At 55.6% G+C, this 55639-nt stretch carries 55 protein-coding genes and 6 tRNA genes (2 of these 61 only partly in view); 34 read left to right on the forward strand and 27 right to left on the reverse strand.

The window, feature by feature from the left end:
* A protein-coding gene (hypA, locus tag HVX72_RS04610) for a hydrogenase maturation nickel metallochaperone HypA (protein ID WP_042288638.1) crosses the window boundary here: on the reverse strand, positions 1-73 show its 5' end (the start). The gene continues 284 nt to the left of window position 1, outside the view; 73 of the gene's 357 nt are visible here — the first part of the coding sequence; it begins with the start codon at positions 71-73; its stop codon lies off the left edge, out of view.
* A 210-nt stretch (positions 74-283) separates the two neighbouring features.
* Here hypA and hycA point away from each other — a divergent pair, with 210 nt between their 5' ends.
* From hycA to hycI, 9 genes are all read left to right on the forward strand, one after another.
* Positions 284-745, forward strand: coding sequence for a formate hydrogenlyase regulator HycA (hycA, locus tag HVX72_RS04615; protein ID WP_042288635.1), 462 nt, complete (start codon positions 284-286; stop codon positions 743-745).
* A 146-nt stretch (positions 746-891) separates the two neighbouring features.
* Positions 892-1503 carry a formate hydrogenlyase subunit HycB gene (gene hycB / locus HVX72_RS04620; RefSeq protein ID WP_181822634.1) on the forward strand — a complete coding sequence of 204 codons (612 nt, stop codon included), beginning with the start codon at positions 892-894 and terminating at the stop codon, positions 1501-1503.
* A complete protein-coding gene (gene hycC, locus HVX72_RS04625) occupies positions 1500-3326 on the forward strand; it encodes a formate hydrogenlyase subunit 3 (protein WP_181822635.1) in 1827 nt (608 codons plus the stop codon). Before hycB ends, hycC begins: the two co-directional genes overlap by 4 nt.
* 2 nt (positions 3327-3328) lie before the next feature.
* Positions 3329-4252 (forward strand): respiratory chain complex I subunit 1 family protein, encoded by a 924-nt coding sequence (locus tag HVX72_RS04630; RefSeq protein ID WP_042288625.1) that lies wholly within the window; start codon positions 3329-3331, stop codon positions 4250-4252.
* A 17-nt stretch (positions 4253-4269) separates the two neighbouring features.
* Positions 4270-5979, forward strand: coding sequence for a formate hydrogenlyase subunit HycE (gene hycE, locus HVX72_RS04635; protein ID WP_042288622.1), 1710 nt, complete (start codon positions 4270-4272; stop codon positions 5977-5979).
* 9 nt (positions 5980-5988) lie between these two features.
* Positions 5989-6531 (forward strand): formate hydrogenlyase subunit HycF, encoded by a 543-nt coding sequence (hycF, locus tag HVX72_RS04640; RefSeq protein ID WP_060569412.1) that lies wholly within the window; start codon positions 5989-5991, stop codon positions 6529-6531.
* Complete coding sequence (gene hycG, locus HVX72_RS04645; RefSeq protein WP_042288616.1) at positions 6531-7298, forward strand: formate hydrogenlyase subunit HycG; 768 nt, start codon at positions 6531-6533, stop codon at positions 7296-7298. Before hycF ends, hycG begins: the two co-directional genes overlap by 1 nt.
* On the forward strand, positions 7295-7705 hold the full coding sequence (locus HVX72_RS04650; RefSeq protein WP_042288612.1) for a formate hydrogenlyase maturation HycH family protein: 411 nt from the start codon (positions 7295-7297) through the stop codon (positions 7703-7705). Before hycG ends, HVX72_RS04650 begins: the two co-directional genes overlap by 4 nt.
* A complete protein-coding gene (gene hycI / locus HVX72_RS04655; protein WP_060569414.1) occupies positions 7698-8168 on the forward strand; it encodes a hydrogenase maturation peptidase HycI in 471 nt (156 codons plus the stop codon). Before HVX72_RS04650 ends, hycI begins: the two co-directional genes overlap by 8 nt.
* 150 nt (positions 8169-8318) lie before the next feature.
* On the opposite strand, the gene HVX72_RS04660 is transcribed toward hycI, so the two are convergent.
* The 3 genes from HVX72_RS04660 to ascF all read right to left on the reverse strand — a co-directional run bounded on the left by HVX72_RS04660 (position 8319) and on the right by ascF (position 11621).
* Positions 8319-8558, reverse strand: a complete 240-nt coding sequence (locus HVX72_RS04660) for a SymE family type I addiction module toxin (protein WP_042288608.1) — start codon at positions 8556-8558, stop codon at positions 8319-8321.
* 161 nt (positions 8559-8719) lie between these two features.
* Complete coding sequence (locus tag HVX72_RS04665) at positions 8720-10144, reverse strand: 6-phospho-beta-glucosidase (RefSeq protein ID WP_181822636.1); 1425 nt, start codon at positions 10142-10144, stop codon at positions 8720-8722.
* A 22-nt stretch (positions 10145-10166) separates the two neighbouring features.
* On the reverse strand, positions 10167-11621 hold the full coding sequence (ascF, locus tag HVX72_RS04670; protein ID WP_042288601.1) for a PTS cellobiose/arbutin/salicin transporter subunit IIBC: 1455 nt from the start codon (positions 11619-11621) through the stop codon (positions 10167-10169).
* A gap of 265 nt (positions 11622-11886) precedes the next feature.
* On the opposite strand from ascF, the gene HVX72_RS04675 reads away from it, so the two are divergent.
* The 3 genes from HVX72_RS04675 to hypF all read left to right on the forward strand — a co-directional run bounded on the left by HVX72_RS04675 (position 11887) and on the right by hypF (position 15975).
* On the forward strand, positions 11887-12900 hold the full coding sequence (locus tag HVX72_RS04675; RefSeq protein WP_181822637.1) for a LacI family DNA-binding transcriptional regulator: 1014 nt from the start codon (positions 11887-11889) through the stop codon (positions 12898-12900).
* Between the two features lie 145 nt (positions 12901-13045).
* Positions 13046-13591 carry an electron transport protein HydN gene (hydN, locus tag HVX72_RS04680; protein WP_042288595.1) on the forward strand — a complete coding sequence of 182 codons (546 nt, stop codon included), beginning with the start codon at positions 13046-13048 and terminating at the stop codon, positions 13589-13591.
* Between the two features lie 140 nt (positions 13592-13731).
* The gene (hypF, locus tag HVX72_RS04685; protein WP_181822638.1) at positions 13732-15975 is read left to right on the forward strand and encodes a carbamoyltransferase HypF; all 2244 of its coding nucleotides are present in this window, start codon (positions 13732-13734) and stop codon (positions 15973-15975) included.
* Between the two features lie 103 nt (positions 15976-16078).
* Here the strand turns inward: hypF and norW are convergent, their stop codons facing one another.
* Complete coding sequence (norW, locus tag HVX72_RS04690) at positions 16079-17212, reverse strand: NADH:flavorubredoxin reductase NorW (RefSeq protein WP_060569418.1); 1134 nt, start codon at positions 17210-17212, stop codon at positions 16079-16081.
* Complete coding sequence (norV, locus tag HVX72_RS04695; RefSeq protein ID WP_060569419.1) at positions 17209-18654, reverse strand: anaerobic nitric oxide reductase flavorubredoxin; 1446 nt, start codon at positions 18652-18654, stop codon at positions 17209-17211. Before norV ends, norW begins: the two co-directional genes overlap by 4 nt.
* A 187-nt stretch (positions 18655-18841) precedes the next feature.
* Between norV and norR the strand changes: the two genes are divergently transcribed.
* From norR to HVX72_RS04710, 3 genes are all read left to right on the forward strand, one after another.
* Positions 18842-20359, forward strand: a complete 1518-nt coding sequence (norR, locus tag HVX72_RS04700; protein WP_181822639.1) for a nitric oxide reductase transcriptional regulator NorR — start codon at positions 18842-18844, stop codon at positions 20357-20359.
* 119 nt (positions 20360-20478) lie between these two features.
* A complete protein-coding gene (locus tag HVX72_RS04705) occupies positions 20479-20931 on the forward strand; it encodes an STM2901 family protein (protein ID WP_181822640.1) in 453 nt (150 codons plus the stop codon).
* Positions 20931-21248: a DUF1493 family protein gene (locus tag HVX72_RS04710; protein ID WP_060569422.1), complete on the forward strand. Its 318-nt coding sequence runs from the start codon at positions 20931-20933 to the stop codon at positions 21246-21248. The genes HVX72_RS04705 and HVX72_RS04710 overlap by 1 nt, the downstream gene beginning before the upstream one ends.
* A gap of 21 nt (positions 21249-21269) precedes the next feature.
* Here the strand turns inward: HVX72_RS04710 and HVX72_RS04715 are convergent, their stop codons facing one another.
* From HVX72_RS04715 to srlA, 8 genes are all read right to left on the reverse strand, one after another.
* Positions 21270-21752, reverse strand: coding sequence for an Hcp family type VI secretion system effector (locus HVX72_RS04715; RefSeq protein WP_181822641.1), 483 nt, complete (start codon positions 21750-21752; stop codon positions 21270-21272).
* 424 nt (positions 21753-22176) lie between these two features.
* Entirely contained in the window at positions 22177-23142 is a 966-nt protein-coding gene (gutQ, locus tag HVX72_RS04720) for an arabinose-5-phosphate isomerase GutQ (RefSeq protein WP_042288584.1), read from the reverse strand.
* Positions 23135-23908 (reverse strand): glucitol operon DNA-binding transcriptional repressor SrlR, encoded by a 774-nt coding sequence (gene srlR, locus HVX72_RS04725; protein WP_042288582.1) that lies wholly within the window; start codon positions 23906-23908, stop codon positions 23135-23137. Before srlR ends, gutQ begins: the two co-directional genes overlap by 8 nt.
* Positions 23909-23976: 68 nt before the next feature.
* Complete coding sequence (gene gutM, locus HVX72_RS04730; RefSeq protein WP_042288578.1) at positions 23977-24336, reverse strand: transcriptional regulator GutM; 360 nt, start codon at positions 24334-24336, stop codon at positions 23977-23979.
* Positions 24337-24441: 105 nt separating this feature from the next.
* A complete protein-coding gene (gene srlD / locus HVX72_RS04735; protein WP_042288575.1) occupies positions 24442-25221 on the reverse strand; it encodes a sorbitol-6-phosphate dehydrogenase in 780 nt (259 codons plus the stop codon).
* Positions 25222-25231: 10 nt separating this feature from the next.
* A complete protein-coding gene (gene srlB / locus HVX72_RS04740) occupies positions 25232-25594 on the reverse strand; it encodes a PTS glucitol/sorbitol transporter subunit IIA (protein WP_042288572.1) in 363 nt (120 codons plus the stop codon).
* 11 nt (positions 25595-25605) lie between these two features.
* Positions 25606-26580, reverse strand: a complete 975-nt coding sequence (locus HVX72_RS04745; RefSeq protein WP_181822642.1) for a PTS glucitol/sorbitol transporter subunit IIB — start codon at positions 26578-26580, stop codon at positions 25606-25608.
* A complete protein-coding gene (srlA, locus tag HVX72_RS04750; RefSeq protein ID WP_042288566.1) occupies positions 26577-27140 on the reverse strand; it encodes a PTS glucitol/sorbitol transporter subunit IIC in 564 nt (187 codons plus the stop codon). Before srlA ends, HVX72_RS04745 begins: the two co-directional genes overlap by 4 nt.
* Positions 27141-27405: 265 nt before the next feature.
* On the opposite strand from srlA, the gene mltB reads away from it, so the two are divergent.
* The 16 genes from mltB (at position 27406) to luxS (ending at position 39201) form a co-directional block, all read left to right on the forward strand.
* Positions 27406-28485: a lytic murein transglycosylase B gene (mltB, locus tag HVX72_RS04755; protein WP_181822643.1), complete on the forward strand. Its 1080-nt coding sequence runs from the start codon at positions 27406-27408 to the stop codon at positions 28483-28485.
* Between the two features lie 201 nt (positions 28486-28686).
* The gene (gene pncC, locus HVX72_RS04760) at positions 28687-29184 is read left to right on the forward strand and encodes a nicotinamide-nucleotide amidase (protein ID WP_060569425.1); all 498 of its coding nucleotides are present in this window, start codon (positions 28687-28689) and stop codon (positions 29182-29184) included.
* A gap of 92 nt (positions 29185-29276) precedes the next feature.
* On the forward strand, positions 29277-30338 hold the full coding sequence (recA, locus tag HVX72_RS04765) for a recombinase RecA (RefSeq protein ID WP_042288561.1): 1062 nt from the start codon (positions 29277-29279) through the stop codon (positions 30336-30338).
* A gap of 114 nt (positions 30339-30452) precedes the next feature.
* Complete coding sequence (gene recX / locus HVX72_RS04770; RefSeq protein WP_042288556.1) at positions 30453-30953, forward strand: recombination regulator RecX; 501 nt, start codon at positions 30453-30455, stop codon at positions 30951-30953.
* Between the two features lie 215 nt (positions 30954-31168).
* Positions 31169-33796: an alanine--tRNA ligase gene (alaS, locus tag HVX72_RS04775; RefSeq protein WP_060569427.1), complete on the forward strand. Its 2628-nt coding sequence runs from the start codon at positions 31169-31171 to the stop codon at positions 33794-33796.
* Between the two features lie 363 nt (positions 33797-34159).
* A complete protein-coding gene (gene csrA, locus HVX72_RS04780; RefSeq protein ID WP_000906486.1) occupies positions 34160-34345 on the forward strand; it encodes a carbon storage regulator CsrA in 186 nt (61 codons plus the stop codon).
* Positions 34346-34649: 304 nt separating this feature from the next.
* Positions 34650-34742: transfer RNA gene (locus HVX72_RS04785), tRNA-Ser, on the forward strand.
* 3 nt (positions 34743-34745) lie between these two features.
* Positions 34746-34822: transfer RNA gene (locus HVX72_RS04790), tRNA-Arg, on the forward strand.
* A 194-nt stretch (positions 34823-35016) separates the two neighbouring features.
* Positions 35017-35093 (forward strand) — tRNA-Arg (locus HVX72_RS04795).
* Positions 35094-35287: 194 nt separating this feature from the next.
* Positions 35288-35364 (forward strand) — tRNA-Arg (locus HVX72_RS04800).
* 62 nt (positions 35365-35426) lie between these two features.
* Positions 35427-35503: transfer RNA gene (locus tag HVX72_RS04805), tRNA-Arg, on the forward strand.
* Positions 35504-35565: 62 nt separating this feature from the next.
* Positions 35566-35642, forward strand: a tRNA-Arg gene (locus tag HVX72_RS04810).
* Between the two features lie 269 nt (positions 35643-35911).
* On the forward strand, positions 35912-36478 hold the full coding sequence (yqaB, locus tag HVX72_RS04815; protein WP_181822644.1) for a fructose-1-phosphate/6-phosphogluconate phosphatase: 567 nt from the start codon (positions 35912-35914) through the stop codon (positions 36476-36478).
* On the forward strand, positions 36475-36903 hold the full coding sequence (locus HVX72_RS04820; protein ID WP_042288542.1) for a YqaA family protein: 429 nt from the start codon (positions 36475-36477) through the stop codon (positions 36901-36903). Before yqaB ends, HVX72_RS04820 begins: the two co-directional genes overlap by 4 nt.
* A gap of 76 nt (positions 36904-36979) precedes the next feature.
* Positions 36980-38536 (forward strand): glutamate--cysteine ligase, encoded by a 1557-nt coding sequence (gene gshA, locus HVX72_RS04825; protein WP_060569133.1) that lies wholly within the window; start codon positions 36980-36982, stop codon positions 38534-38536.
* A 149-nt stretch (positions 38537-38685) separates the two neighbouring features.
* A complete protein-coding gene (gene luxS / locus HVX72_RS04830) occupies positions 38686-39201 on the forward strand; it encodes an S-ribosylhomocysteine lyase (RefSeq protein ID WP_060569134.1) in 516 nt (171 codons plus the stop codon).
* Between the two features lie 101 nt (positions 39202-39302).
* Here the strand turns inward: luxS and emrB are convergent, their stop codons facing one another.
* The 4 genes from emrB to HVX72_RS04850 form a co-directional block, all read right to left on the reverse strand.
* Complete coding sequence (emrB, locus tag HVX72_RS04835) at positions 39303-40841, reverse strand: multidrug efflux MFS transporter permease subunit EmrB (RefSeq protein WP_042288532.1); 1539 nt, start codon at positions 40839-40841, stop codon at positions 39303-39305.
* Between the two features lie 16 nt (positions 40842-40857).
* The gene (gene emrA / locus HVX72_RS04840; protein ID WP_042289046.1) at positions 40858-42030 is read right to left on the reverse strand and encodes a multidrug efflux MFS transporter periplasmic adaptor subunit EmrA; all 1173 of its coding nucleotides are present in this window, start codon (positions 42028-42030) and stop codon (positions 40858-40860) included.
* A gap of 123 nt (positions 42031-42153) precedes the next feature.
* The gene (gene mprA, locus HVX72_RS04845) at positions 42154-42684 is read right to left on the reverse strand and encodes a transcriptional repressor MprA (protein WP_042288528.1); all 531 of its coding nucleotides are present in this window, start codon (positions 42682-42684) and stop codon (positions 42154-42156) included.
* 381 nt (positions 42685-43065) lie between these two features.
* A complete protein-coding gene (locus HVX72_RS04850) occupies positions 43066-44250 on the reverse strand; it encodes an MFS transporter (RefSeq protein ID WP_181822645.1) in 1185 nt (394 codons plus the stop codon).
* A 211-nt stretch (positions 44251-44461) separates the two neighbouring features.
* On the opposite strand from HVX72_RS04850, the gene HVX72_RS04855 reads away from it, so the two are divergent.
* Positions 44462-45862, forward strand: coding sequence for a DUF1996 domain-containing protein (locus HVX72_RS04855; RefSeq protein WP_181822646.1), 1401 nt, complete (start codon positions 44462-44464; stop codon positions 45860-45862).
* Positions 45863-45914: 52 nt separating this feature from the next.
* Here the strand turns inward: HVX72_RS04855 and proX are convergent, their stop codons facing one another.
* From proX to HVX72_RS04895, 8 genes are all read right to left on the reverse strand, one after another.
* A complete protein-coding gene (proX, locus tag HVX72_RS04860) occupies positions 45915-46910 on the reverse strand; it encodes a glycine betaine/L-proline ABC transporter substrate-binding protein ProX (protein WP_042288521.1) in 996 nt (331 codons plus the stop codon).
* Positions 46911-46919: 9 nt separating this feature from the next.
* Positions 46920-47984 carry a glycine betaine/L-proline ABC transporter permease ProW gene (proW, locus tag HVX72_RS04865; protein ID WP_042288519.1) on the reverse strand — a complete coding sequence of 355 codons (1065 nt, stop codon included), beginning with the start codon at positions 47982-47984 and terminating at the stop codon, positions 46920-46922.
* Positions 47977-49179 (reverse strand): glycine betaine/L-proline ABC transporter ATP-binding protein ProV, encoded by a 1203-nt coding sequence (gene proV, locus HVX72_RS04870; RefSeq protein WP_060569138.1) that lies wholly within the window; start codon positions 49177-49179, stop codon positions 47977-47979. The genes proW and proV overlap by 8 nt, the downstream gene beginning before the upstream one ends.
* 354 nt (positions 49180-49533) lie before the next feature.
* Positions 49534-50493 carry a class 1b ribonucleoside-diphosphate reductase subunit beta gene (gene nrdF, locus HVX72_RS04875; protein ID WP_042288515.1) on the reverse strand — a complete coding sequence of 320 codons (960 nt, stop codon included), beginning with the start codon at positions 50491-50493 and terminating at the stop codon, positions 49534-49536.
* Between the two features lie 10 nt (positions 50494-50503).
* The gene (nrdE, locus tag HVX72_RS04880) at positions 50504-52648 is read right to left on the reverse strand and encodes a class 1b ribonucleoside-diphosphate reductase subunit alpha (RefSeq protein WP_060569139.1); all 2145 of its coding nucleotides are present in this window, start codon (positions 52646-52648) and stop codon (positions 50504-50506) included.
* Complete coding sequence (gene nrdI / locus HVX72_RS04885) at positions 52621-53031, reverse strand: class Ib ribonucleoside-diphosphate reductase assembly flavoprotein NrdI (RefSeq protein WP_042288511.1); 411 nt, start codon at positions 53029-53031, stop codon at positions 52621-52623. Before nrdI ends, nrdE begins: the two co-directional genes overlap by 28 nt.
* Positions 53028-53273: a glutaredoxin-like protein NrdH gene (gene nrdH, locus HVX72_RS04890; RefSeq protein WP_042288508.1), complete on the reverse strand. Its 246-nt coding sequence runs from the start codon at positions 53271-53273 to the stop codon at positions 53028-53030. Before nrdH ends, nrdI begins: the two co-directional genes overlap by 4 nt.
* 338 nt (positions 53274-53611) lie before the next feature.
* Entirely contained in the window at positions 53612-53938 is a 327-nt protein-coding gene (locus tag HVX72_RS04895; RefSeq protein WP_042288505.1) for a DUF883 domain-containing protein, read from the reverse strand.
* Between the two features lie 162 nt (positions 53939-54100).
* Here HVX72_RS04895 and HVX72_RS04900 point away from each other — a divergent pair, with 162 nt between their 5' ends.
* Positions 54101-54445: a DUF2002 family protein gene (locus HVX72_RS04900; protein WP_042288502.1), complete on the forward strand. Its 345-nt coding sequence runs from the start codon at positions 54101-54103 to the stop codon at positions 54443-54445.
* A gap of 32 nt (positions 54446-54477) precedes the next feature.
* Here the strand turns inward: HVX72_RS04900 and alaE are convergent, their stop codons facing one another.
* Positions 54478-54927: an L-alanine exporter AlaE gene (gene alaE / locus HVX72_RS04905; protein WP_042288498.1), complete on the reverse strand. Its 450-nt coding sequence runs from the start codon at positions 54925-54927 to the stop codon at positions 54478-54480.
* 498 nt (positions 54928-55425) lie between these two features.
* Here alaE and stpA point away from each other — a divergent pair, with 498 nt between their 5' ends.
* Positions 55426-55639 carry the 5' portion of a DNA-binding protein StpA gene (gene stpA / locus HVX72_RS04910; protein WP_042288495.1) on the forward strand. The gene runs 188 nt beyond the window's last position, so 214 of the gene's 402 nt are visible here — the first part of the coding sequence; its start codon is at positions 55426-55428; its stop codon lies off the right edge, out of view.

Here is a 55639-nt window from a genome sequence, read left to right on the forward strand (position 1 = left end):
GTTTTGCGCCATGCGCAGCGGCCTGCTGTTCGATCAATTCCAGCGCCCGCTGGCAAAGGGTGATTTCGTGCATGTTGCCTCCCGATGTGATGGCCAGGGTTAAGCAATAAGCGTGCCAGCATGATTATTGTTAAGGCTCGCTGATGACGACGATGACGAAATGACATGTCATTCGCGCGACGAAAGCGATGGATGAATTTTAAAAGTTATTAAAAACAAATAGTTAAAAAGTGGCATGGAATATGCTTATGGCTGGCTATCTCAGTTAAACGGGTAACCTGTCATGACTATTTGGGAAATAAGCGAAAAAGCCGACTACATCGCGCAGCGGCATCGTCGCCTACAGGACCAGTGGCATATTTACTGCAATTCGCTGGTCCAGGGGATCACCCTGTCAAAAGCGCGGCTGCATCATGCGATGAGCTGCGCGCCGGATAAAGACCTGTGCTTCGTCCTGTTCGAACACTTTCGCATCTACGTGACGATGGCGGAGGGCTTTAACAGCCACACCATTGAATACTACGTCGAAACGAAAGACGGTGAAGATAAACAGTTGATTGCGCAAGCCCAGCTCAGCATTGAAGGCAGTGTGGACGGTCGGATCAGCAACCGCGACCGCGAGCAGGTGCTGGAACACTATCTCGACAAAATCGCCAGCGTTTATGACCGTCTGTATGCCGCCGTCGAGAGCGGTTCGCCGATCAATCTGAGCCAACTGGCGGCGGGTGAAAGCCCGGCAGCGTAAGACCGGGACACGACCCGTTTGACATCGTGACGTCGCCGTACGTGTCGTCACGGGAATTTTTAGGGACAGGTGTGTCGATAAGTGTCGAAAGTGACATTTCATCGCCATCTTTTCGTCAAAAATGACTATCACCTGAGGAATGCCTGGTGAATCGTTTTGTAATTGCTGACTCCACGCTCTGTATCGGCTGCCACACCTGTGAAGCCGCCTGTTCAGAGACGCATCGCCAGCACGGCCTGCAGTCTATGCCGCGCCTGAAAGTGATGCTTAACGAAAAAGAATCTGCGCCGCAGCTGTGCCACCATTGTGAAGACGCGCCCTGCGCCACCGTGTGTCCGGTTAACGCCATTAACCGGGTGGATGGCGCCGTACAGCTTAATGAAAGCCTGTGCGTCAGCTGCAAACTGTGCGGCATCGCCTGCCCGTTTGGTGCCATTGAATTTTCCGGCAGCCGACCGCTACACATTCCGGCGAACGCGAATACACCAAAAGCGCCGCCCGCGCCACCCGCGCCGGCTCGCGTCAGTACGCTGCTGGACTGGGTGCCTGGCGTACGGGCTATCGCGGTGAAGTGCGATCTGTGCAGCTTCGACGAACAAGGCCCGGCCTGCGTGCGGATGTGTCCGACCAAAGCCCTGTATCTGGTAAATAACATGGATATCGCCCGCGCCAGCAAACGTAAGCGTGAGCTGACCTTTAACACCGATTTCGGCGATCTCACCTTGTTTCAGCAGGCTCAGAGTGGGGATGCAAAATGAGCGCAATTTCATTAGTCACCAGCGGCGTGGCCTGGTTCGCCGCCGCCGCGGTTCTGGCATTTCTGTTTTCGTTTCATAAAGCGCTGAGCGGCTGGATCGCCGGGGTTGGCGGCGCGGTCGGCAGCCTGTGTGCGGCTGGCGCGGGTTTTACGGTGCTCATCAGCGCAACTGCCGTCAGCGGCCTTATGCCGGCGATCGGTCATAGCGTACAAATCACCCCGCTGAATGCGATCTGGCTGATCACCCTCGGACTGTGCGGACTGTTCGTCAGCCTCTATAACATCGACTGGCATCGTCACCCGCAGGTTAACGCTAACGGCCTGTTGGTGAACCTGCTGATGGCGGCGGCAGTTTGCGCGGTGGTGGCCAGTAACCTCGGCACACTGGTGGTGATGGCGGAAATTATGGCGCTGTGCGCTGTGTTCCTGACCGGATGCAGTAAAGAGGGCAAGCTGTGGTTTGCGCTGGGGCGTCTCGGTACGCTGCTGCTGGCGATCGCCTGCTGGCTGGTGTGGCAGCGCTACGGCACGCTGGAACTGCGTCTGCTGGACGTGCGCACCCAGACGCTACCGCTGGGCTCGGATATCTGGCTGCTTGGCGTCATCGGTTTTGGCCTGCTGGCAGGGATTATTCCGTTGCACGGCTGGGTGTCGCAGGCGCACGCAAACGCCAGCGCGCCAGCCGCGGCGCTGTTCTCTGGCGTGGTCATGAAGGTCGGACTGCTGGGCATCCTGTCGCTGTCGCTGATTGGCGGCAACGCACCGCTGTGGTGGGGCGTTACGCTGCTGGTGCTTGGGATGGTCACTGCTTTTGTCGGTGGTCTGTATGCGCTGATGGAACATAACATCCAGCGTCTGCTGGCTTACCACACGCTGGAAAACATCGGCATTATCCTGCTCGGTCTTGGCGCGGGCGTCACCGGCATTGCACTGAATCAACCGGCGTTAATTGCGCTGGGGCTGACCGGCGGGCTGTATCACCTGGTCAACCACAGCCTGTTTAAAAGCGTACTGTTTTTGGGAGCTGGCAGCATCTGGTTCCGTACCGGTCACCGCGACATTGAAAAGCTGGGCGGCATCGGTAAGCGTATGCCAGTCATTTCTGTCGCGATGCTGGTGGGGTTGATGGCGATGGCCGCGCTGCCGCCGCTGAACGGCTTCGCAGGCGAGTGGGTGATCTATCAATCGTTCTTCAAACTGGGTAACAGCGGGGCCTTTGTGGGTCGCCTGCTGGGGCCGCTGCTGGCGGTTGGCCTGGCGATTACCGGCGCGCTGGCGGTGATGTGTATGGCGAAAGTGTTTGGCGTCGCCTTCCTTGGCGCACCGCGCACTAAAGAAGCGGAAAACGCCTGCTGTGCGCCGATCCTGATGGGCGTAAGCGTGGTGGCGCTGGCGATTTGCTGCGTGCTGGGCGGCGTCGCCGCGCCGTGGCTGCTGCCGATGATCGCCACAGCCGTTCCGCTACCGCTGGAAACGGCGAACACCACGGTTTCACAACCCATGATCGCACTGCTGCTGATCGCCTGTCCGCTGCTGCCGTTCATCATCATGGCAATGTTTAAGGGCAACCGTCTGCCGTCACGTTCGCGCGGTGCGGCGTGGGTCTGCGGTTACGATCATGAGCAGTCGATGGTCATTACCGCGCACGGCTTTGCCATGCCGGTGAAGGAGGCTTTCGCGCCCGTCCTCAAACTGCGCAAATGGCTGAATCCGGTTTCGCTGGTGCCGGGCTGGCAGAACGCGGCGGCGCCGTTGCTGTTCCGTCGCCTGGCGCTGATTGAACTGGCGGTACTGGTGGTGATTGTGGTTTCACGAGGAGCCTGAGAATGAGTGTCTTATATCCGTTAATTCAGGCGCTGGTGTTATTTGCCGCTGCGCCGCTGTTGTCCGGCGTGACCCGCGTGGCGCGCGCCCGTCTGCACAATCGCCGCGGGCCGGGCGTTCTGCAGGAGTACCGCGACATTATCAAACTGCTCGGTCGACAAAGCATCGCCCCTGCCGACTCCGGCTGGGTGTTTCGTCTGACGCCGTTTGTGATGGTTGGCGTGATGCTGACTATCGCCACCGCGCTGCCGGTGGTGACCGTCGGTTCGCCGCTGCCGCAACTGGGCGATCTGATCACCCTGATTTACCTGTTCGCCATCGCCCGTTTCTTTTTCGCCATCGCCGGTCTGGATACCGGCAGTCCGTTCACCGCCATCGGCGCCAGCCGTGAAGCGATGCTCGGCGTGCTGGTGGAGCCGATTCTGCTGCTGGGGCTGTGGGTCGCCGCGCAGGTGGCGGGTTCCACCCACATCAGCAATATCACCGACACGATTTACCACTGGCCTGCGGCCCGCAGTATCCCGCTGATCCTCGCGCTGTGCGCCTGCGCGTTCGCCACCTTTATCGAGATGGGCAAACTGCCGTTTGACCTGGCGGAAGCGGAGCAGGAGCTGCAGGAAGGCCCGCTGACGGAATATAGCGGTAGCGGCTTTGCGGTACTGAAATGGGGCATCAGCCTCAAGCAACTGGTGGTGTTGCAGATGTTCGTCGGCGTGTTCCTGCCGTGGGGGCAAATGGAAACGTTCAGCATGGGCGGTTTGCTGCTGGCGCTGGTGATTGCCGTCGCCAAGTTGTTCATCGGCGTGCTGGCGATCGCCCTGTTCGAAAACAGCATGGCGCGTTTGCGTTTTTGCGCCACTTCCCGCGTGACCTGGGCCGGTTTTGGGTTTGCGTTTTTAGCGTTCGTCTCCTTGCTGGTGGCGTGATTGAAGAGAGTTTGAGCATGTCTGAAGAAAAATTAGGTCAACACTACCTTGCGGCGCTGCACCAGGCTTTTCCTGGCGTGGTGCTGGACGAAGCCTGGCAGACCCGAGATCAGCTCACCCTTACCGTGAAGGTGAATTACCTGCCGGAAGTGGTTGAGTTTCTCTACTATAAACAGGGCGGCTGGCTCTCGGTCTTATTCGGTAATGACGAACGCCAGCTGTGCGGGCATTACGCGGTTTACTACGTGCTGTCGATGGAGCAGGGCCAGAAGTGCTGGATCACTGTGCGTGTGGAAGTGGACCCGAACAAACCGGAATATCCGTCTGTTACGCCGCGCGTGCCCGCTGCCGTCTGGGGCGAGCGCGAAGTGCGCGATATGTACGGGCTGATCCCGGTCGGCCTGCCGGATGAGCGCCGTCTGGTGCTGCCGGACGACTGGCCGGACGAACTCTACCCACTGCGTAAAGACAGCATGGACTATCGCCAGCGCCCCGCGCCGACGACCGACGCTGAAACCTACGAGTTTATCAACGAGTTGGGCGACAAGAAAAACAACGTGGTGCCGATCGGCCCACTGCATGTCACCTCTGACGAGCCGGGACACTTCCGCCTGTTCGTTGACGGTGAAAACATTATCGACGCTGACTACCGTCTGTTCTACGTCCACCGCGGGATGGAAAAGCTGGCGGAAACCCGCATGGGTTACAACGAGGTGACTTTCCTTTCGGATCGCGTGTGCGGTATCTGCGGTTTCGCTCACAGCACCGCCTACACCACTTCCGTTGAAAACGCGATGGGCATTCAGGTGCCGGAACGCGCGCAGATGATCCGCGCCATTCTGCTGGAGGTGGAGCGTCTGCACTCCCATCTTCTGAACCTCGGTCTGGCCTGTCACTTCACCGGGTTTGACTCCGGCTTTATGCAGTTTTTCCGCGTGCGTGAAACCTCCATGAAGATGGCGGAGATCCTCACTGGCGCGCGTAAAACTTACGGTCTTAATCTGATCGGCGGAATTCGTCGTGACCTGCTGAAGGACGACATGATCCAGACCCGTCAACTGGCCCAGCAGATGCGTCGCGACGTACAGGAACTGGTGGATATGCTGCTCAGCACGCCCAACATGGAGCAGCGCACCGTGGGTATCGGTCGTCTTGACCCGGAAATTGCCCGCGACTTCAGCAACGTCGGCCCGATGGTGCGCGCCAGCGGTCATGCCCGTGATACCCGCGCCGATCACCCGTTCGTTGGCTACGGTCTGCTGCCGATGGAAGTCCACAGTGAGCAAGGCTGCGACGTGATTTCTCGTCTGAAAGTGCGTATTAACGAGGTTTACACTTCGTTGAACATGATCGACTTCGGCCTGGACAACCTGCCGGGCGGCCCGCTGATGGTGGAAGGGTTCACCTACATTCCGCACCGCTTCGCGCTGGGCTTCTCGGAAGCGCCACGTGGGGATGATATCCACTGGAGCATGACCGGCGACAACCAGAAGTTGTACCGCTGGCGCTGCCGTGCGGCAACCTACGCCAACTGGCCGACCCTGCGTTACATGCTGCGCGGCAACACCGTTTCCGACGCGCCGCTGATTATCGGTAGCCTCGATCCTTGCTACTCCTGTACCGACCGCATGACCGTGGTTGATGTGCGCAAGAAGAAAAGCAAGGTCGTGCCGTACAAAGAACTTGAGCGCTACAGCATTGAGCGTAAAAACTCGCCGCTGAAATAAGGAGTCGCCATGTTTACCTTTATCAAAAAAGTGATTAAAACCGGCGCGCCGACGTCGTCTTATCCGCTGGAGCCGATTGCGGTTGATAAAAATTTCCGCGGCAAACCGGAGCACAACCCGCAGCAGTGCATTGGCTGCGCGGCCTGTGTTAACGCCTGTCCGTCGAATGCGCTGACCGTTGAAACCGATCTGGCCACCCATGAGCTTGCCTGGCAGTTCAACCTCGGACGCTGCATTTTCTGCGGGCGCTGTGAGGAAGTCTGCCCGACGGCGGCGATCCGGCTTTCTCAGGAATATGAACTGGCGGTGTGGAAAAAAGAGGATTTCCTGCAGCAGTCTCGCTTTGCGCTGTGCAACTGCCGCGTATGCAACCGTCCTTTCGCGGTGCAAAAGGAGATCGACTACGCCATCGCCCTGCTGAAGCATAACGGCGACAGCCGTGCGGAGCATCACCGTGAAAGTTTTGAGACCTGCCCGGACTGCAAGCGTCAGAAATGCCTGGTGCCGTCCGACCGTATTGAACTGACTCGCCATATGAAAGAGGCCAGCTGATGAGCACATTATTAGGCCCACGCGACGCCAACGGCATTCCGGTGCCGATGACGGTGGACGAATCCATCGCCAGCATGAAGGCGTCGTTACTGAAAAACATCAAGCGTTCGGCTTACGTTTACCGCGTGGACTGTGGCGGCTGTAACGGCTGCGAAATAGAAATTTTCGCCACCCTGTCACCGTTGTTTGACGCCGAACGCTTCGGCATCAAGGTAGTTCCGTCGCCGCGCCATGCGGACATACTGCTGTTTACCGGCGCGGTGACCCGCGCGATGCGTTCTCCTGCGCTGCGCGCATGGCAGTCCGCGCCGGACCCGAAGATTTGCATCTCTTATGGCGCTTGCGGCAACAGCGGCGGGATTTTCCACGACCTGTACTGCGTCTGGGGCGGTACCGATAAAATCGTGCCGGTCGATGTCTACATTCCGGGCTGTCCTCCCACCCCTGCGGCAACGCTGTACGGTTTTGCGATGGCGCTGGGGCTGCTGGAGCAAAAAATCCATGCGCGCGCGCCGGGGGAATGTGACGAACAGGCGGCGGAAATTTTGCATCCTGACATGGTGCAGCCGTTGCGTGTGAAGGTGGATCGCGCGGCGCGGCGACTGGCGGGTTACCGTTATGGGCGACAGATCGCCGACGATTATCTCAACCAGTTAGGTAAAGGAGAGCATCAGGTGGCGCGCTGGCTGGAGGCGGAAAACGATCCGCGCCTGACCGAGATCGTTACCCATCTGAACCAGGTTGTTGAGGAGGCTCGCATCCGATGAGTGAAACGGTGGTGTTCAGTCAACTGAGCCGTAAGTTTATTGATGAGAACGATGCAACGCCCGCCGAGGCGCAGCAGGTTGTCTATTACAGCCTGGCGATTGGTCACCACCTGGGGGTCATCGACTGCCTGGAGGCGGCGTTGACCTGCCCATGGGATGCGTATCTTGCATGGATTGCCACGCTGGAAGCAGGCAGCGAAGCTCGGCGGAAAATGGAAGGGGTGCCGAAGTACGGCGAGATCGTGATCGATTTTAATCATGTGCAAATGCTGGCGCGGGCGTTTGACAACGCGCTCGCGCGGCAAACTCCGCAGCAGCAGGCGTGGAGTAAACAAATGCTCGGCATGTTGCATGATATTCACCAGGAAAGCGCCATTTATCTGATGGTGAGGAGGCTGCGTGACTGATGTTTTATTGTGCGTCGGTAACAGTATGATGGGCGACGATGGCGCGGGTCCGCTGCTGGCGGAGAAATGCGCCGCCCAGCCACAGGGAGGTTGGGTCGTGATTGACGGCGGTAGCGCGCCAGAAAACGACATCGTGGCGATCCGCGAGCTGCGACCGGATCGGCTGCTGATCGTCGACGCGACCGATATGGGACTGAATCCCGGAGAGATCCGCGTTATCGATCCTGATGACATCGCCGAAATGTTCATGATGACCACCCACAATATGCCGCTGAACTATCTCATCGACCAGCTCAGAGACGATGTCGGCGAAGTGATATTCTTAGGCATTCAGCCGGATATCGTCGGTTTTTATTATCCGATGACCCAGCCGATCAAGGATGCGGTGGAAACCGTCTATCAACGCCTTGCCGGATGGGAAGGGCACGGCGGTTTCGCTCAGCTTGAGACGCAGGAGGCGTGATTTCAGGCGACTGAAACCGCGAAAGCACATTGCCGGATAGCGCTGTCAGCGCCTGATCCGGCAAACGGTTCTCCATCAATTCAGTGCGTCAGGCGGATAAGCGAAACATCATCAGGCTTCTGTGGTTGTCTCCGCGCTATGCCGTGCTCTTTACTCTTTCGCCTGCTCAATAATCAGTTTTCCGTGCATTACCGCCACATTAACGATCGTTCCGGTGGGAAACCCCGCCTGTTCCAGCCAGTCTCCGTTGATGGTCAACGATGCGTGCCGACTGTAGCGCCGCGTATTACCGGTTTTACGATCTTCATGCCGCTTGCGGACATAGCTGACCTTTAAGCGACGAAACGGTTTACTGATTGCGGCATTATGCGTGTCAGTTTCAAACGTCATAAACGATTCCTTGTTACCACGGTGGATGTGATTACTGTATAAAATGCCAGTAAAAATGCGTCGGGGCAAACCTGAAACTGGAAGGCGGATTCCGTAATTTAAATGCAAGAGATGTAACGAAAGGGAAGGAACTGCCGGATAAGGGTCATCCGGCAATCTGGTTACGCCAGGTCTTCGCCGTTGCTGGCAATCACTTTTTTGTACCACCAGAACGACTTTTTACGGGTTCGTTCGAGGGGGCCGTTTCCGGCGTCGTCGCGGTCGACGTAGACAAAACCGTAGCGCTTGCTCATCTCACCGGTCGACGCAGATACCAGGTCAATGCAGCCCCAGGTGGTGTAGCCCATCAGCGGTACGCCATCCTCAATGGCGTCGGCCATGGCGCGGATATGTTCACGCAGGTAACTAATACGGTAATCGTCGTTAATTTCACCGTTCACACCGATTTCATCTTTGGCGCCGAGGCCGTTTTCCACCAGGAACAGCGGCTTCTGATAGCGGTCATACATCATGTTCATGGTGATGCGCAGACCGAGCGGGTCGATGCCCCAGCCCCAGTCACTGACCTGAAGATAGGGGTTGCGCAGCGATTTAACCACGTTAGCCGCACGGGTGTTTTGCGTGTTCATCTCCGCCGACGCACAACGCGAGGCGTAGTAGCTGAACGACACGAAATCGACGGTATTTTTCAGGATCGCATCATCTTCCGGCGCTTTCTCAATCACCACGCCTTTCTCGCGAAACACGCGAGCGGAATAAGCCGGGTAGGCGCCGCGCGCCTGTACGTCGATAAAGAACAGGTTTTCGCGGTCTTTCTCCAGCGCCATCCATACGTCCTCCGGTTTGCAAGAGTAAGGATAAAAATTACCGCCCGCCAGCATACAGCCCACCTGGTTCTGCGGGTTAATGTCATGGGCGATTTGGGTCGCCAGCGCGCTGGCGATCAGCTCATGATGGGCGGCCTGATATTTCACCTGATCCGGATTCTCGCCTTCTTCAAACACCAGGCCGGCCCCCGAAAATGGACTGTGCAGCATGATGTTAATTTCATTGAAGGTCAGCCAGTATTTCACCAGACCGTCAAACGCTTCAAAGCAGGTGCGCGCGTAGCGGGTGAAGAAGTCCACCATTTTGCGGTTGCGCCACGAGCCGTATTGCGTGACCAGATGCATTGGCACGTCGAAGTGGCAGAGAGTGACCAGCGGTTCGATACCGTACTTTTTACATTCGGCAAAAACGGCGCGGTAAAAGGCAATTCCCTCTGCGTTGGGCGTCAGTTCGTCGCCGTTCGGGTAAACGCGGCTCCAGGCGATCGAGGTGCGAAAAACGGTGAAGCCCATTTCCGCCATGAGCGCAATATCCTCTTTGTAGCGATGGTAAAAGTCGATCGCCTCATGGCTTGGGTAAAACTCGTCATTCCGCAGTTCGAAACGCTTTTCCAGACCCAGCTTAACCGGCATGCGATGCTCGCCGTGCGGGATCATATCCACGGTGGCCAGCCCTTTGCCGCCTTCGCGATACGCCCCTTCAGACTGGTTAGCGGCGAGCGCGCCGCCCCATAAGAATCCTTGCGGAAATACAGACATAGTAAACCTCAGTTAATGCCAGTCAGACGCTGGCCTCTTTTGCAGTGTTCGGTTGGGCGCCGTGGTGTTTCCGCGCCTGCGCGGCAGCGTCTTCAACAGGGAGGTCTTCAAAGCCGAGCAGTAGCGTCAGCACGAATGACAGCACCACCGCCAGCGCCATGACGCCAAACACCCAGACAATGGTCATCGGATTGGTGGGATCAAAGAACTGTACGCTGGTAAACAGGCCCGGCGCCGCCATGGAGTGGCTGGCGAGCCCCGCCATACCGGCGACCGCGCCGCAGATAAAGCCGCTAATGAGGCTTGCGATCAGCGGACGCTTCAAACGTACCGCCACGCCGTACAGCGCCGGTTCGGAAATGCCCGCCATGATGGCGGAGGCGGCAGCGGCCAGCGCGGTCTGGCGCAGCTCCGGGTTTTTAGTTTTCCATGCCACGGCAAGGGAGGAGCCGCCCAATGACAGGTTCGCGCCGATTTCAGAGGGCATCACCATGCCTTCTTTGCCCGTTTCGGCGATGGTCTGAATGATGGTCGGCGTGAAAACGCGGTGCATCCCGGTCATCACCAGCAGCGGCCAGAGCGCCCCCATAATGGCGACGGAGAGCCAGCCAAGATAGCCGTGAATGGTGTAGACCAGCGCAGAGATCGCGCTTCCGATCCAGATCCCAATCGGCCCGATCAGGACGATAGCGAGCGGGGCGGCAATCAGCACGATCAGCATCGGTTTAAGGAAGTTTTTGGTGACCGCAGGCGTAATGCGATCGACCCAGCGTTCGATGTACGACAAGCACCAGGTCATCACCAGCGCCGGGATGACCGTATAGGTATATTTCACCGCCGTGACCGGGATCAGGGCAAACTCCACATGCTCGCCCTGCGCCGCTTTCGCCATCAGGTCGATAAAGCTCGGATGCACCAGCACGCCCGCAATCGCGATGGCCAGCGACATATTGGTTTTGAATTTGATGGCGGCAGACGCGGCGACCATCAGCGGCAGGAAGAAGAACGCGCCGTCGCCAATCACCGTCAGAAGTGTCAGAGTGGAGGAGCCTTTCTCCAGTACGCCAGTCATCTCAAGGATCATGGCCAGCAGTTTCAGCATCGATCCGCCGATAATCGCCGGGATCAGCGGCGACATGGTGCCGATCAGCGCATCAAGGATCCCCGCGCCTATCCGCTTCAGCGTCAGTTTCGGTTTCCCTTCGGGTTCTGCGGGCTGCATTTCGCCCGGCAGCAGGCTGACGACGTCGCGATAAGCCTGGGACACGGTATTGCCGATGATCACCTGGCACTGGTTGTCACTGCGAACAACGCCGAGTACGCCGCTGATGGATTTCAACGTGGCGCCGTCAACCTGCGAATCATCTTTGATCACGAAACGCAGGCGCGTCATGCAGTGCGTCACTGCGCTGATATTGTCGACGCCGCCCAGAGCCGTCACCACGGCGCGCGCCAGCGCTGCATAGTTTTTTGACATAGGATTTTTATCCTGTTTTATCAGTAGGGTACGTTTAATTTATGCCGTACGGTCGGGTGAGCGAGCGTCGGTTACGAATCGCTTATGAGAAACCGGTTCCACAAAATCATGAATAGTTTGTCTTTGTTCGGCAATAGATAAAAATTACTATTTTTCATAAATGTGATTTTTATCACTTATGTTTTTTGCCTCTGTTTTACCATCAGGGACAACCACGCAGCGGTGCAGTACACTGCGTCACATTGCGGGAAAAGGAAGATAAAATATGACGACGATGCTGGAGGTAGCGAAGCGGGCCGGGGTGTCGAAAGCGACGGTTTCGCGGGTGCTTTCAGGGAATGGCTACGTCAGCCAGGAGACAAAAGATCGCGTGTTTCAGGCGGTAGAAGAAAGCGGTTATCGTCCCAATCTTCTGGCGCGCAGTCTGGCGGCGAAATCCACCCAGACGCTCGGCCTGGTGGTGACCAATACCCTTTATTATGGCGTCTATTTTAGCGAGCTATTGTTTCATACCGCGCGGATGGCGGAGGAGAAAGGACGTCAGTTGCTGTTGGCCGATGGTAAACACAGCGCCAGGGAAGAGCGCCAGGCGATTCAGTACCTGCTGGATTTGCGCTGCGACGCGATCATGATTTATCCGCGTTTTCTCAGCGTCGATGAGATCGATGAGATCATCGATAGCCATTCGCAACCGATTATGGTGCTGAACCGCCGGCTGCGTAAAAACAGCAGCCACTGCGTCTGGTGCGATCACAAGCAAACCAGTTTCAACGCGGTGGCGGAACTGATTGCTGCCGGGCACCGGCACATCGCCTTTATTACCGGCTCGATGGATTCGCCCACCGGGGTTGAGCGTTTGTCAGGCTATAAAGACGCGCTGACCCGACACGGTATCGCCGTCGACGAACGACTGATCGTCAAAGGCAAATGGACGCCAGCCTGCGGCGCGGCGGGGGTAAAAACGCTGCTCTCGCGCAATGCGGCCTTTACCGCGCTGGTCGCCAGTAATGACGACATGGCGATCGGCGCGATGAAGCAGCTACACGACAGCGGGCTGGCGGTACCGGCGCAGGTGTCGGTGATCGGTTTCGATGACATTGCGTTGGCGCCGTATACCCTTCCGGCGCTTTCCAGCGTGAAGATCCCGGTGACCGAGATGATTCAGGAAACCATGGGGCGTCTCATCTTTATGCTCGATGGCGGGGCGTTCACGCCGCCGAAAACCTTTACCGGTACGCTTATCCCGCGTGATTCCCTGATTTCCCGCTCGGGTCAGTAAGGGTTGTCATCCGTCATCGTCATTCGTGACGATGACACCTTTCTGGTGGGCTATTTTTTTAAAATTGTTATATATAACAATAAGTTAAAAACTGGCATGATTTGTGAATGCTCAGGCGCACGAACTGTCATTGCTGGAGAAATTGATGAACCGTTTCATCATTGCAGACGCCAATAAATGCATTGGTTGCCGTACCTGTGAAGTGGCCTGCGTGGTCTCCCATCAGGAAAACCAGGACTGCGCGTCCCTGACCCCTGAAACCTTTTTACCCCGCATTCATGTCATTAAAGGCGTAAATGTTTCTACCGCGACGCTGTGCCGCCAGTGCGAAGACGCACCCTGCGCCAATGTCTGCCCGAACGGCGCCATCAGCCGCGACAAAGGCTTTGTTCACGTGATGCAAGAGCGCTGCATTGGTTGTAAAACCTGCGTGGTGGCCTGTCCGTATGGCGCGATGGAAGTGGTCGTACGTCCGGTTGTTCGCAACAGCGGAGCAGGGCTGAATGTTCGAGCGGAAAAAGCGGAAGCCAACAAATGCGACCTGTGCCATCACCGCGAAGCGGGACCGGCGTGTATGGAAGCCTGCCCGACCCATGCGCTGATTTGCGTTGACCGCAATAAGCTCGAGCAGCTCAGTGCGGAAAAACGTCGCCGCGCCGCGCTGGATTCCTCTGCGTCTTTGCTGTTCTGATCGCTGAAAATCCGCGTAAAATAGTTCAGCTTTTATGCCTGATGGCGCTGCGTTTATCAGGCCCGCAAGCGCGACAATAGGTAGGCCGGAGAAGGCGAAGCCGCCTTCCGGTACAGTGCGGATCAAGGTGAGAGAAGACGATGGAAACAATCAACCATGCTGGCGTAGCGCTGCGCATTCGGGGCAAAGTGCAGGGCGTTGGATTTCGCCCTTTTGTCTGGCAACTGGCGCAGCATCTGCAGTTGCATGGCGATGTCTGCAACGATGGCGACGGCGTGGTGGTGCGTTTGCTGGAAGACCCCGCAGTGTTTATCACCGCGCTTCACAAACATTGTCCTCCGCTGGCGCGCATTGACAGCGTAGAGAGAGAGCCGTTTACCTGGTCGCTGCCTCCTGCGGAATTTACCATCCGACAAAGCGCGGGCGGCGCCATGAACACGCAGATCGTGCCCGATGCGGCGACCTGCCCGGAATGTCTGGCGGAAATGAACGCGCCTGGCGAACGGCGCTACCGTTATCCCTTCATCAACTGTACGCACTGCGGTCCGCGCTTTACGATTATTCGCGCGATGCCCTACGACCGTCCTTACACCGTCATGGCGGCCTTTCCGCTGTGTCCAGCATGTGAAAAAGAGTACCGCGATCCCCATGACCGTCGCTTTCACGCCCAGCCGGTGGCGTGTCCGGCCTGCGGTCCGCACCTTGAATGGCGGAGCGGCGAAGAACGTGCAGAAAAAGACGTCGCGCTGATGACGGCGGTCAACGTGCTGAAAGCGGGGGGAATCGTTGCCGTTAAGGGCATTGGCGGATTTCATCTGGCTTGCGACGCACGAAATTCCCGGGCGGTGGCCACGCTACGCATGCGTAAGCGTCGTCCGGCGAAACCGCTGGCGGTGATGTTGCCTGACGATCGCGGTCTGCCGGAAGCGGCGCGCAACGTGTTGCGCACGCCCGCCGCACCGATTGTGCTGATCGACAAACGGCACGTGGCTGCATTATGCGAGGCCATAGCCCCCGGCCTCAACGAAGTGGGAGTCATGCTGCCAGCCAATCCGTTGCAACATCTGCTGTTACAGGAACTGGGTTTTCCGCTGGTCATGACCTCCGGCAACCTTAGCGGCAAGCCGCCAGCCATCACCAATACGCAGGCGCTGGACGATTTGCAGGCCATCGCCGACGGATTCCTGCTGCATAACCGCGACATTGTGCAGCGAATGGACGATTCGGTGGTACGCGAAAGCGGTGAAATGCTGCGGCGTTCGCGCGGGTATGTGCCGGACGCGCTGACGCTGCCGCCGGGATTTCGCGACCTGCCGCCGATGTTGTGCCTGGGGGCGGATCTGAAAAATACCTTCTGTCTGGTGCGTGGCGGGCAGGCGGTTCTCAGCCAACATCTGGGCGATCTGAGCGATGATGGCATCCAGAGCCAGTGGCGCGAGGCGCTGCGCTTGATCCAGAACATCTACGACTTTACGCCCCAGAGGCTGGTTTGCGATGCCCATCCGGGTTATGTCTCCAGCCAGTGGGCTGGCGAGATGGCGTTGCCGACGGAAACGGTGCTTCATCATCACGCCCATGCGGCGGCCTGTCTGGCCGAACACGGCTGGCCGCTGGACGGCGGCGATGTTATCGCCCTGACCCTGGACGGTATCGGCATGGGAGAGGCGGGCGCGCTGTGGGGCGGCGAATGTCTGCGGGTAAATTACCAGGACTGTGAACATCTCGGCGGGCTGCCAGCCGTGGCGCTGCCGGGGGGCGATCTCGCCGCGATTCAACCCTGGCGCAATCTGCTCGCCCAGTGCCTGCAGTTTGTTCCTGACTGGCAGCAGTCGCCAGAAACCGCCGCGGCGCAGCAGCAGAACTGGCCCGTGCTGGCCCGCGCCATTGAGCGGGGGATCAATGCGCCGCTGGCCTCTTCCTGTGGTCGCTTATTTGACGCTGTGGCGGCGGCGTTGGGCTGCGCGCCCACGTCGCTCAGCTATGAAGGCGAAGCCGCCTGTGCGCTGGAAGCGCTGGCCGTTCAGTGCGACGATGTTCCACATCCGGTGACGTTACCGTTGAGCGGAAACCTGTTGGATCTGGCGACCTTCTGGCGGCAATGGCTGGACTGGCAAGCCCCGCTGGCAGAACGCGCATGGGCATTCCATGACGCGCTGGCGCAAGGGTTTGCCACGATGATGCGCAAGCAGGCCACTGCGCGGGGGATCTCCACGTTGGTCTTTAGCGGCGGCGTGATGCACAACCGTTTGTTGCGGGCGCGACTGAGGGTTCACCTGTCTGATTTTAATCTGCTCTTTCCGCAGCAGCTCCCGGCGGGCGACGGCGGACTTTCGTTTGGGCAGGGCGTAATTGCGGCGGCGCGCTGGCTGGCGCGGCATAAATAAAAAAGCCCCGGGACTGCCGGGGCAAAGCAACAAGCAATAATGAACGTCCGTGTTCGTGAGGTTAATAAAGCAGGGGCATTGTGGCCGGAGGGCGCGGCAGGCGTTACGCCGGCAACGATTTCAGCAGGGCGAAGGCCTCTTTCATGCGGTCTTCGCTCACGACAAAGGCGCAAAGTTGCCCTTCCTCGTTCATCCCCTTTGCCACCATTCCGTCGGATTCCGCGCTGATCTGCCAGGCGAGATCGCGTCGCTGGGTTTCTCCGGCAAGATGCAGCGGCAGTTCCGGGGTTTTGACTTTTACCAGCATGGCGGGCAGCTTCAGCGGCGCGTTGCCGCCGAGCAGGTTTTTCGCCAGGTACATTGCGCTAAGCTGTATCGGTTGCAGGAATGGCAGTACCTGACCGTTGATTTCTGCGCAGTCGCCAATGGCATAAATATCCGCGTTGCTGGTTTGCAGACAGGTATCCACGCAGACGCCGCGATTCACGTTCACACCGGCGCGGCGCGCCAGCGCGGTTTCCGGTCGCAGGCCGGTGGCGGCAATCACGGCATCCACTTCAATGCTGCGTTCGCGATCCAGCGCGGCGCGAATACCGGTGGCGGTTTTTTCCAGACGCTGTAACTGTGACTTCAGCAGCAGATGCACGCCCATATCGGTAAGCCGGTGCTGTAAGCGACTGCTCACTTCCGGCGGCATCAGCGAGGCGAGAAGGCTGGCGGCGTTGTCGATCAGCGTGACCGCCTTGCCCGCACGGCAAAAATCCATCGCTAATTCGCTGCCGATAAGACCGCCCCCGACAATCAGCACCCGCTGGGCGTCGCGCAACTGCGTTTCACAGGCGCGGTATTCTTGCTGGCTGTTTAACGTGAGCATTAACTCACGTCCCGGGACGGGCGGAACAAAGGCTGCCGCGCCCGTGGCAAGAACCAGCTTTTCATACTGCCATTGCGTATCCTGACTTTTCACCACGTGGGCGTCGGCATCGATGTCGGTCACCCAGGTATGCGGGAACAGGCGCAGGTTGAACTGTTCGGCAAACTCGCCCGCCGACTGGCGGGTGAGATCGTCGGCGCGTTGCGACTGGCTTATCACATGGCTGAGATCGGGTTTGTTGTACTCGTCCATGCTATCGGCAGCAATCAGGGTTAACGGGATTTCCGCGTCCTGTTTACGGATGTTTTTTACTAACTGGCGGGCGGCAAAGCCCGAACCAATGATAACGATTCCCCGGTTCATTTTGCCTCCGTCGCCAGCTCGTCGAACACGTCCTTACCTAATGAGCATTCCGGGCACAGGAAGTTGTCCGGAACCTCACTCCACGGCGTACCCGGTGCGACGTCCTGCAGCGGCTCACCTTTTTCCGGGTCGTAGATCCACTGGCAGACGCTGCACTGCATGCAGGGGCCGAGATCGGCGGCCGCAGGGGTTTCAACTGGCGCGCTTTCTGCTGCTACCGCTTTCGGCGCGGCTTCCGGCAGCGGTGCGAGCGCCCACTGACGGGCAATGTCGCGCCCGTGCTGACGGCACAGTTCCAGCGCGTCCAGATCCGGACGCCATTTCGCCTTCAGGCTCAGGGACATCTCAAAGCCGGCATCCTGCAGGCGGGTAGAGAGACGATCAACCGCGCCGCCGCTCCAGCCGTGAGAACCAAAAGCGCTGGCGCGCTTGTTACGAAAGCGCAAGCCGGTCATCTCTTCCACCAGTCCGGCGATTTTTGGCATCATCACATTATTCATCGTCGAGGTACCGACCAGTACGCCTTTGGATCGGAAGACGTTGGTCAGGATTTCGTTTTTGTCGCTGCGGGCGACGTTAAAGATTTTTACCGCCACGTTTGGGTCAACTTCGTTAATACCCTGGGCGATGGCATCCGCCATCATGCGGGTATTGTTGGACATGGTGTCATAGAAGATAGTGATGCGATCTTCCTGGTAGTCCGCCGCCCATTTCAGATACAGCTCAACGATTTGCGTGGGATTATCGCGCCAGACCACGCCGTGGGAGGTGGCGATCATATCGACCGGCAGGTTAAAGCCGAGGATTTCAGTGATCTTGGGCGTCACCAGGCGGCTGAACGGCGTCAGGATGTTAGCGTAGTAGCGTTGGCACTGTTCAAACAGTTCGGTTTGATCCACTTCATCATTGAACAGACGTTCGTCGCAGTAGTGCTGGCCGAAGGCGTCGTTACTGAACAACACCGCATCGCCGGTCATGTAGGTCATCATACTGTCCGGCCAATGCAGCATCGGGGTTTCGACGAAGATCAGCTGTTTGCCGTTGCCGATATCCAGTGTGTCGCCAGTTTTCACTACCTTAAAGTTCCATTCCGGATGATGGTGATGGCCGGTGATCGAATCGATGGCGTTGGCGGTGCAGTAGATTGGCGTGTCCGGGATCTGAGTCATTAGCTCCGTCAACGCCCCGGCATGATCTTCTTCCGCGTGGTTAATGATGATGTAATCGATATCCGCAAGGTCAATTTCACCCCGTAAATTCTGTACGAATTCGCGGCTGAATTTATGATCAACGGTGTCGATCAGTACGTTTTTTTCTTCGCGAATCAGATAGCTGTTATAGCTGCTGCCGCGCAGCGTTTTGTATTCGGTGCCGTGAAAATCGCGTACTTCCCAGTCACGTTGGCCAACCCAATGAATGTTATTTTTAACCAGAATAGACATAGCAACCTCAATTAATTCAGCGTTGTTCAAAAGTGTTGCTTTGCTTATTGCAGGTTACGTGCCAACTATTTATCTCTTTGATTTTTAATGATTTGTTAGTTTTTATATTTATAGTGATAGTCAAAAAGACTATGATTAATGATGTCAATATGACATTATGTATTGTCAAAATGACAATGAGGTAGCCATGAGTTTTTCCGTTGACGTACTGGCGGGGATCGCCATCGAATTACAGCGCGGCGTCGGGCATCAGGATCGCTTTCAGCGGCTGATAACCACGCTACGCCAGGTGCTGGAGTGCGATGCTTCCGCGCTGCTGCGCTATGAGGCGCGCCAGTTTATTCCGCTGGCGATCGACGGTCTGGCGCAGGACGTGTTGGGCAGGCGCTTTACCCTGGAAGGTCACCCGCGTCTGGAAGCCATCGCCCGCGCCGGGGACGTGGTGCGTTTTCCCGCAGACAGCGATCTGCCTGACCCCTACGATGGGCTGATTCCCGGTCAGGAGAGTTTAAAAGTGCATGCCTGCATCGGCCTGCCGCTGTTTGCCGGGCAAAACCTGATCGGCGCGCTAACTCTTGATGGTATGGAGCCCGACCAGTTTGACGTTTTCAGCGATGAGGAGCTCCGCCTTATCGCCGCGCTGGCCGCTGGCGCGCTCAGCAATGCGCTGTTGATAGAACAGCTGGAAAGCCAGAATATGCTGCCCGGTTCGACGACCGATTTCGGCCAGGTAAAAGAGACGCAGATGATTGGCCTGTCGCCCGGCATGATGCAGTTGAAAAAAGAGATTGAGATTGTGGCGGCGTCCGATCTCAACGTTCTGATCAGCGGCGAAACGGGTACCGGGAAAGAGCTGGTGGCAAAAGCGATTCATGAAGGTTCGCCGCGCGCGGTAAATCCGCTGGTGTATCTGAACTGTGCCGCGTTGCCGGAAAGCGTGGCGGAGAGCGAACTGTTTGGTCATGTCAAAGGCGCGTTTACCGGGGCCATCAGCAACCGTAGCGGGAAATTTGAAATGGCCGATAACGGCACGCTGTTTCTGGATGAGATCGGCGAGCTGTCGTTGGCGTTGCAGGCCAAACTTTTGCGCGTCTTACAGTACGGCGATATTCAGCGGGTTGGCGACGATCGCAGTCTACGGGTGGACGTACGCGTACTGGCGGCTACCAACCGCGACCTGCGCGAAGAGGTGATGGCAGGGCGCTTTCGTGCTGACTTGTTCCACCGCCTGAGCGTTTTTCCGCTGTCCGTTCCCCCGCTGCGCGAGCGCGGGGAGGATGCGGTGCTGCTGGCGGGCTATTTCTGCGAGCAGTGCCGGTTGCGGCTGGGACTTTCCCGGGTGGCGCTGAGCCCGGGGGCGCGAAATTATCTGCTGAACTATGCCTGGCCGGGTAACGTCCGCGAGCTGGAGCATGCGATTCACCGCGCAGTGGTGCTGGCGCGGGCGACACGGGGCGGGGATGAAGTGGTGCTGGAAGCGCAGCATTTCGCTCGCCTGGACGATGCCCCCGCTTCGCAAACAGACGTTGCGCCGGAGATGCCGCAGGCGGTTAATCTGCGTGATGCTACCGAGTCGTTTCAGCGCGAGACGATCCGCCGTGCGCTGGCGCAGCATCATCACAACTGGGCGGCCAGCGCCCGGGCGTTAGAAATGGACGTCGCCAACCTGCACCGGCTGGCGAAGCGTCTGGGGTTGAAAAGTTAGAGTACGCGCGGGGACGTTCTGGTCCGATTCACATTTTTTATAGTGCTTGTTTAATACAAAAGTGTATCTGGTAGTTATAAGGACTTATTGTATTGCAAGCGACTAACAGGGATGAAGAGATGGATACAGTAGAAGAACTGGGCGGCACATATTTTTATCACGGCAACGAGAACGTAACGCCAACGGAGTTATTCTGGCTTATCTTTGCGGAAGGGCTTGCAAACCATTTGGGAGTATCAGTTGAAACCGCTGCTACTATTTTGGCGGGGCTACCTCTGCTGCCTAAACGGCAGGTTTTGGGGGCGACAGGTTCTCGCACCAGCGTAGCCTCTAAACTAGCCCGTCGGATTTTCAAAGATGCCCGCTTTCCGGATGGATTGAGAGTCGAAACCACTATCGGCATGGGCAGAAAAAGTTATACAAACAAGATTGGCTCAGCAGTAGGCAGAGCCGTTCCATATGTAGGCTATGCTCAGGCAGTCATTATTTTTGCCCTTGTTGCCAAAGAGACGAGAAACAAATACAACCAGATAGCGCGGCCGAAGGATCGGATCGCATGGACCTATTTCTAATGCTATTACCTGATGAACAAGAATTTTTAAGTTACGTCACCGAGAACTACAGCGAGCGCAAACGCCCTGCTCAGAAAGAGTGGACGCTGCAGGAATACTTTAATTTTGTGCCAGAAGATCTCGAAGATATGCTCATTGACCTGTTCACCCGCTATGGCATCGAGCACAGTAATTTTAATTTGGACAACTACTTTATGCCGGAACTGTACTGGTGGCAGTGGAAGCGCAAAAAGGAATGGGTTGGGCGGCAGCTTAAATCGCTCACCCTTGAAATGATCATTGAATCCGCAAAGGCTGGCCGCTGGTTGTATGATTAAGGGGCGTTCTGCCCCATATGCTTAGACTGTCTGTCGGTCATTCCAGGAGTCAGTGAAAATAATGTTTCCGTCGTTGTGCTTCCAGGTGATTTTCTCGTAACGCATTTCCACGGTTTCCATGTGGTTCTCATTTAGGTTATTTCCTGTGGCCATCGCTGGGGAAATAGACACAATACGCACTCCTTCAAGTAACATGTTGAAGTATTCAGCTTCCATTCCGGCATCGTTAATACGGTACCATTTAATTTCTGCGGACTGGAGTTTTTGCCCGGTTGCTACGGCCTTATAGAGATAAGGGCTGGAGCAGTCGAAATCTTTTACGATGAGCATCGGTGAATGCATGCGTGTCCCGGTTACTTTGCCGGTTGCGTTGTCAGTAGGGATCATGAGGTTATGGTGAAATCCTTTAACTTCAATTGTGTAGTCCCTGTCTTTAACATCTACGCCACCTTTAATTAAAGCGCCGCCATCGTCCTTAAGCCACATATAAGCTGGGATTGGCATTTATTTCTCCTTTTTTAACATGCTGGAGTTTGCGTACTTAAAAATATGAATCATATTTATTTTTTATGAAAGAATGTAATTTATTGATGTGAGCAATATTCATTGTTATTACTCAGAAGTGAAAATTAATTCTTCTTATTATAAACATAAGCATTAGATGCAATGCAAATAGATGTTTTCCCACAAATGTATAACCAGGTTAAATTATTTGTTTTAATCTTTTAAGTTCTATTTTATAAAACTGAGGTCAATTTCAGCTAATACCTCAGCGGTAATACTGAGTATGGCCGCGGTATCTCCGCGGCGCACAATAGACTGCTCAAGGACATAACAGGGTAATCCCGGTGAATCATATCCTTTAAGCCCATCAGGACTTGCAAATCGCATACTCTGATGTAATTTGCAGCCTGAAAAATAAAAGCAGCTACAGGATCCCGGCCTGGTAGAAATCCTGCAGGTTGATGGCGCCGGTGAGCTTGCCGTTTTCATCAACCACCGGCGCGGCGGTGATTTTGCGTTTCATCAGGATTTCTTTGGCGTCGATAGCGCGACTGTCGGCCTGAAGCGTAATGCCATTGTGGGTCATCGCTTCGCTGACTGGCGTGGTCAGCGCGCCGCCGCCCACTAACCAGCGGCGCAGGTCGCCGTCGGTAAAGACGCCTTTGACCTGCATTTGCGCGTCACAGACGGCGACCAGGCCGAGTCCGGTACGGCTTAATTCGAGCATGGCATCCATCACGCTGGTGGACAACTGAACCTGCGGCACCGCGTCGTCGCGCCGCATCAAATGATGCACCTTATTCAGCAGACGCGCCCCGAGCGCTCCCGCCGGATGCGAGCGGGCAAAATCCTCTTCATTGAAGCCGCGCGCCTGCATCACCGCCATTGCCAGCGCGTCGCCCATCATCAGAGTGTTCACCGTGCTGGACGTGGGGGCCAGGTGCATCGGGCAGGCTTCCCGTTCGACCGAAATGTCCAGAACGGCTTTGGCCGCCAGACCCAGCGGTGAGTTCGGCTTGCCGGTCATCGCCAGCAGGGTAATGGATTTGTCTTCCAGGCGCGGGATGATCAGATCCAGCTCTTTAGCGCCGCCCGAATAGGAGATAAACAGCATCACGTCCCGGCTTTCTATCATCCCGAGATCGCCGTGTAGCGCTTCCGCCGGATGAACGAAAAAGGCAGGGGTGCCGGTGCTGGCGAGGGTTGCGGCGATTTTTTTGCCGATATGCCCGGACTTGCCAATACCCGAGACAATCACTTTGCCTTCACAGTGGATAATGGTGTTGGCAGCGCGAACAAAATCGTCACCCAGGCGTTCCGGCAGGCGGCTGGCTTCCTGCAGTTCCAGCAGCAGTGTTTGACGGCCAGCGTTCAGTAGTGCATCACTCATTGGTTTCTCCGGTTATGATCACGTCTATTCCTTTTTCTTCCAGCGCCTGACGAAACGCCGGATCGATACCGGCATCGGTAATCAGCTTATCGACGCTCTCCAGACTGCAAACAACGTTGGGACTTTTGCGGCCAAACTTCGACGAGTCGGCCATCAATATGACTTCGCGCGCGGCGTTACACATCGCTTTGCTGACGGTGTAGACCTCGTTAAAGGTGGTGACGCCTGCGTCGAGGTCAATGCCGTCGGTGCCCATAAAGAGTTTATCAAAACTGAACTGCTCAAAGGCGTTCTCTGCCAACTGACCGTGAAATGACGCAGATTTTTTACGAAAGGTGCCGCCGGGCATCAGGATGGTTTGTTCGTTGTCCAGCTCTGACAAGGCGTTAACAATATGGAGGCTGTTGGTCATGACGGTGATATTGCTGAAGCGGGTGAGCATTGGCACCATCTGTAATACGGTGCTTCCGGCATCCAGAATGATCGAATCGCCATCATGGATAAACCTGACAGCCGCTTCGGCGATGCGTTCTTTTTTATGCGTATTGATCAACGTCTTGTGATCGATAGGCGGATCGGATTCTTCTTTGTTTAACACTACGCCGCCATAGGTGCGAATGACGGTACCGGCATTTTCCAGAATGACCAAATCCTTGCGAATGGTGGTGCCCGTGGTGTCAAAGTACTGGGCCAGTTCCTCAACCGAGCATTTCCCCTGCTTTTGCAAATGCTCCAGAATGGCAGCCTGACGCTGACGAGGTTTCATAGGCGTGATTACCCTGAATTGAAGTTTCGAAATGATAATTTCGCAAGCTATTAGCATTCACAACGAAATTATCCATGTTTCAGTTTAAGCGCCAATGATAGTGCATTCTGCGACAGCGGATCATGGGGAAAGATCACATCAGGCTGTAATTCATTAAGATGTTTACCCTGCAAGGCAGGAATTTTTATTGGTCTGGCGAATACTGTCAGTCCTTTCATAAACAACGTATCGGTTACGCGCTGATTTTTGTCGAGCGCGATGGCGACCACGACGCGGGGCTTAAAACGTCCGCCTGAACGTCCTACGCCAACCCGGCCTTGCAGGCATAGCTGGTCAAACGCGCGGTTGAAACGGGCGATTTGCCAGCCGCCCAGTAGCAGTTGAACGCACCAGGCGATAACGGCGACGGTAATCAGTGCGGAAACCATCGTGTGCTCCTTACGTGAATGCCGGATGGCGGTGACGCCTTATCCGGCTAACAGACCCGGGGTTTGCAGGCCCGGTAAGCGTAGCGCCACCGGGCTATGTGACTATCAGAACATCACCTGTCCGCCAGTGACGTTGATTGATTGTCCGGTACAGTATGACGCTTTCGCGCTGGCATAGAACAGCAGCATGTTCAGGACATCCTGATAATCGCAGCCGCGTTTGAGCGGGACTTTATCGATATAATACTGTTCCACCTCGTCCGGCTTAATGCCAAGCTTGGTGGCGTACTGCGGCAGTAGCGACTGAAACATTGGCGACTTCAGCAGGTTGCCCAGCATCAGCGAATGTACGGTAATGCCGTATTCCGCCAGATCCAGCGCCAGCGACTGGGTTAATCCGACGCCGCCGAACTTCGCCGCGCTGTAGCCGGAATTATGCTTACTACCGACTTTACCAGACTTAGAGTTGATCTGAATAATGCGTCCCTGAATACCGTCACGAATCATCAGACGGGAAAATTCACGCGCACAGAGGAAATATCCGACCAGATTCACCTGTAATGAGCGGTCAAAATCGCCCAGCTGGAAGTCACTGATAAACGCCGCTTTCGCGATCCCCGCGCTGTAGACGAGCAGATCCACGCGCCCAAAGATTTCATCCACGCCGCGAGAGAGCGCAAGAACGCTCTGTTCGCTGGTGGCGTCGGCGCCGAAGCCGTAAGCCATACCTTCACCGTATTCGGCGTTGATCTCCTGCGCGACGTTGGCGGCCTTATCACTTTGAATATCGACAACCGCCACGCGATACCCTTCTGCTGCAAGCCCATGGCACAGGAACGCCCCCAGGGTTTGTCCTCCGCCAATGACAACGGCAACCTGATTCATTTTTCTCTCCTTAAGCGACAAACTTCAAAATACAGCCCGGCGCGATATCGTCCGGTACGGGCCCCGCGACGTGCACGGTGCCGGGAAATTCCGCTTCGTTCAGTCCGTCGAAGCGCAGGGTGATATGCCCCAGTTCACGTAAATTCTGTTCCGCCACGCTGCCGACGGCGGTGACCGGATAGCGATGCTGACCCAGTTCACATTGCGCGCCGGGTTGCAGCGTGCCGTTCAGTTCGCCATGGCAATGGATAAAGCAAAACTCTTCGATATCCGCCGGCGCGCCTTCGCGGAAGGTGATCAGCATCTGGTCGCACAGCGCATCCGGCGCGCTCTGGCCAATGCGGGTAATTGTGGTCTGGTAAATGACGGTCATCTCAACACCTCTTATTGATAAATAAAGCCGGATACAAACCAGGCGATCAGTACCGTTGGCGCGCCGGTCAGAAAGCGACTGACCAGTACCGACGGCACGCCGACGCGCACCGTATCCTGACGGGCTTCCGCCAGTGACAGGCCAACCGGGATAAAGTCGCAGGCCGCCTGGGCGTTAATGGCGAACAGCGCTGGCAGCGCCAGGTGCGGCGGAATATTGCCCAGACCAATTTGCACGCCGATCAGGACGCCGATCACCTGGGCGATCACTGCGCCCGGGCCGAGGAACGGCGACAACAGCGGGAAGGAGCAGATCAGCGCCAGTGTCACCAGCCCCAGCGGATGGCTGGCTAGCGGCGCCAGACCGTGGGCGATCCAGTCGCCAAGTCCCGACGCCATGATGATGCCGATGAGGGCGGAGACGAACGCCATAAACGGCAGAATGGTTTTCAGTACCGTGTCGATGGTGTCGCGACCAGACTGAAACAGAACGGCTACCGCTGAGCCCATTCCCATGCCGACTTTCGCCAGTAGGCCGTCGCTCTGTTCGGTGATCTTTTTATGGGGGTCGTAATCACGTCCCGGAGGCGTGGCGCTTGTCGGTTGCGGCGCAGCTTCTGCATCGCCGATCGCGCTAATGTTTTCTTCTTTCACGCCGGAGACGTAAACGTCTTCGACGATGTACTGGGCCAGCGGCCCCGATTTCCCTGTGGAGTGAATGTTTACCGTCGGAATACGGCGTTTCGGGTAAATTCCGCAGCGCAGGGTGCCGCCGCAGTCAATGATCGCCACGCCAATCTCCGCTTCCGGCGGTTCGCCCTCTTTAAAGCCATCGACCGCCTGCCAGCCGGTCAGGCTTGCCAGTTTGTCGACAATCGCCGGGCGCGTGCCCGCGGTGATATAGACGATTTTTTTACCTGCGACGACATCCAGTTCAAGCGGGCCGCCCCAGCCGCCGGTGCCTTTTTCGATACGAATACGCGTCATGATGTTGCTCCTGAAAGATGCACTTTCTGCTCAAGCTGGATACCCATTTTTTTCTCGAAAATCGCGGTGGTGAGATCGGTGACCCAGCCGCGGAAGAAGTTAGTCACCAGGCCAACCAGCAGATAGCTCACCGCAAGCGGGCCGAGGGGCAGGCCAAGCGTGGTTAAACCGCTGGCGATGCCCAGATAAACGAACAGTTCGCCGGGGTTGATATGCGGAAACAGGCCGTTCATGGAGTGGCAACTGTAGGATGCCGCCGCGTAATAGCTGGGCTTGTATTTCTCTGGCATAAAACGACCAAGACTCAGGGTCATAGGGTTACAGAACACAAACGTACCGATGAACGGCAGAATCAGGTAACGGGACAGCGGATTTCCGGCGCAGCGTTGGGCAAAACGTTCTATACGCTGCTGGCCGATAAAGTTGATCAGCGCGTTCATGATGACCAGCAGGCTTATTAGCAGCGGAAGAATGCCGGTCACCATGCCGGTAAACACTTCTCCGCCTTTCTGGAACAGCCCGATGAACCACTCTGCTCCATGTGTAATGGTGTCGATCATTGTTCTCTCCTGTAGGGATTGTTGTTATCTTGCCAATTGGTGATTTATTTTAATCAGATTGAAAGATTTAAAAGTGTTATTTTGATCTCAAAATGAAAGTAAAATATTTTAAATTGAAAGTTTATGTGCGAATCGGAACAGAAAAAGAAGGAGTAAAGGGGGCGAACAGGTAAATTATGTGAAGGAGCGCGTCTCGCGCTTCCTTGTGGGACGGAGGATGCTTTACCATACTTCCCTCTGGCTGAATCTGGTTAATGGATGTCACATGTTCAAGCGTCGTTATGTAGCGTTACTTCCCCTTTTTGTGTTACTGGCTGCCTGTAGCAGCAAACCGAAACCGCAAGAGACTCAAACGACCACCGGGACGCCGTCTGGCGGCTTCCTGCTTAAGCCTCAGCACAATGTCATGCAGATGGGCGGCGATTTTGCCAATAACCCCAATGCGCAGCAGTTCATCGATAAGATGGTCAGCAAACATGGCTTTGATCGCCAACAGTTGCAGGAGATCCTGTCGCAGGCGAAACGCCTGGATTATGTGCTGCGCCTGATGGACAGGCAGGCGCCGACCACGCAGCCGCCAGCCGGCCCTAACGGCGCATGGCTGCGTTATCGCAAACAGTTCATAACGCCGGATAACGTGCAAAACGGCGTGGCATTCTGGAATCAGTATGAAGATGCTCTCAACCGCGCCTGGCAGGTGTATGGCGTGCCGCCGGAAATCATCGTCGGCATTATCGGCGTAGAAACCCGCTGGGGCCGCGTAATGGGGAAAACGCGCATTCTTGACGCGCTGGCGACGCTCTCCTTCAACTATCCGCGCCGCGCGGCGTATTTCTCTGGCGAGCTGGAAACCTTCCTGTTGATGGCGCGCAACGAACAAGACGATCCGCTGGATCTGAAAGGGTCTTTCGCCGGGGCCATGGGTTACGGTCAGTTTATGCCGTCGTCCTATAAAGAGTTCGCGGTGGACTTTAACGGCGATGGCCATATCAATCTTTGGGATCCGGTCGATGCCATCGGCAGCGTAGCGAACTACTTTAAAGCACACGGCTGGGTGAAAGGCGATACGGTGGCGGTGATGGCCAACGGTCAGGCGCCGGGACTGGCCAATGGCTTCAAAACAAAATACAGCGTGTCGCAGCTTGCCGCCGCGGGCTTAACGCCGCAGCAGCCGTTGGGTAACCATCGCGAAGCAAGCTTGTTACGTCTGGATATTGGCACCGGGTATCAGTACTGGTACGGCCTGCCAAACTTCTACGCGATTACCCGTTACAACCATAGTACCCATTATGCGATGGCGGTCTGGCAGTTAGGACAGGCGGTAGCGCTGGCGCGGGTCCAGTAATCGTCCTGGCTGCCGGATGGCGGCCCTGACAACTTATCCGGCTCACCCGGCTTGCTGTTGGCCGGATAAGGCAATGCTGTCTCCGCCTGTTAAACCTGGACGTTTTTTCTGAATCCCCCTCGTAAAATCATCACCTCGTCCCCATCTCGGGTGGGAAAGTGCTATCTTGTCCGGCAGGATTTTTAACTGACAGAGGCCGAAATGACTGACAGTGAACTGATGCAGTTAAGCGAACAGGTCGGAATGGCGTTAAACGCGCGCGGCGCGACGGTGACAACAGCGGAATCCTGTACGGGCGGCTGGGTGGCGAAGGCCATTACGGATATTGCTGGCAGCTCCGCCTGGTTTGAACGCGGTTTTGTCACTTACAGTAATGAAGCGAAAGCGCAAATGATCGGCGTACGGGAAGAGACGCTTGCCCAACATGGCGCGGTCAGTGAACCAGTGGTAGTAGAAATGGCGATAGGCGCGCTGAAAGCCGCCCGCGCTGATTATGCGGTTTCAATCAGCGGCATTGCCGGACCGGATGGCGGCAGCGAAGAGAAGCCCGTCGGCACCGTCTGGTTCGCTTTCGCCAGCGCGCGCGGAGAGGGGATTACCCGGCGGGAATGCTTCAGTGGCGACCGCGATGCCGTGCGGCGACAGGCGACCCTCTATGCGTTACGTACGCTGTGGCAACAATTTCTACAAAACACTTGATACTGTATGAGCATACAGTATAATTGTTTCAACAGTACAGAATTCACTATCCGGTTAAGCGCAAGCGGAACCCGGCATGACAGGAGTAGTTAATGGCTATCGACGAAAACAAACAGAAAGCGTTGGCGGCAGCACTGGGCCAAATTGAAAAGCAATTTGGTAAAGGCTCCATCATGCGTCTGGGTGAAGACCGCTCTATGGATGTGGAAACCATCCCGACCGGATCGCTTTCTCTGGATATCGCACTCGGCGCGGGCGGTCTGCCAATGGGCCGTATCGTCGAAATCTACGGGCCGGAATCTTCCGGTAAAACCACCCTGACGCTGCAGGTGATTGCCGCTGCGCAGCGTGAAGGGAAAACCTGTGCGTTTATCGATGCGGAACATGCGCTGGATCCAATCTATGCGCGCAAGCTGGGCGTTGATATTGACAACCTGCTGTGTTCTCAGCCGGACACCGGCGAACAGGCGCTGGAAATCTGTGATGCGCTGGCGCGCTCTGGCGCTGTAGACGTTATCGTTGTCGACTCCGTCGCGGCCCTGACGCCGAAAGCGGAAATCGAAGGTGAAATCGGCGACTCTCACATGGGCCTCGCGGCGCGTATGATGAGCCAGGCGATGCGTAAGCTGGCGGGTAACCTGAAGCAGTCCAACACGCTGCTGATCTTCATCAACCAGATCCGTATGAAAATTGGCGTTATGTTCGGTAACCCGGAAACCACAACCGGGGGGAACGCGCTGAAATTCTACGCCTCTGTTCGTCTGGACATCCGCCGTATCGGCGCGGTGAAAGAGGGCGATAACGTGGTGGGTAGCGAAACCCGCGTGAAAGTGGTGAAGAACAAAATCGCCGCACCGTTCAAACAGGCAGAGTTCCAGATCCTCTACGGTGAAGGCATCAACTTCTATGGCGAACTGGTTGATCTGGGCGTCAAAGAGAAGCTGATTGAGAAAGCCGGTGCTTGGTACAGCTACAACGGTGAGAAAATCGGGCAGGGTAAAGCGAATGCGACCGCCTGGTTGAAAGAAAATCCGGCTACCGCGAAAGAGATCGAGAAAAAGGTTCGCGAGCTGCTGCTCAACAACCAGGACTCAACGCCAGATTTCTCCGTTGATGACGGTGAAGGTGTTGCAGAAACCAACGAAGATTTTTAATCTTCAGGCGACCGTAAGCCGGATCGCGCGAAACCGCCATTCGGCAAAAGGTTAAGTTACACTCAAGGGCTGCATTTATGCGGCCCTTTTGCATTGCTGAATCTGAAGGGAGTTATGAGCGAACCGACACCACGCCGACCCGTTTATGCCCGCCTGCTCGATCGCGCTGTCCGCATTCTGGCTGTGCGCGATCACAGCGAACAGGAGTTACGCCGCAAACTGGCCGCGCCGGTCATGGGGAAAAACGGCCCCGAGGAGATTGAGGCCACGGCAGAGGATTACGAACGGGTGGTAGCCTGGTGCCATGAGCACGGGTATCTGGATGACAGCCGCTTCGTTTCGCGCTTTATCGCCAGCCGTAGCCGGAAAGGGTATGGCCCGGCGCGCATCCGCCAGGAACTCAACCAGAAAGGCATTGCCCGGGAAGCTATCGAAAAGGCGCTGCGCGAATGTGAAATTGACTGGTGTACCCTCGCGCGCGATCAGGCTACCCGCAAATACGGCGAACCGCTGCCCGCGGCATTTTCAGAAAAGGTAAAAATACAGCGCTTTCTACTCTATCGCGGCTATCTGATGGAGGATATCCAGGAGATATGGCGAAATTTTGACGATTGAGCGCATACGGGATTTTACTTCCCACTAAAGAAAACTTATCTTATTCCCACTTTTTCCGTTCGGGCGTGGGTTGCTTTGCGGTAACCTGCGTTCGCGACGAATATTCCTTAAATACACAACGTCATTCAAGCCGCATCAGGGCGGCAGGCGAGGAAGCTCGCAGCCAGTACAGAGGCGGTTTGAAAGATGACGTGTAGCTTGATTTCAGGATAATTATGAGCAAGAGCACCGCTGAGATCCGTCAGGCGTTTCTCGACTTTTTCCATAGTAAGGGACATCAGGTAGTTGCCAGCAGCTCCCTGGTACCAAACAATGACCCCACTTTGTTGTTTACCAACGCCGGGATGAATCAGTTCAAGGATGTTTTCCTTGGCCTCGACAAGCGTAATTATTCCCGCGCGACCACTTCCCAGCGCTGCGTGCGCGCGGGCGGTAAGCACAATGACCTGGAAAACGTCGGTTACACTGCGCGTCACCACACCTTCTTCGAAATGCTGGGCAACTTCAGCTTCGGCGACTATTTCAAACACGATGCCATCCAGTATGCATGGGAACTGCTGACCGGTGAAAACTGGTTCGCCCTGCCGAAAGAGCGTCTGTGGGTGACCGTCTATGAAACAGACGACGAAGCCTATGAAATCTGGGAAAAAGAAGTCGGTATTCCACGCGAACGCATTATTCGCATTGGCGACAATAAAGGTGCGGCCTATGCGTCCGACAACTTCTGGCAGATGGGTGATACCGGTCCATGCGGTCCGTGCACCGAGATCTTCTACGACCACGGCGATCACATTTGGGGGGGGCCTCCGGGCAGCCCGGAAGAAGACGGCGATCGCTACATTGAGATCTGGAATATCGTCTTTATGCAGTTTAACCGCCAGGCTGACGGCACAATGGAGCCGCTGCCGAAGCCGTCAGTCGATACCGGTATGGGGCTGGAACGTATTGCCGCGGTTCTGCAACACGTTAACTCGAACTATGAAATCGACCTGTTCCGCACGCTGATTGAGGCGGTGGCGAAAGTGACCGGCGCCGCCGACCTGAGCAACAAGTCGCTGCGCGTTATCGCCGACCACATTCGTTCCTGCGCATTCCTGATCGCCGATGGCGTGATGCCGTCGAACGAAAACCGCGGCTACGTGCTGCGCCGCATCATTCGTCGTGCGGTGCGCCATGGCAACATGCTTGGCGCGAAAGAGACGTTCTTCTACAAGCTGGTCGGTCCGCTGATTGACGTCATGGGATCGGCGGGTGAAGAATTGAAGCGCCAGCAGGCTCAGGTTGAGCAGGTGCTGAAAACCGAAGAAGAGCAATTTGCCCGTACTCTGGAGCGCGGTCTGGCGCTGTTGGACGAAGAACTGGCGAAGTTGACGGGCGACACGCTGGACGGTGAAACGGCTTTCCGTCTGTACGATACCTACGGCTTCCCGGTTGACCTGACGGCAGACGTTTGTCGCGAGCGCAACATCAAAGTGGATGAAGCGGGTTTTGAAGCGGCGATGGAAGAACAACGGCGTCGCGCCCGTGAAGCCAGCGGCTTTGGCGCTGACTATAACGCGATGATCCGCGTAGACAGCGCATCTGAGTTTAAAGGCTACGACCATCTGGAACTGAACGGCAAGGTCACCGCACTGTTTGTGGATGGCAAAGCGGTTGACGCAATCAACGCCGGTCAGGACGCGGTTGTGGTTCTGGACCAGACGCCATTCTATGCCGAGTCCGGCGGTCAGGTTGGTGATAAAGGCGAACTGAAAGGCGCAGGCTTTGCCTTTGCTGTCAGCGACACGCAAAAATATGGTCAGGCGATCGGTCATCTCGGCACGTTGTCTGCGGGTTCTCTGAAAGTGGGCGATGCAGTACAGGCTGACGTGGACGAAGCGCGTCGCGATCGTATTCGTCTGAATCACTCGGCGACGCACCTGATGCACGCCGCGCTGCGCCAGGTTTTGGGCACGCACGTTGCGCAGAAAGGTTCGCTGGTGAACGACAAACTGCTGCGTTTTGATTTTTCTCATAACGAAGCGATGAAACCGTCGGAGATTCGTGCGGTCGAAGATCTGGTGAATGCGCAGATCCGCCGTAACCTGCCGGTGGAAACAAATGTGATGGATCTGGACGCCGCTAAAGCGAAAGGCGCGATGGCGCTGTTTGGTGAGAAATATGACGAGCGTGTTCGCGTGCTGAGCATGGGCGATTTCTCTACCGAGCTTTGCGGTGGTACGCACGCCAGTCGCACCGGTGACATTGGCTTGTTCCGTATTGTTTCCGAGTCGGGTACCGCAGCGGGCGTTCGTCGTATCGAAGCGGTAACGGGTGAAGGCGCCATTGCCTCCGTTCACGCTCAAAGCGATCGTTTAAGCGAAATTGCGCATCTGCTGAAGGGCGACAGCCAGAATCTGGGCGATAAAGTTCGTTCCGTACTGGAACGTACCCGTCAACTGGAGAAAGAGCTTCAGCAGCTGAAAGAACAGGCTGCCGCGCAGGAAAGTGCGAATCTTTCCAGCAAGGCGGTTGATATCAATGGCGTTAAGCTGTTGGTGAGTGAGCTTGCCGGCGTCGAGCCGAAAATGTTGCGTACCATGGTTGATGATCTGAAAAATCAGCTGGGTTCCACCATTATCGTGCTGGCTACGGCGGCAGAAGGTAAGGTTTCTCTGATTGCTGGCGTGTCTAAGGACGTGACCGACCGTGTCAAAGCAGGGGAACTGGTAGGTATGGTCGCTCAGCAGGTGGGCGGTAAGGGTGGTGGTCGTCCGGACATGGCGCAAGCCGGTGGTACGGACGCGGCTGCTCTGCCTGCAGCGTTAGCCAGTGTGCAAGCCTGGGTCAGCGCAAAACTATAAAATATATACACAAAATCATTCATGCTACGTCAAGGCGGCAAGTGAATGCGTCCCGGGAGCGAACAGCGAGTAGGCGACCGGGGAAAATGCGCGCTGCCAACGCAGAGGCAGCTTGAAGGATGAGGTGTATAAGCGTTAGCCGATGCCGCGGACAGGTACTCCGCGGCGTTTGCATCAACGTTGTCGACAACGATAAAGTCAGGTTGAAGTTGTGTATATCGGCTAAACTTAGGTTTAACAGAATGTGATGCCGTGACTGCTTACATGTAATGTGTTTGTCATCGCTTACTTTTTGGCGTTATATGATGGATAATGCCGGGATACAGAGAGACCCGACTCTTTTAATCTTTCAAGGAGCAAAGAATGCTGATTCTGACTCGTCGAGTTGGTGAGACCCTCATGATTGGCGATGAGGTCACCGTGACAGTTTTAGGGGTGAAGGGCAACCAGGTACGCATCGGCGTAAACGCCCCGAAAGAAGTTTCTGTCCATCGTGAAGAGATCTACCAGCGTATCCAGGCTGAAAAATCCCAGCAGTCCAGTTACTAAGGTTTCCGCGTCTCATCTGGATGGGTGAGACGCAACCTGTCCTTCCTGTGTTTTCCTTGTTTTCTATCTCTATCATCTGAGCGTGTTCCTGGGGTTGTCGGGGCAGCCAGAGTCCATATAAACCGATTTGTTTGTTGATAAAACACCCTTTTTGCCGTTTTTGCAGACTAATTGAGCGTGAAGTGTGCAAACGATAAAAGCGCAGGAAAAATTGTTTGACTTATAAGTCCCAGAAAGTAATATGTGCGCCACGCAGCGACGATGAGCAGAAACATGTTCTTCGACGCACTCGTAAGAGGCGTGTGGTGAGGTGGCCGAGAGGCTGAAGGCGCTCCCCTGCTAAGGGAGTATGCGGTCAAAAGCTGCATCCGGGGTTCGAATCCCCGCCTCACCGCCATTTGCATCCGTAGCTCAGCTGGATAGAGTACTCGGCTACGAACCGAGCGGTCGGAGGTTCGAATCCTCCCGGATGCACCATCTTCTCCGAGACAATAGTCACGCTGTTGTTTCAGGGGCTGCGGTTTTACCGCAAGCACCAGGGAGGATAACGTTGCCTAAGCAACGGCCCGAAGGGCGAGGTGAAGCCGAGTCATCCTTCCGGATGCACCATCTCTTACTTGATACAACGTCAGTTGTCGTGTCAGTATCGGCAGTAAAGCAAGTATTCCGATGCATCCGTAGCTCAGCTGGATAGAGTACTCGGCTACGAACCGAGCGGTCGGAGGTTCGAATCCTCCCGGATGCACCATCTTCTCCGAAACAATAGCCACGCTGTTGTTTCAGGGACTGCGGATTTACCGCAAGCACCAGAGAGGATAACGTTGCCCAGGCAACGGCCCGAAGGGCGAGGCGAAGCCGAGTCATCCTCCCGGATGCACCATTCCTTGCTTGATATAACGCCAGCCGTCATATCAATATCGGCAGTAAAATAAGTTTTCCGATGCATCCGTAGCTCAGCTGGATAGAGTACTCGGCTACGAACCGAGCGGTCGGAGGTTCGAATCCTCCCGGATGCACCATTCCTTGCTTGATATAACGCCAGCCGTCATATCAATATCGGCAGTAAAATAAGTTTTCCGATGCATCCGTAGCTCAGCTGGATAGAGTACTCGGCTACGAACCGAGCGGTCGGAGGTTCGAATCCTCCCGGATGCACCATTCCTTGCTTGATATAACGCCAGCCGTCATATCAGTATCGGCAGTAAAGCAAGTTTTCCGATGCATCCGTAGCTCAGCTGGATAGAGTACTCGGCTACGAACCGAGCGGTCGGAGGTTCGAATCCTCCCGGATGCACCATCTTCTCCGAAACAATAACCACGCTGTTGTTTCAGGGGCTGCGGATTTACCGTAAGCACCAGGGAGGATAACGTTGCTTAAGCAATGGCCCGAAGGGCGAGGCGCAGCCGAGTCATCCTCCCGGATGCACCATCTTCTCTGAGATAATCCCCATACTTCCCGTTTTAATTGTTTCTTCTTCCCTGAACAATCCTCACTTTCGCCGTCAGCGACAAAATCCCGCCATTACGATAAAATAACGTCTGGTTTCTACGGTTTGCGAGAACACAATGTACGAACGTTATGCGGGTCTGATTTTCGATATGGATGGCACCATCCTGGATACTGAGCCGACACACCGTAAGGCGTGGGACGAAGTATTAGGCCGTTACGGTATGCATTTCGATCTTCAGGCGATGATCGCGCTTAACGGTTCACCGACCTGGCGTATCGCGCAGGCGATCATTGAACTGAACCAGGCGGACCTCGATCCGCACGCATTGGCGCAAGAAAAAACCGCGGCGGTAAAACGCATGTTGCTCGACAGCGTCGAACCCTTGCCGTTGGTCGACGTTGTGAAGGCATGGCATGGTCGTCGTCCGATGGCGGTTGGCACCGGCAGTGAAAGCGCCGTTGCCGAAGCATTGCTGGCGCACCTGGGCCTGCGTCGTTATTTTGACGCCGTGATTGCCGCTGACCACGTACTGCGCCATAAACCGGCGCCGGATACCTTTCTTCTTTGCGCAGAACGCATGGGCGTGCCTCCGGCTCGCTGTGTGGTATTTGAAGACGCTGATTTTGGCGTGCAGGCAGCACGCGCCGCAGGCATGGATGTCGTGGATGTGCGTTTGCTGTGAGTGACGTACTGTCGCTCTTCTCTTTGTTCGCCAGCAGTTTTCTCAGTGCGACGCTGTTGCCTGGCAACTCTGAGGTCGTTCTGGTTGCCATGCTGCTTTCCGGGATTTCTCATCCCTGGGTCTTAGTCATAACAGCAACAATGGGTAATAGCCTTGGAGGGCTAACTAACGTTATCCTTGGGCGTTTCTTTCCGCTACGCAAAACATCGCGCTGGCAGGAGAAAGCAACAGGCTGGCTTAACCGCTATGGCGCGGTGGCACTATTATTAAGCTGGATGCCGGTAGTGGGCGATTTACTGTGCCTGTTAGCGGGGTGGATGCGCCTCCCGTGGGGACCAGTGCTCTTTTTTTTATGCCTTGGCAAAGCGCTGCGCTATATTGTCGTCGCGGCTGCAACCATTCAGGGCTCTTTATGGTGGCACTAATTGTGCCTGGAATAGCCTTCAGGGCAACCACTACAATTATGCTAATTAAAACGATTTTGACAGGCGGGAGGTCAATTTGATCCCGGACGTATCACAGGCTCTGACCTGGCTGGAAAGACATCCTCAGGCTCTAAAAGGCATACAGCGCGGGCTGGAGCGCGAAACGCTGCGCGTGAATGCTGACGGTACCCTGGCGACAACGGGGCATCCGGAAGCGCTGGGCTCGGCGCTGACGCATAAATGGATCACCACGGATTTTGCCGAAGCGCTGCTGGAATTCATTACGCCGGTGGACGGTGACATTCAGCATATGCTGACGTTCATGCGCGATCTGCACCGCTACACCGCCAGAAAACTGGGCGATGAGCGCATGTGGCCGCTGAGTATGCCCTGTTACATCGCGGAAGGGCAGGATATCGAACTGGCGCAATACGGCACCTCGAATGTCGGGCGGATGAAAACACTGTACCGCGAAGGGTTGAAAAACCGTTACGGCGCGCTAATGCAGACGATCTCCGGCGTGCATTATAACTTTTCCCTGCCGATGGCGTTCTGGCAGGCGAAGTGCGGCGAGATGGACGGCGAAGCGGCAAAAGAGAAAATCTCGGCTGGCTATTTTCGCCTGATCCGCAACTACTATCGCTTCGGCTGGGTCATTCCGTACCTGTTTGGCGCGTCGCCGGCGATCTGTTCTTCCTTCCTGCAGGGGAAACCGACCACGCTGCCCTTCGAGAAAACCGACTGCGGCATGTACTACCTGCCGTACGCGACCTCGCTGCGTCTGAGCGATCTCGGCTATACCAATAAATCGCAAAGTAATCTCGGTATTACGTTTAACGATCTGCACGACTATGTGGCAGGATTGAAACGCGCGATCAAAACGCCGTCAGAAGAATACGCGGCCATTGGTATCGAGAAAGACGGTAAGCGACTGCAGATCAACAGCAACGTGCTGCAAATCGAAAATGAGCTGTATGCGCCAATCCGTCCCAAACGCGTGACCCGTAGCGGAGAGTCGCCTTCAGACGCACTGCTGCGCGGCGGCATTGAATACATTGAAGTTCGCTCGCTGGATATCAATCCCTTCTCGCCAATTGGCGTTGACGAGCAACAGGTGCGTTTCCTCGATCTGTTCATGGTCTGGTGCGTGCTGGCCGACGCGCCGGAGATGAGCAGCGGCGAGCTGCAGTGTACGCGTACCAACTGGAATCGGGTGATCCTGGAAGGGCGCAAGCCGGGGCTGACGCTGGGGATTGGCTGCGAAACCGCGCAGTTCCCGCTGACGAAAGTCGGAAAAGATCTGTTCCGCGATCTCAAACGCGTAGCGCAAACGCTGGACAGCATTCACGGTGGAGAGGATTATCAGAAAGTGTGCGACGAACTGGTCGCCTGTTTTGATAACCCGGAACTGACGTTTTCGGCGCGGATCCTGCGTTCGATGATCGACAACGGGATTGGCGGCACCGGTAAAGCGCTGGGCGAAGCCTGGCGTAATGTGCTGCGCGAAGAGCCGCTGGAGATCTTGCAGGAAGAAGAGTTTATCGCTGAACGCGAGGCATCTTTACGGCGTCAACGTGAGGTGGAAGCGGCGGACAGCGAACCCTTTGAACGCTGGCTGGAAAAACAGGCCTGACAGACAAGAAAAAGGCCACTCGTGAGTGGCCAAAATTTCATCTCTGAAATCAGGGATGATGATAACAAATGCGCGTCTTTCATATACTCAGACTCGCCCCGAAACGAAGAGTTCAGTTTATTTTAAAAAATAATATCGGAGGTGGCTAAATGCCGTTGTTAGATAGCTTCACTGTCGATCATACCCGGATGGAAGCACCTGCCGTCCGCGTTGCGAAAACGATGAACACCCCGCACGGCGACGCAATTACCGTGTTTGACCTGCGTTTCTGCATCCCCAACAAAGAGGTGATGCCGGAGAAAGGGATCCACACGCTGGAGCATCTGTTTGCAGGCTTTATGCGTAATCACCTCAACGGTAACGGCGTTGAGATTATCGACATCTCGCCGATGGGCTGCCGCACCGGGTTTTACATGAGTTTGATCGGTACGCCAGACGAGCAGCGCGTGGCGGATGCGTGGAAAGCGGCGATGGCTGACGTACTGAAAGTGCAGGATCAGAATCAGATCCCGGAACTGAACGTCTATCAATGCGGCACGTACCAGATGCATTCCCTGAGCGAAGCGCAGGAGATTGCCCGCCACATTCTGGAGCGCGACGTTCGCGTCAACAGCAACGAAGAACTGGCGCTGCCGAAAGAAAAATTGCAGGAGCTGCATATCTAGTTCCGTTGCCGGATAGCAAGGCTACGCGCCTTACCCGGTCGACCACGGATAAACGCCGCCCGGCATAAAAAAGGCCAGTTCATCTGAACTGGCCTTTTTAATCAGTGCGCGCCGCCGCCACCGCCACCTGCGCCGAAGGGCGGTTTGGCGAACCAGACCAGGCCAAGCAATATCAGGAAGATGCCTGCCGACATCCAGAAAATCTCGTTGGCCGAGATGATCAGTCCCTGGTTAGTGATCTGCTGGGCAATCCAGCCCGACGCCTGCTGCTGCGTCATCCCCATGCCCTGAAGCTGATCGTACATTGCCTGGGCGTTCGGGTTATACGGGTTCACCGACTCGGTCAACTGCGCATGGTGCATTGATTCCCGATTGGTCCACAGGGTTGTGGTGATCGAGGTGCCAATGGAGCCTGCCAGCGTTCGCGTAAAGTTCGACAAACTTGATGCCGCCGCCAGGCGTTCAGGCGGCAGTCCCGACAGCGTGATGGTGGTCAGCGGCATAAAGAAACAGGCCACCGCGAAGCCCTGGATAAACTGCGGCCAGGCCGAAGCGCCAAAGTCCATTCCCGGCTCAAACGTGTAGGCGCGCCAGTAGAAGCAGACGGCGTACATAATGAAGCTGAACGTCACCAGTCTGCGCATATCCAGCTTATGCGCGAAGCGGCCAATAATCGGCGACAGGATCACCGGGATTATCCCAACGGGCGCCGAGGCCAGACCCGCCCACGTCGCAGTATAGCCGTAGACCTCCTGCAAAAGCTGCGGTAGCAACACAATCGCCCCGAAGTAAAGCATGTAGGCAAGGCTGATACACAAACAGCCGATAGTGAAGTTGCGCGACTTAAAGAGCGAGAGATCGACAATGGGGTTATCGTCGGTCAGCTCCCAGACAATCAGGAAGCTAATGGCGACCACCGCCACCACCGTCAGAATGATGATCTCCTGCGAGGCGAACCAGTCCAGCTCTTTGCCCCGGTCGAGCATAATCTGCAAGCTCCCGATACCCACCACCAACAGCGCCAGACCGATGGCGTCAATCCGTCGTTGCTCAGTACGGGTTTCGCGACCGCGCAGGGTTTGCAGCGTCATCAGCACCACCGCGATCCCGATGGGGACGTTGATGAAGAAGATCCAGCCCCAATGGTAGTTGTCACTGATGTAGCCACCCAGAATCGGGCCGCAGATCGGTGCGACGATGACGGTCATCGACCACAGCGCCAGCGCGATAGAACGTTTGGCGGGCGGGTAGTTATTCAGCAGTAAGCTCTGGGAGAGTGGGATCAGCGGCCCGGCGACGATCCCCTGAACCACGCGGAAGAAGATCAGCATGTTCAGGCTGCTGGAGACGCCGCATGCCCACGAGGCGATGGCAAACGCCACCGTAGACCACATGAACAGTTTCACTTCCCCGACGCGCTTTGCCAGCCAGCCCGTAATAGGAATCGAGATGGCGTTCGCCACCCCGAAGGAGGTGATCACCCACGTTCCCTGGCTCAGGGAGGAGCCGAGGTTCCCGGCGATGGTGGGGATCGCCACGTTAGCAATGGTGGAGTCCAGCACCTGCATGAATGTCGCCAGCGACAGCGCAATCGTCATGATGACGAGCTGCGCGCCCTCCAGCGGTTTTTGCTGTTGCATAACACGCACCTCGGAATTAGCCGGCGTTGGCCTGCACAATCTCTTCGATCAGTTTATTTACCGGCGCAAGGTCGATCTCGCGAGCGTTACTTTCCGCAACCGGTGTGCTGCGCACGGTACTTGCCAGTACCTGTCCGTCACGGTTAGCCGTATCGACGGTCACCAGCGTAGATAAACCAATGCGCAGCGGGTGCTGGGCTAACTGCTGCTCGTCCAGTTCGATACGAACCGGTAGACGCTGTACCACTTTGATCCAGTTGCCGGTCGCGTTCTGCGCGGGCAGCAGGGAGAAAGCGCTGCCTGTCCCCATATCGAGACCGACGACCTTACCCGTGTATTTAACGTCATCGCCGTAAATGTCGCTGACCACCGTTGCCGGTTGGCCGATACGCATATGCGCCAGTTGGGTTTCTTTAAAGTTGGCGTCGACCCACAGATTCGTGGCCGGAACAACGGCCATCAACGGCGTTGTCGGGCTGATCTGAGCGCCGGGCTGTACGGCGCGTCGAGAGACATAACCGGTGATCGGGCTAACGATCCGCGTACGTTCAAGCGCCAGCCAGGCATTACGCACTTCGGTCGCCGCCTGCTGAACAGCAGGCTGATCTTCGAGCTTGCTGTTCAGGATCATCGCCTGATTCGCGTTATATTGCTGTATGGCGACGTCAAGCTGCGCCTGGGCGCTGGCAACCGCGTCGCGGGCATGTTGCAGTTCTTCGCGACCAATCAGGTTGGCGTTACCCAGCGGCACGCGACGTTTAAAGTCGCTTTGCGCCTGGGCGAGGGCGGTTTTTTGCACGTCAATGTTCGCCTGCAACTGTTTGCTGTTGATCATCAACTGATGCGTCTGACGAACGCTGGAGGCCAGCGCGGTCTTCGCCTTTTCGAACGCCTGCTTCGCATCCGTCTGGTCGAGGGTGACGAGGACATCGCCCTGTTTGATAAAGTCCGTGTTATCCGCCCAGACTTTCGTCACGCTGCCGGATACCTGCGCCATGATTTGAACCTGGTTCCCTGCCACGTACGCATCATCCGTTTCTTCGAAATGACGCAATACTAAAAACCAATAGATCCCATATGCCACGGCAATAACGATAAAGAGCAAGGTCAGCAGAATCAGCGTACTTTTACGTTTGCTTTTCTTTTTGACCGGTTGCTGCGGGGTTTGCATCTCCGCATTTGCGCTCATGTTGTTCTCCACGATCTTATTTTTTGTCGGCTTGGCCGAACTGTTTATCAGAAAGGCCAGCACGCGCGGGTGCTGGCCAGTCAGTTTTCTTTCTTAATCTGGATTATTGAGCGAGTCGACGCGTTAGCTCAGCGCCTCAAGAATGGCGCCATCCTGGTCCATCTGATCGAGACGCGTCAGAAGCTTACGGGTGATGTGCTCAAGCTGATCTTTTTCTGCGGTGCTAAGGGAGGACCACAGCTGGTGCAGGCAGTGATGCTGCGGCGGTAACACCTCGCGCAGAAATTCGTGGCCTTTTTCGGTCAACTGCAGGTGCAGGCAACGGCGATCGTTGTCGCTTTCGCGGCGTTCTATCCAGCCGCGCTTTTCCAGTTCATCCGCGATACGCGTTGCGTTAGTACGGGACGAACCCAGTGCACAACTCAGTTCAGAAGGCTGAATGCTGTGGTTTTCCTGAGACTCCAGCGTAATCAACGCCATAAACAACGTCTCGTTAATCCCCTGAGCCTTCAGCATTTTATTGCGGTTTTCCAGCAGCTTGCCCTGCATGTGCATGCAAAGACGGGTGAGCAACACTTCCTGATACGGAAAGTCTTCGTGGCGGCTGGCGCGAAACTTTAGCATTTGTTCAATGGGCGTAAACGAACTATCCATTTGGGCATGACCTCATTAATTTCAGCCGATATAGTAACGACAGTGACAAATAAAGTAAATGTATTATTAAAGCAAAATGATTCTTACGGGTTATAAAATCGCCAGCGCCTCTGAGGCTAATCCGTAGCTCAGGGCACCCGACAATGGGGATAGGAAAACGCGGCGGGCAGGTTACTCATGACGGTGGATAAGCTTTCGGTGAATTCTTCCATGCATGGCGCCGGGTTGGGTTCGGAAAGGGGAGTGGGGCTTTCCATAGAAATTTATGCGATATCACCAATGTTAAAATAACCAGGGTAAATGATTGCTATAACCTTAACAGACTGGGGGGCTCCTTAACACCCTAAGGAGCCGAAACAGAGGTAAACGCTCGCTAACCGATTAATTTGCGGCTTCCTGTCGATGAAATCCTCGCCACCAGACCAACAAGTTGAGTACGGCAACGGTGGTTCCCGCCAGGCACACGCCTGCCCATCCGGCATGTTGCCAGGCAGAGGCTGAAACTAACGAACCGGCGGCGCCGCCGATAAAATAGCTGGTCATATAGCCTGCGGTAAGCCGGTTACGGGCATCCGGGTAGAGCCGGTAAATCACCGTCTGGTTGGTAATGTGTACGCCCTGCACCGTGAGATCCAGCACCAGAATCCCGACGATCAATGCCAGTACCGAGGCGTGCCCCAGCCAGATAGCGAGCCAGGAAAGCAGCAGCAACAGCAAACCGTAGGTGGTGGTGAGATGAGAATGTCCCTTATCGGCGAAGCCGCCCGCCGGACGCGCGCCCAGCGCCCCCGCGGCGCCCGCCAGCCCAAACAGGCCTATCATCCCTTCGGAATAGCTGAACGGCGGCGCCGCCAATAAAAAGGCCATTGATGTCCAGAGGATGCTGAAGTTGGCGAAGGTCAGACAACCCAGCAGCGCGCGCGTGCGCAGCAATTTATCGCGGGTAAACAGGCTGAATACCGAACCGAGCAATTGCGGATAATTGAGATGCGTCTCTGACTTCATTTTTGGCAAGCCGCGCCACAGGGCGACAGCCATCAGCGCCATAAGCGCAGAGGCTACCCAGAATACGGTGCGCCAGCCGCCGAGACTGGCAAGTAAGCCCGCCACCGTCCGCGCCAGCAGGATACCGAGCAACAATCCGCTCATAATCGTGCCGACCACCTTACCACGCTTGTCCGGTGTGGCGAGGGTCGCCGCCAACGGCACCAGAATCTGGGCGACCACCGAAAACAGTCCGGTTAGCGCGGTGCCGAGGATCATCATCGTCAGCGACTGGCTACTGGCGGTAATGAGCATTCCTCCTGCGGCCAGCAGCGTCATCGAGACAATCAGCGTCCGGCGCTCAAACATATCGCCAAGCGGCACTAAAAACAGCAGGCCGGCGGCATAGCCCAACTGTGCGGCGGTGACAATAAATCCCGCAGAGCTGGCAGAAAGAGAGAAATTGTTGGCGATGGTGTCGAGCAGCGGCTGCGCATAATAATTGCTGGCAACCGCCAGGCCCGTCGCTACCGACATAAGCACGATCAGCGCCGGGCTAAGCGGGTGAGTATTTTTTGTCATTATGTTTGTTATCGTCAGTCAGGTGATGATTTCCAGGGGAATCAATCATAGCGGAAGTCAATGATTGTTGGCACATCGCGAGGTGATCGATTGTGCGTTTTTCACGAAGCGTAGGGGAAAACCGACAAACTGAAGAAAATCGGTCGCGAAAGCGTTCGGTGGCGGCGCGTCGCTCTGTTACCAATGTTCTTTTTCATCACAGGAGATGACGATGAAACTGAGCACGACGTTGACAGGACTTTCCCTATTGATGACCGCCGCAATAGCGCCCGCGTATGCCGCACCGCAGGCGCATGTGGTATGCGGCTACAGCCACACGCTGGGCGATGACGCCATCATGATGTTTGGCATGCCGAACCAGGCGATGTGGCATGACTTCTTCGGTAATACCCATACCGATGCGGTATCCACTTACCCGACGCTGCGGGCGAAGGAAGAAACCACTTGCGATAATAAAGCGGACAGCTCCGCGTACTGGGCCCCGTCGCTGAAATTGCCGAACGGGACGGTAGTGCCGCCTGCCTATCAAAAAACCTACTATCAGGCCAAAAATACGACAGAGTATCCGCTACATCCGTTTCCGGCGGGACTTTCACTGCTGGCGGGCGATCACCACGGCGCGGCGCCAAATCCCCGCATTACTTTTTTGTGCGCCAACGGGAAAGGCTATACAACCAAAGCCGGAGAAGTATGCGGTCTGCGTAAAGCGGGGGACGCGGTACAGTTCAACATTGGCATCCAGTTTCCAGACTGCTGGGACGGTATTCACCTGAAACCCGGTCATGGTATGCCAAACGCCGCCTATGACAGCAACGGTCAGTGTCCGTCCGGCTATCCGGTGAAAATCCCGACGGTAAACATGAACGTGGCGTATGTGATCCCGGGAATTACGTCGCTGGACACCGCAAAAGCGCAGCTTTCTCTCGACCCGATCATGAACGGCGACGAGCGTGAAGAACGCTGGGGAAGCATCTACACCGCACATGCCGACTTTATGAACGGCTGGACGGAGGACGGCGCGCGCTTTATGACGGAACTGTGCATGAACAACGGTATGGACTGCGGGCTGAACGTACCGTATCGCTATGAAAAGGCAGTGGCGACGTGGATCAGCAGCGAGCAGCCGGAGACAGTAACCAATGCGGCGGAAAAGCTGCTGATTCAGGATAACTGGCAAAACGGCGGGCGCACGCATAACCCGGAAACCATGACGCTGGTGAAATTCGCGATCCCGGCGCTACCGGCGGGGCAGGATCCGTCATTGTTTAAATATCGCATCCGTATTTATGGCGGCAAGGTCGAGAGCAACGGCGCGGATCAAATCTTTTTCTACCCGACCAGTAGCGACTGGGATCCGCACAGTGTCACCTGGCAAAATCGCCCGGCCTGTCACTATCGTTCAGATGCCGTGTTGTATCTTAATAACGCGAAAGAATACCGGATGGTGGACGTGGACAAAGCCGTGCGCAAGGCGCTGGCCGAGGGGAAAACGGAAATCGCGTGGTATATCGGCGGCGATCGCCAGGGGAATCATTATCAGTTCAACAATGCAGACTCACGGGAAAGCCTGGTGCTCATGCTGACGGGCTATAAAAAGACGCCGGAGAGATAATTGCCTGTGCCGGATAAGGGGCCTGAGCACCTTATCCGGCAAGAGGTAAACCTTACTTCTGTGCGGCCAGCGCGTCGTTCACCCAGCCGTCAAACTGCTGCTGGTGGGCTTTGATCCAGCCGTCCACATGACCCTGAACGTCGGCTTCTGAGGCTTTACCCGCATGCATCATCGCGTTTTGCGCGTTGATGTCCGCCAGCGGCAGCTTCATGATCGCGAACAGTTTCGCCGCCGCCGGGTTTTTCTCGGCCCAGGCTTTGTTGGCGACGATGTGCATGGTGTTCACCGGGAAGCCATAGTTCGCACCATTAGGCAATTTGGTATCAATGTCCTTCTGCTCGCCAGGCAGGGAAGAGAACGGCACCTGCAGCCAGACCACATCTTTGCCCGGCTTCATAACGTCGCTCACCCAGTATGGCGTCCAGGTATAATACAGAATCGGTTTGCCCTCTTTAAATCGGGTGATGGTGTCGGCCATCATCGCCGCATAGTTACCGTGGCTGACCTCAACGGTTTTTTCCAGATCGAACGCTGTGTTCTGGTGATTAATTACTGCTTCACAGCCCCAGCCCGGCGAGCAGCCCATCATGTTCGCTTTTCCGTCGCCGTTGGTGTCAAAAATCTTTGCAATCTTCGGATCTTTTAACTGGGCGATATTGGTGATGTTGTACTGCTCGGCGGTTTTCTTATCGATCAGATACCCTTGCGCCGCGCCGGTAACAAAGACTCCCTCGCGATAAAACTTCTTGTCGCCGCCTGCTGCGGCATACATATCATCATGCAGCGGCTGCCAGTTCACGGCGGTAAAGGTGGCATCGCCAGAGGCGATGGAGGTGTAGCCGACGTTATAGTCGACCTCGCTCGGCTTGCTGACGGTGTAACCCAGTTTTTCCAGCGCGCGGCTCACCAGCAGCGTCTGGAAAGTTTCTTCGGTGATGGTGCTCTGTACCGGTTGAACGGTAATGCCTTTGCCCGGCAGGTCAGCCGCGAACGTGCTGGTAGAGACAAGGGTGGCAAACGCTGTGGCAAAAAGTACGCTATGTCGCATCGTTGTTCCTTATTTTGTAAATGGGCGGGTAAGTAACCCGACAGGGCCGGTGGTATACCAGCGACGGTTGCCGCGACTGCGGGAATCGCGACCGACGGCCTGAGTCAGGCGGTCAAGAATAATGGCGAGGATCACAATCCCCACCCCGCCGACGGTCGCCAGCCCCATATCGAGACGGCCAATACCGCGCAGCACCATCTGACCCAGACCGCCGACGGCAATCATCGAGGCGATAACCACCATCGACAGCGCCAGCATCAGCGTCTGGTTGACGCCAGCCATAATGGTCGGCATCGCCAGCGGTAACTGAACCTTAAACAGCATCTGCCGCGGGCTGGCGCCGAACGAACGTGATGCCTCGATCAGGTCCGCCGGCACCTGGTTGATGCCAAGAATCGTCAGACGGACAATAGGCGGCAGCGCAAAGATAATGGTCACTACCACGCCTGGCACGTTGCCGATACCGAACAGCATCACAATCGGCACCAGGTACACGAACGCCGGCGTGGTCTGCATGGCGTCGAGCAGTGGCCGGACGATCTTCGCCGCGCGCGGACTGCGCGCCAGCCAGATCCCCATCGGCAGGCCAATCGCCACGCAGAACAGCAGGGCGGTCAGTACCAACGCCAGGGTAATCATCGCCTGCGACCAGGCGCCGATCGCACCGATCGCGATCAGCGAGATCAGCGTCGCCACGCCCATCCCAACGCCGGAGATCTGCCAGGCGAGCAGGGCGAAAATAACAATCGCTACCGGCGCAGGCATACCCAGCAACAGTTGCTGAAAGCCGTTAAGAATGTAATCCACCGGGACACGTATGCCCTGGAAAACGGGACGGAAATGGGTTACGACCCAGTCGATCCCGTGCGTGACCCAGCTGTCGAGCGGGATCAGGGTTTTATGGAACGGATCCAGAATAGAAAAATGCTCTGGCGCCGGTGCGGGCGCGCTGGTCAGCCAGTCTGCGCCACCGCCGTCGGTCGGCGTGCTGGCCGCCGAGCCCCAGGCGTCGGCGGACTGAGCGGCGCTATCGGCCGCTGGTGCGGTATCCCACGGATTCGATTGATCAGCCATTATTTGCCCCCTCGCGATCTAAAGCCTGTAGCAGCATGCGTTTTGAAATGATGCCGACATACTGTTGTTCTTCATCGACAACCGGCACCGCGCACGGCGCCTGTCCAACATGAGAGAGCAACTCGCTAAGCGGAGTTTGCGCATCAACGGCCAGCGGTTCGTCAATTAACGCGCCTTCGATCCCCTGAGTCTGGCTTAATGCGCTTTTTAATGAGTCGATGGAAACCACACCCACATATTTATTTCCGCGCTCAATTACATAGCCAAATTCCCGGTCTTCATCCTGCAATAATTTCAGTGCCGAACGCGGGCCGAAACCTGGCGTTTTACGAATCAGCCCCACCGGACTGCGACGGGCAATATCTTTCGCGCTAAACACCTGGCTAATATCAACGCCACGGAAGAATGTGCGCACATAATCATTGGCCGGATTATTGAGAATTTCGTCCGGCGTACCGACCTGGACCACTTCGCCATTTTGCATAATGGCGATACGGTCGCCAATGCGCATCGCTTCGTCGAGATCGTGGGAAATAAACACAATTGTGCGCTGATGTTTTGCCTGCAGTTTTACCAGTTCATCCTGCATTTCGGTACGAATTAACGGGTCGAGGGCTGAGAAGGCCTCGTCCATTAATAAAATGTCAGGGTTAATGGCTAAGGCGCGGGCCAGACCAACACGCTGACGCATGCCGCCGGAAAGTTCGTCCGGCCAGGCGTGCGCGTAATTCTCCAGACCGACCTGGCGTAAGGCGTCCAGCGCTTTTTCCCGGCGTTCCTCGGCGGAGACGCCGGCTAATTCCATGCCGAAAGCCGTATTATCCAGCACGGTCATATGCGGCATCAGCGCAAATGACTGGAAGACCATCGCAATCTTTTTTCTGCGCACCTCGCGAAGTTCAGCTTCGGATATTTTTGCAATATCCACGCCGTCGATCAGTACCTGTCCGCGGGTGGGTTCAATCAGGCGATTGAGAAGGCGTACCATTGTGGATTTACCCGAACCGGATAATCCCATGATGACAAATATCTCGCCTTCTTCAATGGCCAGACTGGCGTCTTTTACGCCAAGCGATAGCCCTGTTTTTTCCAGAATTTGCTCTTTCGAAAGTCCTTTTTCAATATACTTGAAGGCGCGTTGCGGATGCTCTCCAAATACCTTGTATAGATTCTTAACTTCTAATTTAATTGCCATGCAATAGAAAGATTCCCGTTATTTATTTATGTCGATATGTTACCTGATAGAAATAGTCACTTTTTTCTACCCTAACATACTGAGAATCTGAGACAACCCTGAATGTGTGAATTGGTGAAATAGCCCCAGGGGGAATTTGCCGGAATTCCCCGTGATATAAGGGCTGATCGCAAGTGTAAAAAAATGATATTTGTTGACACGCACAGGCAAAATTCGCCTGGATGAGGAAGCATTCAGGCGAATAAGGCATCAGTGAATGAGTGTAGTTCACTCGACGATATTTGTGTGATAAAAACGCGATCCGTAAAAAATATTTACCCGAAAACTGTCGGGCTATTTTTAAGATAATTTGCGTTAAAAATTCCAGTCTTCATCTTCGGTTTCGACGGCTTTGCCCATGACGTAGGACGAGCCTGAACCGGAGAAAAAGTCATGGTTTTCATCCGCGTTTGGCGACAGCGCCGCGAGAATCGCCGGGTTAACCTCCGCCATCTCTGCCGGAAACAGCGCGTCATAGCCGAGGTTCATCAGCGCTTTATTGGCGTTGTAGCAGAGAAACGCTTTCACGTCCTCCGCCCAGCCGGTGTCGGCATACAGTTCTTCGGTATAGCGGACTTCGTTGTCGTACAGATCCATCAGTAAATCCAGCGCGAAGTTCTTCAGTTCTTCACGCGTCGGTTCCGGCAGTTTCTCCAGCCCTTTCTGGTACTTATAGCCTATGTAATAGCCATGCACCGCCTCGTCTCGGATGATGAGGCGGATCAGATCGGCGGTGTTGGTCAGTTTGCCGCGGCTGGAGAAATACATTGGCAGCCAGAAGCCGGAATAGAACAGAAAAGACTCAAGAAAAACACTGGCAATCTTCTTTTTCAGCGGCTCGCCGTGGGCGTAATGCGCCAGAATAATCTGCGCTTTGCGCTGGAGCGGCGCGTTTTCTTCACTCCACGCGTAGGCGGCATCGACATCTTTCGTCTGACAGAGCGTCGAGAAGATTGAGCTGTAGGAGCGGGCATGCACGGCTTCCATAAAGCTGATGTTCGACAGCACCGCCTCCTCGTGTGGGGTGAGGGAATCGGCCATCAGCGACGGCGCGCCAGCGATATTCTGAATGGTGTCGAGCAGCGTCAGCCCGGTAAAGACGCGGATAGTGAGCTGTTGCTCCGCCGGGCTTAAACTTTGCCATGCCGGAATATCGTTCGACAGCGGCACCTTTTCCGGCAACCAGAAGTTGCTGGTCAGGCGATTCCACACCTCCAGATCTTTGTCATCCTGAATCTTGTTCCAGTTAATGGCGCTCACGCGTGTTAATGTCATTCCGCTCTCCTTACAGTGCGCACGAGACGCAGCCTTCAATTTCAGTGCCTTCCAGCGCCAGCTGGCGCAGCCGGATGTAATACAGCGACTTAATGCCTTTTCGCCAGGCGTAAATCTGCGCTTTGTTAATGTCGCGAGTGGTCGCAGTGTCCGGGAAAAACAGGGTCAGCGACAGCCCCTGATCCACATGGCGCGTCGCTTCGGCATAGGTGTCGATGATTTTTTCCGGGCCGATCTCATACGCATCCTGATACATCGCCAGGTTTTCATTGGTCATAAACGGGGCAGGGTAGTAAACGCGCCCGGTCTTGCCCTCTTTGCGGATCTCCACCTTCGAGACAATCGGATGAATGCTGGAAGTCGCATGATTAATGTACGAAATCGAGCCGGTGGGCGGCACCGCCTGTAAATTCTGGTTGTAAATGCCGTAGCGCATCACGTCGTCGCACAATTGTTGCCACATTTCGCGCGTCGGCAGGGTAATGCCGCTGCGGGCGAACAGCGCGCGAACTTTCTCTGTTTTCGGCTGCCAGTTGCCCTGCAAATACTGGGTGAAATATTCACCGCTGGCGTAACGCGATTGTGAGAATCCGGCAAAGGTCTGACCGCGCTCTCGCGCCAGCAGCATCGAGGTGTTTAGCGCATGCCAGGTGATGGTGTAGAAGTAAAGATTGGTGAAATCCAGCCCTTCCGGTGAGCCGTAGGCAATGCCTTCGCGCGCCAGATACCCGTGCAGGTTCATTTGCCCAAGCCCGATCGCATGTGACGCGGCGTTGCCCGCCTCTATCGACGGCACGCTACGGATGTGGCTCATATCGGATACCGCTGTCAGGCCGCGGATAGCCGTTTCCACGGTGCGCCCGATGTCTGGCGAATCCATAGTATGAGCGATATTCAGCGAGCCAAGATTGCAGGAAATGTCGTGGCCGACCTGCGCGTAGTCGAGATTTTCATCATAGGTGGAAGCGCTGTTAACCTGCAAAATTTCCGAGCACAGGTTGCTCATATTAATACGGCCAGCAATGGGGTTCGCGCGGTTTACCGTATCCTCAAACATGATGTACGGATAGCCGGATTCGAACTGAATTTCCGCAAGCGTCTGGAAGAAGTCGCGGGCGTTAATGTATGTTTTGCGCACCCGCGCGTCGGCGACCAGCTCATCGTAAAGCTCGCTAACTGCGATATCGCCGAACGGTTTGCCGTAGATGCGCTCCACGTCATAAGGAGAAAACAGCGCCATTTGCGCGTTCTCTTTTGCCAGCCGAAAGGTCACGTCCGGGATCACCACCCCGAGTGAGAGCGTTTTGATGCGAATTTTTTCATCGGCGTTTTCGCGTTTGGTATCGAGAAAGCGCAGGATATCCGGGTGATGCGCATGCAAATACACCGCCCCCGCCCCCTGACGCGCGCCGAGCTGGTTGGCATAAGAAAACGCGTCTTCCAGCATCTTCATTACCGGGATCACCCCTGAGGACTGATTCTCAATGCGCTTAATCGGCGCGCCCGCTTCCCGCAGGTTAGAGAGCAGAAACGCCACGCCGCCGCCGCGTTTTGATAGCTGGAGCGCGGCGTTCACCGCCCGGCCAATCGATTCCATATTGTCTTCGATGCGCAGCAGGAAGCAGGAAACCAGTTCGCCACGCTGCTGCTTTCCACAGTTTAAAAAGGTCGGCGTGGCGGGCTGAAAGCGCCCCGAGAGCATTTCGTCGGTTAGCCGCGTGGCCAGCGTTTCATCCCCCTGAGCGAGCGTCAACGCCACCATCACCACCCGGTCTTCAAAGTCTTCCAGATAGCGTTTGCCATCGAAGGTTTTCAGCGTATAGCTGGTGTAAAACTTCCACGCCCCGAGAAAGGTTTGAAAGCGAAAACCGCTGGCGTGAGCGTGGGCAAACAAATCCAGCACGAACCGGCGATCGTAGCGGCTCAACACGCCGCTATCGTAATAGCCTTCGTTAACAAGCGTGTCGAGTCGTTCCTGCTGGCTGCTGAACGTCACGGCGTTAGGGCGAACGTGGGCGGCGAAAAAAGCATCCACCGCCTCGCTGTCTTTTTCGAACTGAATACGGCCTGCTTTATCGTACAGATTGAGCATCGCGTTCAGCGCGTGGTAGTCCCGTTTTTCCTGCATTACGCGTTCTGCGGTTGTCGTTGCCAAAATTCGCTTACTCCTTTTCGGACGTTCTCAATGTCGGCTGGCGTACCCATTAGCTCAAAGCGATAAAGCCAGGGAACGGCGCATTTTTGGGCGATCACGTCGCCTGCGCGACCGTAGGCTTCACCAAAGTTGCGGTTGCCCGAGGCAATGACGCCGCGAATGAGCGCCCGGTTGTGTTCATCGTTTAAAAAGCGGATCACCTGCCGGGGGACCGCCCCCGCCGTACCGCCGCCCCCGTAGGAGGGCACTACCAGAATGTACGGCTCGTCTACCCGGATACGCTCGCGTTCATTCAGCGGAATGCGAATGGCGGGCAGCCCCAGACGCAGGATAAAACGGTGCGTATTTTCGGAGCTGCTGGAGAAGTAGACGAGCGGGTTCATGCGCTGGCCACGCGCGGTTCCGGATGCAGGCGGTTGATCATGTCCGGGCGGAATCCCGACCAACTGATGTCTCCTGCAATGACGACTGGCAGTTGGCGAAAGCCCTGTGCGCGCAGCGTATCCGCAGCGTCGGGTTCCAGGTCGACATTTACCATCTCAAAGTCAAAGCCCCGGCTTTCCATCGCCCGTTTCGTGGCGTGGCATTGAACACAGTCATTGCGAGTGTAAATAGTAATGCGCATGATTCGTATTTCCATTTAGAATGAAAAGAACGGCGCGATGTGACGCGTCGGTTGAGTGTGAGTTGATAAAGGGAATACTAGATGTAGTTGAAATAAGTTTCAACCATACAAGATATGGGAAATTCCGATTGATGGTGGTCCTGATGATGAGCTCAGCGGGAATGGGCTGCTATGGGCGCAAGTGAGTCGAATGGCGGTATCCAGTGGGTCATTGACGTTAAAGGCGCTCGGTCGCTGGCGTCGATGTTAAAGGGGCAAAAGGGGAGGAGGGCGGTAGAGCAACGGGGGGAAATCTTATCCGGCCCACTGTGCAGGCAGGCCGGACAAGCGTCACGCGGTTAGCGACGCAGGCTTAACAGCGCGCCAACAAAGATCCCAATGGCCGCCGCCGTTCCGACGCTGCACCACGGTTTCTCACGTACAAAGGTATCGGCGCAGCCAACGGCGTCACGTGCAGCTTGCGAAACGCGGGTACGACCCTGCATCCGCGCGCGGGTCTCTTTCAGCAGCGCCTGCGCTTTACGCCGCGCGGCTTCCGCTTCGTCCTTCGCATCGCTACCCCATGACTTCAGCACGGCTTCCAGGCTATCCGCTAACTGGTTGACGTCATTATGAATATCCTGCACGCCTTCATCTACATCGTTGCGGTTCGGTCTGTTAAACATATGATCCTCCAGTGATTTCGATGTCGCTTTTCAGTTTAGTTCATATTTTTAACTTCTGAGACGCATCACGGCGTTATCGCGTGTTTATGGACTTTTCTGAAAGCGTTGCTAATGCTGAATCAGGTAAGGTAAGCCCGCAGTAAAAGATAACGAGGAAAATATATGTATTTACGACCTGACGAGGTGGCGCGCGTACTTGAAAAAGTGGGGTTTACCGTCGATGTGGTGACACAGAAAGCGTACGGTTATCGACGTGGCGAAAATTATGTTTATGTGAATCGTGAAGCGCGCATGGGACGCACGGCGCTGGTGATTCATCCTACCCTGAAAGAGCGCAGTTCATCGCTGGCGGAACCTGCGTCGGAAATAAAAACCTGCGATCATTACCAGCATTTTCCGCTTTATTTAGCCGGCGAGACCCATGAACATTACGGTATTCCGCACGGCTTTAGTTCGCGTATTGCGCTTGAGCGATATTTAAATGGGCTGTTTGGCGAGGCTAAATAATTGAGCGACTGGCAAGGCCAGTCGCTCACGCTTCAGGCTTTGATCTGTTGGTAACGGCTAACCCGAAACAGTCGGCGGCAGTAATCGAGAAAATAGCCATACACCGCCCCCATCATCATCGATACCACGATATTCGAACTCACCGCTGCCGTAATCTGGTGCCAGTCTGCACCCACTGTCAGTAGGATCGCTACGTATACCGGCGACTGAAAGGTTACATACGCCAGCACATCCGCCAGATTTTTCATCCAGCCCGCGGTGCTTAAACGGCGCGCGCCTTTCATAAACAGATCGCGATACATACCGTACGGCCAGGCGATCAGAATATTAACCGGAATAGCGACCAGTCGCGATGACAGAGACTGTTCAAAGGTCATCCCGGAAAGAAAGATCTCAATCAACATGTTCACAACAGAACAATAAACAACCATCGCAAACGTGTCAGCGACGGCATGACGTAAGCGTGACTGCGGTGAGAACATGCTAATGCTCCTGTCAAAAGAGGATAAAATCGATAGCAAACAAGCTTTGCGTAGTGGTTTTGGACGGTGTTTTCGCTTAATGATAGATTATATGGCTGCCTTGTAACTATCAACTAGAGAAATCTTTTTATTTTGTGGCTTTTTGTCGATAAAATACTCTGCGGCGGCGCGTTTAGCGCGTTGCGTGGAGTTTTTGTTGTTCGTAGAGTGGAAATCATTAAAAATCAGTGGGTTATTATAAAATGCCTGACGGCAAAGTTTGTTATAAGCGAAAATTTGACAAAGGTAGCGCCTGAGCTTATTCCGCTAGCGCATACGGCGCGCTAAAAATTAGCCTGAATATAATTCAGAAAGCATTAAAGAATAGGGTGATGGGCACGCCAGAGAATGAGAACGGAATAATACCCGTGGTATTATTACCTCTGGAAAATGATTTTATGATCGAATACACTACCCGGCGTAATACATATGTTTTAGCGTTATAAGGTTTTAATTATTATGAATGTGATGTTACATAACTTAAATAATATTCGCACATTACGCGCAATGGCCCGCGAATTCTCCATTGACGTCCTTGAAGAAATGCTCGAGAAATTCAGGGTGGTCACTAAAGAAAGACGCGAAGAAGAAGAACAGTTACAGCGTGAACGTCAGGAACAGCAGGAGAAAATTAAGACGTGGCTGGAACTGCTGAAAGCCGAGGGAATTAACC

The sequence above is a fragment of the Citrobacter sp. RHB21-C05 genome (assembly GCF_013889015.1).
Lineage (GTDB): Bacteria > Pseudomonadota > Gammaproteobacteria > Enterobacterales > Enterobacteriaceae > Citrobacter_A > Citrobacter_A sedlakii.

What these genes read in the sequence shown, in the direction of transcription:
- hycA (WP_042288635.1), top strand. Translation starts at nt 284, where the DNA reads ATGACTATTTGGGAAATAAGCGAAAAAGCCGACTACATCGCGCAGCGG.
- hycC (WP_181822635.1), top strand. Translation starts at nt 1,500, where the DNA reads ATGAGCGCAATTTCATTAGTCACCAGCGGCGTGGCCTGGTTCGCCGCC.
- HVX72_RS04630 (WP_042288625.1), top strand. Translation starts at nt 3,329, where the DNA reads ATGAGTGTCTTATATCCGTTAATTCAGGCGCTGGTGTTATTTGCCGCT.
- hycE (WP_042288622.1), top strand. Translation starts at nt 4,270, where the DNA reads ATGTCTGAAGAAAAATTAGGTCAACACTACCTTGCGGCGCTGCACCAG.
- hycF (WP_060569412.1), top strand. Translation starts at nt 5,989, where the DNA reads ATGTTTACCTTTATCAAAAAAGTGATTAAAACCGGCGCGCCGACGTCG.
- hycG (WP_042288616.1), top strand. Translation starts at nt 6,531, where the DNA reads ATGAGCACATTATTAGGCCCACGCGACGCCAACGGCATTCCGGTGCCG.
- HVX72_RS04650 (WP_042288612.1), top strand. Translation starts at nt 7,295, where the DNA reads ATGAGTGAAACGGTGGTGTTCAGTCAACTGAGCCGTAAGTTTATTGAT.
- HVX72_RS04660 (WP_042288608.1), bottom strand. Translation starts at nt 8,558, where the DNA reads ATGACGTTTGAAACTGACACGCATAATGCCGCAATCAGTAAACCGTTT.
- HVX72_RS04665 (WP_181822636.1), bottom strand. Translation starts at nt 10,144, where the DNA reads ATGTCTGTATTTCCGCAAGGATTCTTATGGGGCGGCGCGCTCGCCGCT.
- ascF (WP_042288601.1), bottom strand. Translation starts at nt 11,621, where the DNA reads ATGTCAAAAAACTATGCAGCGCTGGCGCGCGCCGTGGTGACGGCTCTG.
- HVX72_RS04675 (WP_181822637.1), top strand. Translation starts at nt 11,887, where the DNA reads ATGACGACGATGCTGGAGGTAGCGAAGCGGGCCGGGGTGTCGAAAGCG.
- hydN (WP_042288595.1), top strand. Translation starts at nt 13,046, where the DNA reads ATGAACCGTTTCATCATTGCAGACGCCAATAAATGCATTGGTTGCCGT.
- hypF (WP_181822638.1), top strand. Translation starts at nt 13,732, where the DNA reads ATGGAAACAATCAACCATGCTGGCGTAGCGCTGCGCATTCGGGGCAAA.
- norW (WP_060569418.1), bottom strand. Translation starts at nt 17,212, where the DNA reads ATGAACCGGGGAATCGTTATCATTGGTTCGGGCTTTGCCGCCCGCCAG.
- norV (WP_060569419.1), bottom strand. Translation starts at nt 18,654, where the DNA reads ATGTCTATTCTGGTTAAAAATAACATTCATTGGGTTGGCCAACGTGAC.
- norR (WP_181822639.1), top strand. Translation starts at nt 18,842, where the DNA reads ATGAGTTTTTCCGTTGACGTACTGGCGGGGATCGCCATCGAATTACAG.
- HVX72_RS04705 (WP_181822640.1), top strand. Translation starts at nt 20,479, where the DNA reads ATGGATACAGTAGAAGAACTGGGCGGCACATATTTTTATCACGGCAAC.
- HVX72_RS04710 (WP_060569422.1), top strand. Translation starts at nt 20,931, where the DNA reads ATGCTATTACCTGATGAACAAGAATTTTTAAGTTACGTCACCGAGAAC.
- HVX72_RS04715 (WP_181822641.1), bottom strand. Translation starts at nt 21,752, where the DNA reads ATGCCAATCCCAGCTTATATGTGGCTTAAGGACGATGGCGGCGCTTTA.
- gutQ (WP_042288584.1), bottom strand. Translation starts at nt 23,142, where the DNA reads ATGAGTGATGCACTACTGAACGCTGGCCGTCAAACACTGCTGCTGGAA.
- srlR (WP_042288582.1), bottom strand. Translation starts at nt 23,908, where the DNA reads ATGAAACCTCGTCAGCGTCAGGCTGCCATTCTGGAGCATTTGCAAAAG.
- gutM (WP_042288578.1), bottom strand. Translation starts at nt 24,336, where the DNA reads ATGGTTTCCGCACTGATTACCGTCGCCGTTATCGCCTGGTGCGTTCAA.
- srlD (WP_042288575.1), bottom strand. Translation starts at nt 25,221, where the DNA reads ATGAATCAGGTTGCCGTTGTCATTGGCGGAGGACAAACCCTGGGGGCG.
- srlB (WP_042288572.1), bottom strand. Translation starts at nt 25,594, where the DNA reads ATGACCGTCATTTACCAGACCACAATTACCCGCATTGGCCAGAGCGCG.
- HVX72_RS04745 (WP_181822642.1), bottom strand. Translation starts at nt 26,580, where the DNA reads ATGACGCGTATTCGTATCGAAAAAGGCACCGGCGGCTGGGGCGGCCCG.
- srlA (WP_042288566.1), bottom strand. Translation starts at nt 27,140, where the DNA reads ATGATCGACACCATTACACATGGAGCAGAGTGGTTCATCGGGCTGTTC.
- mltB (WP_181822643.1), top strand. Translation starts at nt 27,406, where the DNA reads ATGTTCAAGCGTCGTTATGTAGCGTTACTTCCCCTTTTTGTGTTACTG.
- pncC (WP_060569425.1), top strand. Translation starts at nt 28,687, where the DNA reads ATGACTGACAGTGAACTGATGCAGTTAAGCGAACAGGTCGGAATGGCG.
- recA (WP_042288561.1), top strand. Translation starts at nt 29,277, where the DNA reads ATGGCTATCGACGAAAACAAACAGAAAGCGTTGGCGGCAGCACTGGGC.
- recX (WP_042288556.1), top strand. Translation starts at nt 30,453, where the DNA reads ATGAGCGAACCGACACCACGCCGACCCGTTTATGCCCGCCTGCTCGAT.
- alaS (WP_060569427.1), top strand. Translation starts at nt 31,169, where the DNA reads ATGAGCAAGAGCACCGCTGAGATCCGTCAGGCGTTTCTCGACTTTTTC.
- csrA (WP_000906486.1), top strand. Translation starts at nt 34,160, where the DNA reads ATGCTGATTCTGACTCGTCGAGTTGGTGAGACCCTCATGATTGGCGAT.
- yqaB (WP_181822644.1), top strand. Translation starts at nt 35,912, where the DNA reads ATGTACGAACGTTATGCGGGTCTGATTTTCGATATGGATGGCACCATC.
- luxS (WP_060569134.1), top strand. Translation starts at nt 38,686, where the DNA reads ATGCCGTTGTTAGATAGCTTCACTGTCGATCATACCCGGATGGAAGCA.
- emrB (WP_042288532.1), bottom strand. Translation starts at nt 40,841, where the DNA reads ATGCAACAGCAAAAACCGCTGGAGGGCGCGCAGCTCGTCATCATGACG.
- emrA (WP_042289046.1), bottom strand. Translation starts at nt 42,030, where the DNA reads ATGAGCGCAAATGCGGAGATGCAAACCCCGCAGCAACCGGTCAAAAAG.
- mprA (WP_042288528.1), bottom strand. Translation starts at nt 42,684, where the DNA reads ATGGATAGTTCGTTTACGCCCATTGAACAAATGCTAAAGTTTCGCGCC.
- HVX72_RS04850 (WP_181822645.1), bottom strand. Translation starts at nt 44,250, where the DNA reads ATGACAAAAAATACTCACCCGCTTAGCCCGGCGCTGATCGTGCTTATG.
- HVX72_RS04855 (WP_181822646.1), top strand. Translation starts at nt 44,462, where the DNA reads ATGAAACTGAGCACGACGTTGACAGGACTTTCCCTATTGATGACCGCC.
- proX (WP_042288521.1), bottom strand. Translation starts at nt 46,910, where the DNA reads ATGCGACATAGCGTACTTTTTGCCACAGCGTTTGCCACCCTTGTCTCT.
- proW (WP_042288519.1), bottom strand. Translation starts at nt 47,984, where the DNA reads ATGGCTGATCAATCGAATCCGTGGGATACCGCACCAGCGGCCGATAGC.
- proV (WP_060569138.1), bottom strand. Translation starts at nt 49,179, where the DNA reads ATGGCAATTAAATTAGAAGTTAAGAATCTATACAAGGTATTTGGAGAG.
- nrdF (WP_042288515.1), bottom strand. Translation starts at nt 50,493, where the DNA reads ATGACATTAACACGCGTGAGCGCCATTAACTGGAACAAGATTCAGGAT.
- nrdI (WP_042288511.1), bottom strand. Translation starts at nt 53,031, where the DNA reads ATGAACCCGCTCGTCTACTTCTCCAGCAGCTCCGAAAATACGCACCGT.
- nrdH (WP_042288508.1), bottom strand. Translation starts at nt 53,273, where the DNA reads ATGCGCATTACTATTTACACTCGCAATGACTGTGTTCAATGCCACGCC.
- HVX72_RS04895 (WP_042288505.1), bottom strand. Translation starts at nt 53,938, where the DNA reads ATGTTTAACAGACCGAACCGCAACGATGTAGATGAAGGCGTGCAGGAT.
- HVX72_RS04900 (WP_042288502.1), top strand. Translation starts at nt 54,101, where the DNA reads ATGTATTTACGACCTGACGAGGTGGCGCGCGTACTTGAAAAAGTGGGG.
- alaE (WP_042288498.1), bottom strand. Translation starts at nt 54,927, where the DNA reads ATGTTCTCACCGCAGTCACGCTTACGTCATGCCGTCGCTGACACGTTT.